This is a genomic window from Salipiger sp. PrR007, assembly GCF_010499845.1.
GTDB lineage: Bacteria > Pseudomonadota > Alphaproteobacteria > Rhodobacterales > Rhodobacteraceae > Salipiger > Salipiger pacificus_A.
Window position 1 is genome coordinate 1 of sequence record NZ_JAAGOZ010000027.1, and the last position, 56,592, is coordinate 56,592.

General features: G+C 65.7%; 51 protein-coding genes and 3 pseudogenes. 26 read left to right on the forward strand and 28 right to left on the reverse strand.

Annotation, left to right across the window (positions count from 1 at the left end; all coding sequences use genetic code 11):
- Positions 1-222: 222 nt before the first annotated feature.
- Genes G0Q01_RS12435 through G0Q01_RS12455 form a run of 5 tightly spaced genes read right to left on the reverse strand, consistent with a single transcriptional unit; the run spans position 223 to position 5,456 of the window.
- Entirely contained in the window at positions 223-1,227 is a 1,005-nt protein-coding gene (locus tag G0Q01_RS12435; RefSeq protein ID WP_235940104.1) for a TRAP transporter substrate-binding protein, read from the reverse strand.
- Positions 1,228-1,249: 22 nt separating this feature from the next.
- Positions 1,250-2,542: a TRAP transporter large permease gene (locus tag G0Q01_RS12440; RefSeq protein WP_164213456.1), complete on the reverse strand. Its 1,293-nt coding sequence runs from the start codon at positions 2,540-2,542 to the stop codon at positions 1,250-1,252.
- A 4-nt stretch (positions 2,543-2,546) separates the two neighbouring features.
- A complete protein-coding gene (locus tag G0Q01_RS12445) occupies positions 2,547-3,044 on the reverse strand; it encodes a TRAP transporter small permease (protein WP_235940105.1) in 498 nt (165 codons plus the stop codon).
- A complete protein-coding gene (locus G0Q01_RS12450; RefSeq protein WP_164213457.1) occupies positions 3,037-4,461 on the reverse strand; it encodes a mannitol dehydrogenase family protein in 1,425 nt (474 codons plus the stop codon). The genes G0Q01_RS12445 and G0Q01_RS12450 overlap by 8 nt, the downstream gene beginning before the upstream one ends.
- Positions 4,461-5,456, reverse strand: a complete 996-nt coding sequence (locus G0Q01_RS12455) for an L-idonate 5-dehydrogenase (protein WP_370526726.1) — start codon at positions 5,454-5,456, stop codon at positions 4,461-4,463. Before G0Q01_RS12455 ends, G0Q01_RS12450 begins: the two co-directional genes overlap by 1 nt.
- A gap of 188 nt (positions 5,457-5,644) precedes the next feature.
- Between G0Q01_RS12455 and G0Q01_RS12460 the strand changes: the two genes are divergently transcribed.
- Positions 5,645-6,499, forward strand: coding sequence for a MurR/RpiR family transcriptional regulator (locus G0Q01_RS12460; protein WP_164213459.1), 855 nt, complete (start codon positions 5,645-5,647; stop codon positions 6,497-6,499).
- A 9-nt stretch (positions 6,500-6,508) separates the two neighbouring features.
- Positions 6,509-8,428, forward strand: a complete 1,920-nt coding sequence (gene iolC / locus G0Q01_RS12465) for a 5-dehydro-2-deoxygluconokinase (RefSeq protein ID WP_164213460.1) — start codon at positions 6,509-6,511, stop codon at positions 8,426-8,428.
- Between the two features lie 233 nt (positions 8,429-8,661).
- On the opposite strand, the gene G0Q01_RS12470 is transcribed toward iolC, so the two are convergent.
- The 10 genes from G0Q01_RS12470 to G0Q01_RS12515 form a co-directional block, all read right to left on the reverse strand.
- Entirely contained in the window at positions 8,662-9,828 is a 1,167-nt protein-coding gene (locus G0Q01_RS12470) for an iron-containing alcohol dehydrogenase (protein WP_164213461.1), read from the reverse strand.
- A gap of 67 nt (positions 9,829-9,895) precedes the next feature.
- Positions 9,896-11,341, reverse strand: coding sequence for an NAD-dependent succinate-semialdehyde dehydrogenase (locus G0Q01_RS12475; RefSeq protein ID WP_164213462.1), 1,446 nt, complete (start codon positions 11,339-11,341; stop codon positions 9,896-9,898).
- Positions 11,342-11,411: 70 nt separating this feature from the next.
- A complete protein-coding gene (locus tag G0Q01_RS27330) occupies positions 11,412-12,047 on the reverse strand; it encodes an ANTAR domain-containing response regulator (protein ID WP_370526727.1) in 636 nt (211 codons plus the stop codon).
- Positions 12,040-13,191: a transporter substrate-binding domain-containing protein gene (locus tag G0Q01_RS12485; protein WP_164213464.1), complete on the reverse strand. Its 1,152-nt coding sequence runs from the start codon at positions 13,189-13,191 to the stop codon at positions 12,040-12,042. The genes G0Q01_RS27330 and G0Q01_RS12485 overlap by 8 nt, the downstream gene beginning before the upstream one ends.
- Positions 13,191-14,705, reverse strand: coding sequence for an amidase (locus tag G0Q01_RS12490; RefSeq protein ID WP_164213465.1), 1,515 nt, complete (start codon positions 14,703-14,705; stop codon positions 13,191-13,193). The genes G0Q01_RS12485 and G0Q01_RS12490 overlap by 1 nt, the downstream gene beginning before the upstream one ends.
- 3 nt (positions 14,706-14,708) lie before the next feature.
- The gene (locus tag G0Q01_RS26830; RefSeq protein ID WP_164213466.1) at positions 14,709-15,413 is read right to left on the reverse strand and encodes an ABC transporter ATP-binding protein; all 705 of its coding nucleotides are present in this window, start codon (positions 15,411-15,413) and stop codon (positions 14,709-14,711) included.
- Positions 15,406-16,137 (reverse strand): ATP-binding cassette domain-containing protein, encoded by a 732-nt coding sequence (locus tag G0Q01_RS12500; protein ID WP_164213467.1) that lies wholly within the window; start codon positions 16,135-16,137, stop codon positions 15,406-15,408. Before G0Q01_RS12500 ends, G0Q01_RS26830 begins: the two co-directional genes overlap by 8 nt.
- Entirely contained in the window at positions 16,134-17,138 is a 1,005-nt protein-coding gene (locus G0Q01_RS12505; RefSeq protein ID WP_164213468.1) for a branched-chain amino acid ABC transporter permease, read from the reverse strand. Before G0Q01_RS12505 ends, G0Q01_RS12500 begins: the two co-directional genes overlap by 4 nt.
- On the reverse strand, positions 17,138-18,007 hold the full coding sequence (locus G0Q01_RS12510; protein WP_164213469.1) for a branched-chain amino acid ABC transporter permease: 870 nt from the start codon (positions 18,005-18,007) through the stop codon (positions 17,138-17,140). The genes G0Q01_RS12505 and G0Q01_RS12510 overlap by 1 nt, the downstream gene beginning before the upstream one ends.
- 9 nt (positions 18,008-18,016) lie before the next feature.
- Positions 18,017-19,243: a transporter substrate-binding protein gene (locus G0Q01_RS12515; protein WP_164213470.1), complete on the reverse strand. Its 1,227-nt coding sequence runs from the start codon at positions 19,241-19,243 to the stop codon at positions 18,017-18,019.
- A 421-nt stretch (positions 19,244-19,664) separates the two neighbouring features.
- On the opposite strand from G0Q01_RS12515, the gene G0Q01_RS12520 reads away from it, so the two are divergent.
- The 11 genes and pseudogenes from G0Q01_RS12520 to G0Q01_RS12570 all read left to right on the forward strand — a co-directional run.
- Positions 19,665-20,282 carry a TetR/AcrR family transcriptional regulator gene (locus G0Q01_RS12520; protein ID WP_159099741.1) on the forward strand — a complete coding sequence of 206 codons (618 nt, stop codon included), beginning with the start codon at positions 19,665-19,667 and terminating at the stop codon, positions 20,280-20,282.
- A gap of 263 nt (positions 20,283-20,545) precedes the next feature.
- On the forward strand, positions 20,546-21,523 hold the full coding sequence (locus tag G0Q01_RS12525; protein ID WP_164213471.1) for a TRAP transporter substrate-binding protein: 978 nt from the start codon (positions 20,546-20,548) through the stop codon (positions 21,521-21,523).
- 70 nt (positions 21,524-21,593) lie between these two features.
- Positions 21,594-22,118, forward strand: coding sequence for a TRAP transporter small permease subunit (locus tag G0Q01_RS12530; RefSeq protein WP_164213472.1), 525 nt, complete (start codon positions 21,594-21,596; stop codon positions 22,116-22,118).
- A gap of 23 nt (positions 22,119-22,141) precedes the next feature.
- Positions 22,142-23,452, forward strand: a complete 1,311-nt coding sequence (locus G0Q01_RS12535) for a TRAP transporter large permease (protein ID WP_164213473.1) — start codon at positions 22,142-22,144, stop codon at positions 23,450-23,452.
- 4 nt (positions 23,453-23,456) lie between these two features.
- Complete coding sequence (locus tag G0Q01_RS12540; RefSeq protein WP_164213474.1) at positions 23,457-23,939, forward strand: GAF domain-containing protein; 483 nt, start codon at positions 23,457-23,459, stop codon at positions 23,937-23,939.
- A gap of 20 nt (positions 23,940-23,959) precedes the next feature.
- On the forward strand, positions 23,960-25,195 hold the full coding sequence (locus tag G0Q01_RS12545; RefSeq protein ID WP_164213475.1) for an amidohydrolase family protein: 1,236 nt from the start codon (positions 23,960-23,962) through the stop codon (positions 25,193-25,195).
- 72 nt (positions 25,196-25,267) lie between these two features.
- Positions 25,268-26,386 carry a C4-dicarboxylate TRAP transporter substrate-binding protein gene (locus tag G0Q01_RS12550; protein ID WP_164213476.1) on the forward strand — a complete coding sequence of 373 codons (1,119 nt, stop codon included), beginning with the start codon at positions 25,268-25,270 and terminating at the stop codon, positions 26,384-26,386.
- Positions 26,387-26,459: 73 nt separating this feature from the next.
- Complete coding sequence (locus G0Q01_RS12555) at positions 26,460-26,945, forward strand: TRAP transporter small permease subunit (protein ID WP_164213477.1); 486 nt, start codon at positions 26,460-26,462, stop codon at positions 26,943-26,945.
- Positions 26,946-26,966: 21 nt separating this feature from the next.
- Complete coding sequence (locus G0Q01_RS12560) at positions 26,967-28,274, forward strand: TRAP transporter large permease (protein WP_164213478.1); 1,308 nt, start codon at positions 26,967-26,969, stop codon at positions 28,272-28,274.
- Between the two features lie 23 nt (positions 28,275-28,297).
- Positions 28,298-29,005: an SDR family NAD(P)-dependent oxidoreductase gene (locus tag G0Q01_RS12565; protein ID WP_164213479.1), complete on the forward strand. Its 708-nt coding sequence runs from the start codon at positions 28,298-28,300 to the stop codon at positions 29,003-29,005.
- Positions 29,006-29,058: 53 nt separating this feature from the next.
- Positions 29,059-29,754, forward strand: a pseudogene (locus tag G0Q01_RS12570) (sigma-54-dependent Fis family transcriptional regulator); the annotation flags it as partial.
- 130 nt (positions 29,755-29,884) lie between these two features.
- On the opposite strand, the pseudogene G0Q01_RS12575 reads toward G0Q01_RS12570, so the two are convergent.
- From G0Q01_RS12575 to G0Q01_RS12615, 9 genes and pseudogenes are all read right to left on the reverse strand, one after another.
- A pseudogene (locus tag G0Q01_RS12575) lies at positions 29,885-30,642 on the reverse strand (IS5 family transposase).
- Positions 30,643-30,704: 62 nt separating this feature from the next.
- A complete protein-coding gene (locus G0Q01_RS12580) occupies positions 30,705-32,186 on the reverse strand; it encodes a gamma-glutamyltransferase family protein (RefSeq protein WP_164213480.1) in 1,482 nt (493 codons plus the stop codon).
- A gap of 12 nt (positions 32,187-32,198) precedes the next feature.
- Positions 32,199-32,948, reverse strand: coding sequence for an SDR family NAD(P)-dependent oxidoreductase (locus G0Q01_RS12585; protein WP_164213481.1), 750 nt, complete (start codon positions 32,946-32,948; stop codon positions 32,199-32,201).
- Positions 32,945-34,372 (reverse strand): amidase, encoded by a 1,428-nt coding sequence (locus G0Q01_RS12590; RefSeq protein WP_164213482.1) that lies wholly within the window; start codon positions 34,370-34,372, stop codon positions 32,945-32,947. The genes G0Q01_RS12585 and G0Q01_RS12590 overlap by 4 nt, the downstream gene beginning before the upstream one ends.
- Before the next feature lie 29 nt (positions 34,373-34,401).
- Positions 34,402-34,725, reverse strand: coding sequence for a 2Fe-2S iron-sulfur cluster-binding protein (locus tag G0Q01_RS12595; protein ID WP_164213483.1), 324 nt, complete (start codon positions 34,723-34,725; stop codon positions 34,402-34,404).
- 35 nt (positions 34,726-34,760) lie between these two features.
- Positions 34,761-35,954, reverse strand: a complete 1,194-nt coding sequence (locus tag G0Q01_RS12600; RefSeq protein ID WP_164213484.1) for a cytochrome P450 — start codon at positions 35,952-35,954, stop codon at positions 34,761-34,763.
- Between the two features lie 36 nt (positions 35,955-35,990).
- On the reverse strand, positions 35,991-37,742 hold the full coding sequence (locus G0Q01_RS12605; RefSeq protein ID WP_164213485.1) for a hydantoinase B/oxoprolinase family protein: 1,752 nt from the start codon (positions 37,740-37,742) through the stop codon (positions 35,991-35,993).
- The gene (locus tag G0Q01_RS12610; RefSeq protein ID WP_164213486.1) at positions 37,739-39,814 is read right to left on the reverse strand and encodes a hydantoinase/oxoprolinase family protein; all 2,076 of its coding nucleotides are present in this window, start codon (positions 39,812-39,814) and stop codon (positions 37,739-37,741) included. Before G0Q01_RS12610 ends, G0Q01_RS12605 begins: the two co-directional genes overlap by 4 nt.
- Before the next feature lie 6 nt (positions 39,815-39,820).
- Positions 39,821-40,981: a mandelate racemase/muconate lactonizing enzyme family protein gene (locus G0Q01_RS12615; protein WP_164213487.1), complete on the reverse strand. Its 1,161-nt coding sequence runs from the start codon at positions 40,979-40,981 to the stop codon at positions 39,821-39,823.
- A gap of 532 nt (positions 40,982-41,513) precedes the next feature.
- Here G0Q01_RS12615 and G0Q01_RS12620 point away from each other — a divergent pair.
- The 6 genes and pseudogenes from G0Q01_RS12620 (at position 41,514) to G0Q01_RS12640 (ending at position 46,682) form a co-directional block, all read left to right on the forward strand.
- Positions 41,514-42,380: an ABC transporter substrate-binding protein gene (locus G0Q01_RS12620; protein WP_164213488.1), complete on the forward strand. Its 867-nt coding sequence runs from the start codon at positions 41,514-41,516 to the stop codon at positions 42,378-42,380.
- Positions 42,381-42,534: 154 nt separating this feature from the next.
- Positions 42,535-43,167, forward strand: a pseudogene (locus tag G0Q01_RS27335) (amino acid ABC transporter permease); the annotation flags it as partial.
- A gap of 165 nt (positions 43,168-43,332) precedes the next feature.
- Complete coding sequence (locus G0Q01_RS27340) at positions 43,333-44,178, forward strand: amino acid ABC transporter ATP-binding protein (RefSeq protein WP_370526729.1); 846 nt, start codon at positions 43,333-43,335, stop codon at positions 44,176-44,178.
- The gene (locus G0Q01_RS12630) at positions 44,175-45,425 is read left to right on the forward strand and encodes an NAD(P)/FAD-dependent oxidoreductase (protein WP_164213490.1); all 1,251 of its coding nucleotides are present in this window, start codon (positions 44,175-44,177) and stop codon (positions 45,423-45,425) included. The genes G0Q01_RS27340 and G0Q01_RS12630 overlap by 4 nt, the downstream gene beginning before the upstream one ends.
- Positions 45,422-45,850 carry a hypothetical protein gene (locus G0Q01_RS12635; RefSeq protein WP_164213491.1) on the forward strand — a complete coding sequence of 143 codons (429 nt, stop codon included), beginning with the start codon at positions 45,422-45,424 and terminating at the stop codon, positions 45,848-45,850. The genes G0Q01_RS12630 and G0Q01_RS12635 overlap by 4 nt, the downstream gene beginning before the upstream one ends.
- A 121-nt stretch (positions 45,851-45,971) precedes the next feature.
- Entirely contained in the window at positions 45,972-46,682 is a 711-nt protein-coding gene (locus G0Q01_RS12640) for an XRE family transcriptional regulator (RefSeq protein WP_164213492.1), read from the forward strand.
- 81 nt (positions 46,683-46,763) lie between these two features.
- Here the strand turns inward: G0Q01_RS12640 and G0Q01_RS12645 are convergent, their stop codons facing one another.
- A complete protein-coding gene (locus G0Q01_RS12645; protein ID WP_164213493.1) occupies positions 46,764-47,528 on the reverse strand; it encodes an IclR family transcriptional regulator in 765 nt (254 codons plus the stop codon).
- Positions 47,529-47,768: 240 nt separating this feature from the next.
- Between G0Q01_RS12645 and G0Q01_RS12650 the strand changes: the two genes are divergently transcribed.
- From G0Q01_RS12650 to G0Q01_RS12670, 5 genes are all read left to right on the forward strand, one after another.
- Positions 47,769-48,779 carry a TRAP transporter substrate-binding protein gene (locus G0Q01_RS12650; protein ID WP_164213494.1) on the forward strand — a complete coding sequence of 337 codons (1,011 nt, stop codon included), beginning with the start codon at positions 47,769-47,771 and terminating at the stop codon, positions 48,777-48,779.
- Positions 48,780-48,852: 73 nt separating this feature from the next.
- Positions 48,853-49,368 carry a TRAP transporter small permease gene (locus G0Q01_RS12655; RefSeq protein WP_164213495.1) on the forward strand — a complete coding sequence of 172 codons (516 nt, stop codon included), beginning with the start codon at positions 48,853-48,855 and terminating at the stop codon, positions 49,366-49,368.
- Entirely contained in the window at positions 49,368-50,675 is a 1,308-nt protein-coding gene (locus G0Q01_RS12660; protein WP_164213496.1) for a TRAP transporter large permease, read from the forward strand. The genes G0Q01_RS12655 and G0Q01_RS12660 overlap by 1 nt, the downstream gene beginning before the upstream one ends.
- 53 nt (positions 50,676-50,728) lie before the next feature.
- Positions 50,729-52,186 carry a glutamine synthetase family protein gene (locus G0Q01_RS12665; protein ID WP_164213497.1) on the forward strand — a complete coding sequence of 486 codons (1,458 nt, stop codon included), beginning with the start codon at positions 50,729-50,731 and terminating at the stop codon, positions 52,184-52,186.
- Positions 52,187-52,188: 2 nt separating this feature from the next.
- A complete protein-coding gene (locus tag G0Q01_RS12670; protein ID WP_164213498.1) occupies positions 52,189-52,527 on the forward strand; it encodes a 5-carboxymethyl-2-hydroxymuconate Delta-isomerase in 339 nt (112 codons plus the stop codon).
- A 67-nt stretch (positions 52,528-52,594) separates the two neighbouring features.
- Here G0Q01_RS12670 and G0Q01_RS12675 read toward each other — a convergent pair whose 3' ends face one another.
- Genes G0Q01_RS12675 through G0Q01_RS12685 form a run of 3 tightly spaced genes read right to left on the reverse strand, consistent with a single transcriptional unit; the run spans position 52,595 to position 54,722 of the window.
- Complete coding sequence (locus G0Q01_RS12675; protein WP_164213499.1) at positions 52,595-53,062, reverse strand: hypothetical protein; 468 nt, start codon at positions 53,060-53,062, stop codon at positions 52,595-52,597.
- A complete protein-coding gene (locus G0Q01_RS12680; RefSeq protein WP_164213500.1) occupies positions 53,059-54,288 on the reverse strand; it encodes an aromatic ring-hydroxylating dioxygenase subunit alpha in 1,230 nt (409 codons plus the stop codon). Before G0Q01_RS12680 ends, G0Q01_RS12675 begins: the two co-directional genes overlap by 4 nt.
- A 20-nt stretch (positions 54,289-54,308) precedes the next feature.
- Complete coding sequence (locus G0Q01_RS12685) at positions 54,309-54,722, reverse strand: Rieske 2Fe-2S domain-containing protein (RefSeq protein ID WP_164213501.1); 414 nt, start codon at positions 54,720-54,722, stop codon at positions 54,309-54,311.
- A 158-nt stretch (positions 54,723-54,880) separates the two neighbouring features.
- Between G0Q01_RS12685 and G0Q01_RS12690 the strand changes: the two genes are divergently transcribed.
- Entirely contained in the window at positions 54,881-56,056 is a 1,176-nt protein-coding gene (locus G0Q01_RS12690; RefSeq protein WP_164213502.1) for an FAD-dependent oxidoreductase, read from the forward strand.
- 3 nt (positions 56,057-56,059) lie between these two features.
- Positions 56,060-56,512 (forward strand): flavodoxin domain-containing protein, encoded by a 453-nt coding sequence (locus G0Q01_RS12695; protein WP_164213503.1) that lies wholly within the window; start codon positions 56,060-56,062, stop codon positions 56,510-56,512.
- Positions 56,513-56,592: the final 80 nt, after the last annotated feature.

The window sequence follows — 56,592 nt, forward strand, 5'->3', positions numbered from 1 at the left end:
CACTCCAATCCTGCCCATTCAGGGGAGTGTGACACTTCAGCTTTGCTCATGTGAGACATTCTAACTTGGCGCTTACAGTTGTGTTGCGTGTAAGGATAATTATGTATTTATAGGTCTTGAACGACCATTTTTCAGATGAATACGAATTGGCAGGCCAGCTTCTGGAAGCTGGCCTGCCAGGAAAATGCGATTATTCAAGCTATGTGCTTCGGAGCGCCACGCTTATTGAGTTGCGATGGCGTTGGTCATGATCTTTGTTGCTTCCTCGACCCATTCCGCCCCGCCGATATCGGCGGCGAACTCGGGCCAGAGCGCCATAGCCGCCTCCTGCCATTTCGCCTCGTCCTCGGGCGCGCCGGTCAGGGTCATGCCCAGTTCGACCAGCTCCTTCTTGGCGGCCTCGGTCTCTTGCGCTGAGACCTCGCGCTCATATTGCGCGGCCTCTTCACCGGCCTTGTCGAGCGCCGCCTGCAGGTCCTCGGGCAGACCCTGGTAGAATCGCTCCGAGACGATGATCGGCCCGGACCAGATCAGGTAGTGGATCTCGGTGATGTATTTCTGGACCTCGTAGAACTTCGAGGAGATCGCGGTGGTATAAGGGTTTTCCTGACCGTCGATCACGCCCTGCTGCAGCGCTGGGAACACCTCTGCCCAGGCCATGGGGATCGGATCGAGCCCCCAGGACTTGAAGGTCTCGATGGCGATATTGTTCTTCGAGACGCGGATCTTCAGCCCCTGCAGGTCGTCCAGCGTCTTGACCTCGCGCTCGCCGTTGGTGAGCACGCGGAAGCCCTTTTCGAAGTAGCCCAGCACGCGCACGCCGGCCTCTTTCGGCAAGCGCTCGTTGAGCGGACCCTTGAGCGCATCCATCGCGGCATGCGCCTCTTCGTTCGAGGTGAAGGCATAGGGTAGCATCATCACACCCACCGAGGGCGCCAGCGGCACGAGGTTGCCGGTATAGAGGATCTCAGACTCGATCGAGCCCATGCGCAGCGCCTGCGCGACCTCCTGCTCGGAGCCGAGCTGGTTCGACGGGAAGATCTGCACATCGATCCGGCCATCCGAGTATTTTTCGACCAACTCCTCGAACTTCAGAGCGCCCTTGTGGGTGGGGTTGTTCTCGTTGTCGCCGTGGCTAAGCCGCATGGTGTAGTCGGCCGCTGCCGCAGGCAGGGCGACCGCAAGGGCCAGCGCGGCCGTGGCAAGGGACTTGGTAAACAGTTTCAAGATAGTCTCCTCCGATTGAAACTCAGTTGGTGAAACCCAGCACGCCGGGCAGCCACAGGGTCAGCTGGGGCACGAACGCCACCAGCACCATCACGGCGATCTCGGCGCACAGGAACGGGATCGAGGCCTTGGACACCTTCTCGACCGTGGTCTCTCCGATCTCGGACGCCACGAATAGGTTCACCCCAAGCGGCGGCGTCGAATATCCGATCTCGCAGGCGATCACGAAGATGATGCCGAACTGGATGGGGTCGATCCCGACATTGGCCACCACCGGCAACAGCAGCGGCGTCAGGATGATGATCTGGGTCAGCGTCTCCATCCACATGCCGATGAAGACCAGCATCAGCAGTACCAGCAGGATCAGCATGGTCGGATCTGACACCGTGTCGATCAGGAAGCCCGAGACCAGCTGCGGCACCTGGAACATCGACAGCATGCGCCCGATGATCCGCCCGGTGACCAGCACCATCATCACCGTGCCGGTGATGCGCACCGCGTAGATCACCGCGTCGACGAAGAGCGGCAGGCGGATTTCGCGGTAGACGAAGATGCCCACGAAGAGCGCGTAGAGCACCGCCACCACCGACGCTTCGGTCACCGTGAAGACGCCCGTATAGATGCCGCCAAGGATGATGACCGGCGCGGCCAGCGCCCATTTCGCCTCCCATGCGGCTTGTCCGATGGCGCGCGCGCTGCGCTCTTCGACACCGCCCGAGCTGTAGCCGCGCTTAGCTGAGATGAAGCGGCTGGTGGCCCAGAGCGCCACCGCCAGCAGCAGCCCCGGGATCACCCCCGCCACGAACAGCGCGCTGATCGAGGTCTCCGAGGTGATGCCATAGATGATCATCGGGATCGAGGGCGGGATAACCACGCCGATGCCGCCCGCCGAAGAGGTGATCGCGGCCCCGAAGCCCTTGTCGTAGCCGTCCTTGATCATCGCCGGGATCATGATCGAGCCGATCGCCGCCGTGGTCGCCGGGCCCGAGCCCGAGATCGCCGCAAAGAAGGTGCAGGCGACGATCGTCACGGTGGCCAGCCCGCCGGGCGCGGGCCCTACAATGGCCCGCGAGAAGCCGATAAGCCGCTGGGTCAGCCCGCCTTTCTCCATCAGGGTGCCGGCAAGGATGAACATCGGCACTGCGATGATGGTGAATTCGTCGACCGCCGAATAGGCGGTTTGCACGAGGTAGGACATCGGCATGTTCGCCGCGGTCATCGCCAGCACCGCGGCCAGACCGATCGAGATGCCTACGGGCACGCCGATCAGCAGCAGCACCACGAAGGACAGTGCCATCAGAAGCGTCGGATCCATGGCGTTACTCCCCCATCCGGGCGTCGGCGGGGCCTTCGCCGGTCTGCCAGCGGCGGATCATCACCTGCACGATGCGGACGGACATGAAGGCAAAGCCGAGCGGCACGATCATCTGCACCCACACGAGGTTGATGCCGGTGGTCTGCGAAATGTAGGGGAATTCAAACATCGAGACGGTAAACCAGTAGCCGTGCCAAATGACGACGGCGTTGAACACGAGCCACAGCAGGTCGGCGAGCGTCAGCATCGCCAGCCGGGCGCGCTGCGGCAGGAATTCGAGATGCAGCGAGACACGGATGTGGCGGTCGCTCTCGGCCGCGATGACAAAGCCGAAGTACACCGCCCAGACGAAGGCAAAGCGGCTGACCTCCTCGAGCCAGCTGAACGACCGGCCCATGCCGAAGCGGGCGACGACCTGAAAGCCCAGCAGGGCAACCACCGCCGTCATCAGGATCGCGCCCAGCCATTCCTCCGGCGTGCGTCCTCCCAAGTACTTACGCATTCATCCTCTCCCTTACGAAATCGTCGATCCGGGCCCGGCGCAGGGCCGGATCCGGCGCGGCGTAGGCACGTAGCCAGCGCGTGGCCTGCGCCGCGAAATCCGCATCCTGCCCCAGCCGGTCGGGCCAGAGCGGCAGCGCCAGCACCGCGCGCATCAGGCCTTCGCTGTCCGCAGCGTCGGCACGCATCTGCGCCAGCTGCGCGCCCATCGGATCGCTGGTCACCACGCCGCCGCCATCGGGGCGGGTGTCGCCGGCCTGCAGCGCCCAGCCCGCCAGCACCATGGCCTGCAGCTCGGCGGATTTGCCCTGCGCCAGCCGCTCGGCGGCGGGAGCGGCGATCCGCTGCGGCAGCTTGAAGCTGGCATCGCTGGCGATCTGGTTGAGCGGGTGGTGGATGGTCGGATTCTGCAGCCGGGCAAGGCTGGTGCGCCCATAGGCCTCCAGGTCTTCGCCCTCGGGGCAGTCCAGCGTTTCGGCCTGCGCCGCAAGAAACGCCCTGGCCCAGCGTTCGAGCACGGGATCGGTCGCGGCAGCGTGCGAGCTGTCGTGGCCACAGAGCCGGCCAAGCTCGGCATAGGCCGATTGCAGACCGTTCAGCAGCCGGTGCTTCATGTGCTCGAAGGGCGCGAGGTCTGCGACGATCTGCACCCCCGCCGTCTCGAGCGCCGGGCGCGGCCCGGCAAATCGATCCTCGATGACCCATTGCCGGAACGGCTCCGCCACCACCCCGAGCGCATCGCGCCGCCCGCAGGCGGCCTCGAGCCGGCCCCGGCTGGCGTCGGACATCGCCGGAACGATGCGATCGACCATCGAGGTGGGGAAGGCGACGTTGCGCTCCAACCAGTCCGGCAGCTGCGGGAAGGCGCGCGCGGCATAGTCGCGCAGCACCGAGCCCAGCAGCCGGCCGTTGTCGGCGACATTGTCGCAGCTCGCAAGCGTGATCGGCGCGCCCCCGGCCTGCCGCCGCCGCTCCAGCATCCACGCCAGATAACCGATCGCGGTGCCCGGCGCCTCGGGCGCGGCGAGATCCGCCGCCACCTTCTGCGGGTCCAGCGCATGGCTGCCGGAGTGGTGGCAATATCCCTTTTCGGTGATGGTGAGCGTGCAGAATGCGATGTCCGACCAGTCCACCGCCGCGGCGGCAGCGGCGTCATGCACCTGCAGCAGCGTAGCGATCTCGTGGCAGGCCCGGCCCTGCCCATCCTCGGTCACCAGCGCATAGACCCTGCCCTGCGCGGCATGGCTGGCGGCGATGTCCGGCGGCGTCAGGTTGATGCCAACCACCCCCCAGTCGCCCCCGGCGCGGGCCAGCTCGTCGTAGCAGCTTTGCTGGTGCGCCCGGTGGAACGCCCCCACCCCAAGGTGCGCCGCCCGCGGCCGCAGCGCCGCGCGATCGTAGGACACAGCGCGCGCCATCAGAAATGCACCATGACCTTCAGCGTCTCGTTCTTGTCGAGCGCCCGGGCAAAGACCGCGGCCGGATCATCCAGCGGCAGGTCGGCGGAAATCATCGGCCTCAGGTCGACCTCGCCGCTGGTGATCTGGCGCACGGCCTCGGCGAATTCGTCGATGAACCGGTAGGTGCCGACAAGGCGGATCTCGCGGGTCAGCAGCTTGGCCAGATCGACCGGCGCGCGGGGCGGCAGGAAACCGACCTGAACCACGGTGCCGCGGGGCCGGCAGGCCGCGATGGCCGCGTTCAGCGCCGGCGCCGCGCCCGAGGCTTCGAAAACCGCGTCGCAGCGAGGCGCATCCGTGAGCGCCGCCATCGCGGCGGCATCGCCTGCATCGAACACCTCGTCCACACCAAGCGCCCGCGCCCGCTGGAGCGCTGCGGGGGCGATGTCGCTCATTAGGATGCGCGCGGCACCGGCGGCGCGCGCGGCGGTTGCGCACATCTGCCCGATCACCCCCGCACCGGTGACCAGCACCGTCGCCCCGCTCAGATCCCCCGCCATCGCCACCGCATGCAGCGCCACCGCATAGGGTTCGGCCATGGCGACGTGGCGCAGGTCGGCTTCCTGCGGCAGGCGGATGCACTGCCGCGCCTCGACCACGGGCTCGCTCGCGAAGCCGCCATCGCAATGCGGAAAGCGGGCGGCGCTGCCCATGAAGGTCATGTCGGTGCAAAGGTTCGACAGCCCGCGGCGGCAATATTCGCAGCGCCCGCAGGGCAGCGCCGGCGTCACCGCCACCTTGTCGCCAGGGGCGAAGCCGTCGACACCCGCGCCGGGCAGGTCGACCACGGCCGAAAACTCGTGCCCCAGCACCATCGGGCCGCGCAGCACGGAATCGCCGACGCGCCCGTGCTGGAAATAGTGGATGTCAGAGCCGCAAACCCCGCCGAACGCGAAGCGCAGACGAATCTGTCCGGCCCCCGGCTCGGGGCGCGGCGACTCCTCAATGAGCACCTGTTGCGCCCCGTGTATGACACAAGCTTTCACGTCTCCCCCTCCCTGCAGCGCCAGAAGTTTGCGCTTGATGCAGGCTTTTTTAGAACATAAGGTTCACACACCAGTCAAGATGGAATATTCATTCCAAATCGGCAAGCCCCCGGCGGAGGAGGTCCGGGACTTGCAGATCGAGGGGAGCGGAAAACTTGAACACGAACACCCATGGCACCGGACCGGCGCGCGATTTCGACGCCCTTCGCGACGCGATCGCAGGGGCCTATGACGATCTCAGCAAACGTCTGAAACTGATCGCGGATTTCACCCTGCGTGATCCGTCGTCGGTCGCCTTGCGCACCGCGGCGACGCTGGCGGAAGAGATCGGCGTGGCGCCCTCGGCGATCATCCGGTTTGCGCAGCACTTCGGCTACTCCGGGTTTTCCGAGATGCAGGCGATATTCCGGGCGCAGCTGCAGGCCAGCTCCACCCCCTACCGCGACCGGATCCGTGATCTGGAAAAGAGCGGCGCCGCCCGCGACACCGCTGAGATGACCGACCGTTTCGTCGAGGCCGGGATCGCCTCGCTGCGCGAGCTGCAGACCGCCGCCCCCGCCGATCGCGTCGAAAGCGCCGCACGGCTGCTGGCCGATGCGCGGATCGTGCATGTGCTCGCGCACAAGCGCACATTCACCGCCGCCACCTACCTGGCCTACAACCTGTCGCGGCTCGAAGTGCCGGCCAACCTGCTCGACGGCACCGGCGGCACGCTGGAGCAGCAGATGGTGATGGTCTCGCCCGAGGACACTGTGGTTGCCATCTCGTTCAACCCCAGCGCCGAAGAGACCGTGCAGGCCTTTGACCGCGCGCGGGAAATCGGCGCGCGCACCATCGCAATCACCGATCTGGCACGCGCCCCCTTCATCCACGCCGACAGCTGGTTCCAGCTGTCCGAAGCCAGCGTCGACGGCTTCCGCTCGCTCAACGCGACGATTTCACTGGCGCTGATCCTGGCCATCCGTGCCGGGACGCTCTGCGCCGAACAGCGCTCCGACAACGACGACTGAGGAACCCCTATGTCCAGTCAGCCCTCCCCGAAATACGACATCATCACCATCGGTCGGACCTGTGCGGACCTCTACGCGGACCAGATCGGCTGCCGCATGGAGGACGCCCGGAGCTTTTCCAAATACGTCGGAGGCTGCCCGACCAATATCGCGGTCGGCGGTGCGCGGCTCGGCCTGAAGGCCGCCCTGCTCAGCCGGGTCGGCAACGACCAGATCGGCCGCTTCGTGCGCGAGACGCTGGAGGCCGAGGGGGTCGAGACCCGGGGTCTTGCGACAGACCCCGAGCGGCTGACCGCCATGGCCTTTCTGGGGATCGAAGACGACCGCAACTTCCCCCTGCTCTTCGTGCGCACTGATTGCGCCGATGCGGCGCTGACTGAGGATGACATCGACCCCGAGTTCATCCGCGAGGCCGCGGCGATCGTCGTCACCGGCACGCATTTCTCCAAGCCCCATCTCGAGGCCGCCTCGTTCAAGGCGATGCGGATCGCGCGCGAGGCCGGCCGCAAGGTGGTGTTCGACATCGACTACCGCCCGAACCTCTGGGGTCTTCTCGGAGCCGGCGAAGGCGACGTGCGCTTTGTCGCCGATGCGGCGGTGACCGCGCAGGTGCAGCGCATCCTACCCGGCTGCGACGTCGTAGTCGGCACCGACGAAGAGGTGCATATCGCCGGCGGCTCGACCGACACCCGCGAGGCGCTGGTCAACATCCGCAAGGTCTCGGACGCGATGATCGTGCTGAAAACCGGGCCCAAAGGCTGCCTCGTCTTCGCCGGCGATATCCCGGAAGATCTCGAGGACGGCATCTCGTCGCAGGGCTTCCCGGTAGAGGTGTTCAACGTGCTCGGGGCGGGCGACGGCTTCATGGCGGGCTTTCTGCGCGGCTACGTGCGCGGCCTGCCGCTCGAGGAATGCTGCCGCATCGCCAATGCCTGCGGAGCCTTCGCGGTGTCGCGGCACGGCTGCGCCCCGGCCTACCCGAGCTGGGAAGAGCTGCAGTTCTTCCTTGAGCGCGGCGTGATCAACCCCCGCCTGCGCGAGGATGCCGAGCTCGAGCACGTCCACTGGGCCACCACCCGGCGCGGCACCTGGGACAATATCTGCGCCTTCGCTATCGACCATCGCGCGCAGCTCGAGGAGATGGCCGCGCGCTGCGGTGCCGACCCCTCGCGCATCGCGGCATTCAAGGACCTGGCGTTCGAGGCGATGCTTGCGTCGCGCCGCGCCGGGATTATGCTGGGCACCCTGCTCGACAGCACCTACGGGCGGCAGGTGCTGTTCCGCGCCGAACGAGAATCCATGTGGATCGGCCGCCCGGTGGAGCTGCCCGGCTCGCGCCCGCTGAAATTCGAAGGCGCCGCTTCGCTCGGGGCCGAGGTCGCCTCCTGGCCCGACGACCACGTGATCAAATGCCTGGTGTTCTACAATCCCGACGATCCCGAGCCGCTGCGCAGCAACCAGCTCGACCAGTTGCACCGGCTTGCCTCGGCCGCCCGCCTGAGCCGGCATGAATACCTGATCGAGGTGATCGGCACCGCCGAGGGCCAGCGCGGCGAGGCTGCCACCGCCGAGGCGATGCAGCAGATCTACGATGAAGGTATCCGCCCCGACTGGTGGAAACTCGGCGATCAGACCGAGGCCGGCTGGGCCGCGGTCAGCGCCGTCATCGAGCAAAACGACCGCTGGTGCCGCGGCGTACTGCTGCTCGGCCTCGACGCGCCGGCGGATGTGCTGGCGGACAGCATCGCCCGCGCCGCAGCCTGCGGTCAGGTCCGCGGCTTCGCGGTCGGCCGCACGATCTTCGGCGAGGCGGCTCGCGCCTGGCTAGCGGGCGAAATCGCCGATGCCGAAGCCAAAGCGCAGATGCAGGCGCGCTTCGGCCAGCTTATCAATTGCTGGCATGAAGCACGCCGGGCGAAAGCAGCCTGAAGCCGGGACGGGGGGCCCTTTGGGCCTCCCTCACGCACAGCCGGCCTGCTAGGGCAGAACCGCACGAGTCCGGCAGACGATCTCAGTCGAAGCGAAGCACGCTCGACCCCACCCAACCCGGAAGCTGGTCGGGGGCACGCGGGAGTGATCGTGCCGGCGGTGGCGCGGAGAGTGTGAGCTAGCCAGCGCGCCGAAGCGCCCGAGGCAAAGGCCGCCCTGCCCCGGGCCCGCTCCTAGTAGGCCTCGCGATAGAGCTGGAGTGCCGCGTCTTCGGTCACCTCGACCGGGTTGTTGCCAAGCAAACGCGTTTGCGCCATCGCATCGCGCGCAAGCAAGGGCAGGCTATCCTCCGGCACATCGACGTCGCGCAGCCGCCGGGGCGCGCCGGTGCGGGTCATCAGGTCTTGTATGAAATCGACGAATGCGGCTGAGCGCGCCTGCGTGTCATCGGTCGACGGCCCCATCACCACATCGGCAAGCTCGGCATACTGCGCAGCTGCGGCGGTCATGTTGAAGCGCAGCACCGGGCCCAGCATCAGCGCATTGCTCAGGCCATGCGGCAGGTGGAAATGACCGCCGAGCGGATACGCAAGCGCATGCACCGCCGCCACCGGGCTATTGGCGAACGACTGCCCGGCTAGGTTGGCCCCGATCAGCATCGCCTCACGCGCGGCGCGGTCCGCGCCGTCTTCGCAGGCCAATACCACGTTATGCGCCAGCAGGCGCAGCGCCTCGCGGGACAGCGCGTCCGAGATCGGGTTTTTCTTGTGCCGGCTGGTATAGGCTTCGATGGCATGGACCATCGCGTCGATCCCAGTGGCAGCGGTATGGATCGGCGGAAGCCCCACGGTCAGCGCACCGTCGAGCAGCACAAGGTCCGCATAGAGCTGGCGTCCCACCACGCCCATCTTGGTCGACGCGCCGGTGGTCAGGATGGTGATATTCGTCACCTCCGAGCCGGTGCCAGCCGTGGTCGGCACCTGCACCAGCGCCACCCTTCCACCCTTTATCTTGTCGATGCCGTAGAGCTCGGACAGCGGTTGCTCGGAGGTCAGCAGCACCGCCACGAGTTTGGCGATATCCATCGACGAGCCGCCCCCCAGCCCGAGCACGATATCGCAGCCCGCGCCGCGACCGGTCTCGACACAGCTCAGCAGCACCGCCTCGGGCGGATCGGCGACCACATCGTCAAATACGGTGATCCTGAAGCCGGCCGCGGTCAGCGACGCCTTGGCGGCATCGAGCACCCCCGCCTCATGCAGGAACTTGTCGGTCACGATGAGAATGTCGCGCGCCTCGAAGTGGCTGGCCAGCAAACCGCCAAGCCGTGAGGCCCCGCCCCATTCGACCTGCATAGCCCCCGGCGTCTGGAATAAGAACGGCTGGATGAAATCTGTCATGGTGTACTCGTCTCCCTTAGGTCGGCCCCGGCCACCGCGTGGCGGCGGCGGGGCCTGCGTGGTGGTTTCAGATCGCGCTGCACAGGTATTTGAGCTCGAGATAATCCTCGATCCCGTAGCGCGACCCCTCGCGCCCCAGCCCCGATTGCTTGATGCCGCCGAACGGCGCGACCTCATTCGAGATCAGCCCGGTGTTGTGGCCGACCATGCCGTATTCCAGCGCCTCCGAGACGCGCACCGTCCGGCCGTGATCGCGGGTGTAGAAATAGGCGGCCAGTCCGAAGATCGTATCGTTGGCCATCGCGATGGCCTCTTCCTCGGTATCGAAAACGAAGATCGGCGCCATCGGGCCGAAAGTTTCCTCGCGGGCCACGTCCATGCGGGCATCCACCCCGGTCAGCACTGCCGGCGTCAGCAGAAGGCCGCCCTCGCGCTGGCCGCCCACCAGCCGTTTCGCGCCCTTGCTTTCCGCGTCCTCGATGTGCGCAAGCACCTTGCTCAGCGCCGCCTCGTTGATCATCGGCCCGATGTCGGTGCCATCCTCAAGACCATTGCCGACCCGCAGAGCCGCGACCCGTTCCACCAGCTTCTCGGCAAACCGGTCGTGGATTCCGCGCTGCACCAGAATGCGGTTGGCACAGACGCAGGTCTGCCCGGCGTTGCGAAACTTCGAAGCCATGGCGCCCTCCACCGCGGCGTCGAGATCTGCGTCGTCGAAGACGATGAACGGCGCGTTGCCGCCAAGTTCGAGGCTGACTTTCTTGATCGTCGGCGCGCATTGCGCCATCAGCTGCCGTCCGACCTCGGTCGAGCCGGTGAACGACAGCTTGCGCACCGTGTCGCTGGCGGTCAGCACCTTGCCGATCTCGGTGCCGGGGCCTGTGACGATCTGCAAGACGCCGGCCGGAACCCCGGCGCGACACGCCAGTTCCCCCAGCGCGAGGGCGGTCAGCGGCGTCAGGTCGGCCGGACGGACAATCATCGAACATCCAGCTGCCAGCGCCGGCGCCACCTTGCGGGTGATCATCGCCGCCGGGAAGTTCCACGGGGTGATCGCCGCCGTCACCCCCACCGGCTGGCGCAGCACCGAGAGGCGCTGGCCGCGGCTCGGCGCGGGGATGATATCGCCATAGACCCGCTTGGCCTCTTCCGCGAACCACTCGATGAACGACGCGGCATAGCGGATCTCGCCGCGCGCCTCGTGCAGCGGTTTCCCCTGTTCGAGGGTCATGATACGCGCCAGATCGTCGGCAGCGTCGGTGATCAGGCCGAACCACTGGCGCAGGATAGCGCTGCGCTCGGTGGCCGGGCGCGCGGCCCATGCCCACTGTGCCCGCTCGGAGTGCGCGATCACCGCCTCGATCTCTTTGCCGGACAGCGCCGGAACGGTGCCGACAAGCGAGCCGTCGGCGGGATTGAGCACCCGCACCACGGCACCCGAGGCGGCCTCCTGCCAGCCACCGTCTATCAGGCAGGCCCCCTTGAGGAGACCCGCATCGTTCAGATCGTGCATGTCGCACCTTTCATCTTGCTTGGAATTTTCTGCTGTGCCGGACGCCCGAGGCCGCCCACCGCCGAAGCGGTCAGTCGCCGGGCGGGCCCGGCTCGCCGAGACTGAGGGCTAGTCCCGGTTGCGCCACGATCATTTCCTGCGCGACCGCCTCAATCGACTTTCGCCCGTTCATCGCCGCCTTCTGCAGGTGCTTGTGCGCCTCGACCAAGTCCATCTGGTGCTGATGGCACAGCATCAGCTTGGCCACATGCACCGCGGTCAGCGCCAGTGCCCGACCTTCGGCCTCCGCAATCCGCCGCGCGTCGCCCTGCCGGCGGCGCCAGAGATCGCGGCTGATCATCAGGTTGGTGAGCAGGCCGAAGGGTTTAATCGGCCGTTCGATCACCGCCGCCGCGCCAAGTTCCAGAACCAGTTGCAGCGTCGAGGGATCTTCGTAGCCGGTCAGCGCGATCGTCGGTGGACTGCGGTCGGTCAGATTGTCGATCAGCCGCCGCACCTCGTCGCGGGCATCGGCTTCGACGGTGACGATCGCGACATCTGCATCGTCGGGCAGCCGCGCCGGGATCGGCCACTCCAGCCGCGGCAGGCAGCCAATCCTGATGAGGTGAGTCACCAGGGCCTCCGCCTCCTCGCCCGGAGGCAGGAGGACCAGGACCCGTGTCCCCTTCAGGTCGCTGATACGTGGCTTCCGACGGGCGCTAGACATCTTCGGGCGTACGGTCCTCTATGCAATGTTCGACCATGTACGGCTCGGGGCGCACCGGCTCGGCCGCCGTCTCGAGCACCTGAAACTGCCCGTCGCTCGCGGCGCGCGCGACCCGCGGCCAGAGGTAACTGTGGTGGGTCGCCGCATCGAGCCGGACCGGACCTTCCGGCGCATCGAAGGTCACGCCCCACAGAGCCTCGCGTACCTGCTCTACGGTAAGTGCGCCACAGGCGCGGGCCGCGGCAGCGAACAGATGCACCTGAAAATACGCCGCTTCGGCGCCTGAGGTGATCGGCATCTCCGCGCCAAAGCGCGCCTGCATCGCAGCGACGAACTGGCGGCTGGCCGGGGTGTCGAGCGTGGCGAAATAGGGGGCCGCGGCGATGCAGCCCTCGGCCACATCCGCCCCCATGCGCGCAAGGTCGGATTCATTGGTCGCGAGGCTGGCGATGGTCACCCCGCGGGCGCGCAGCGAGGTGCGCGCGAAAGCCTGGTAAAGACGGATCGTGTCACTGCCGACAACCGTGGAGTATATGAAATCCGGCTGGGCCTGTTCCAGCTTCGCCATCACCGCCGCCAGCGCGGCGTCGCTCGCGCCGATCGGCAGGTAGTCCTCGCCGAGGATCTCGCCGTCGGCCTGCTCGAACAGGTCGCGCATGATGCGGTTCGATTCATGCGCATAGATGTAGTTGTTGCCGATGAAATAGCCGCGCGGGCCGTAATGCCGCAGCAGGTGGCGCGCGATGGGCAGGCAGTTCTGGTTCGGTGCCGCGCCGGTGTAGATACAGTTCTTCGAGAATTCGAAGCCCTCGTAAAGCGTCGGGTAGAACAGCAGCGCCTGCCGTCCCTCGATCAGCGGCAGCACCGCCTTGCGCGAGTTCGACATATGCGTGCCGAACAGCGTGCGCACGCCAAACTGATCGCACAAGGCTTCAGCTGCACGCAGGTAATCCGCCGGGCGCGGCCCGACCGGCACTCGCACCGGCACCAGCGGCACGCCATTGATCCCCCCCGCCTCGTTGACCTCGCTGATCGCCAGTTCGGTCGCGGCGGCCTGGGTCGCCTCGACCGCTGCGGTCGGGCTGCTGTCCGAGAACAACAGCCCGACCGGAAGGCCATCGCGATTACGGTTCAGCGAATGCATCAGAGCGTCTTCCAGTCATGCGCCGCCTCGAAGGCCGCTGCCGCACGGTACAGCAAGGCTTCGGAGAAATCCTGCCCGACGAGCATCATGCCCACCGGCAGACCATTGCGTTTGGCGCAGGGCACGCTGAGCGCCGGCAATCCGGTGGCGTTGAACGGCGCGGTATTGGCGTTCATTTCCAGTGCCCGGCCAACAAATGTCGCCGCATCGCAGCCTGGATCCGGCAGCTTCGGTGCCTGCAGCGGAACGGTCGGCATCAGCAGCACATCGTAGTCGGCCAGCACCGTCTCGTAGGCACGCTTGAGCTGCCTCACGAGGTTCTGCGCCTTGGCGTAATACTGGCCGTGATAGCGCGTGCCAAAGTAATGCGCCGCCAGCAGCACCGATTTCATATCGTCCGGGAACAGCGCCGCGTTGTCGCGCCAGTCGCGCTGCGCGCGCATCAGCGACGACAGGTAGAGGCCTTTCCAGTTTGAGCCGTAATTCAGGCCCTCAAGCTGGCGCACCGTCCCCTCGACCGCGATCGGCGACCAGATGCCATGACCCTTGCGGTGCAACGGCAGCGAGATCTCGTCCACCGTCGCACCAAGCTCGGCATAATGCGCCGCCGCGGCGCGCACGGCCTCGTCCACATCGGGCTCGGAGTTCTCCCAGCCAAACCCCTCGGGGATCACCGCGATCCGCAGGCCGACGCATCCGGCATCGCGCTCGGCGGTGTAGTCCCGTCTTTCCGGCAGGCCGACCTGCCGCGGATCGAGACCGTCGGCCCCAGCGATCACCTCCAGGACGCGGGCGTTGTCGCGCACGGTGCCGGACATGATGCCGACGTGGTCGAGGGTCATCTCCACCGGCATCACTCCGGTGTATGGCACCAGCCCGTGCGTCGCCTTCATCCCAACAAAGCCAGCATAAGCCGCAGGGATGCGCACCGATCCCCCTTGGTCGGTGCCGATCGCCACATCGACCAGCCCCGCAGCCACCAGAGCAGAACAGCCCGACGACGAGCCCCCCGCCGAGCGCGTTTCGTCATGCGGGTTGCGCACCGGGCCGAGCGCGCTGGTGTGGCTGCTGCCGGAGACGCAGAAATACTCGCATTGCGCTTTGCCCTGGATCACCGCACCGGCATCCAGCATCCGGGTCACAAGGGTCGCGTCGATCTCCGGCATGTAGCCTTCGAGCGTCGAAGCGCCGTTCATCATCGGCACGCCCGCAAGGCAGACATTGTCTTTCAGCGCGACACTCAGTCCTGCGAGAGCGCCCCGTTCGGATCCCTGAACCTCGGACAGCACGTACCAGGCGTTATAGGGGTTGTCCTCGGGAGCCGGGCGGTGGCCCGGTGTGCGCGGATAGCGCACCTCGGGCAGGCTCTCGGTCAGCGCGTCAACGATCTGGTAGTCGTCGCTGACCGCGTCAAGCAACGCGCGGAACGCCTCGATATCATCGGCGTCAAGCGCAAGGTTGTAGTGGAGGCTCGCGGCGGCGATGTCGCCGGCCTCGGGTCTGCGGATGGTCATGCTCTAGCCTTCAATCCCAATGAATGTCTTGGCGTCCTCTGTGGAACCGGGCGCCTTCGGGTCGATCGTCCGCACGATGCTGCCCTTGTCGATGGCGAGAACCCGGTCACAGATCTGCCAGAGGAAATCGATGTCCTGCTCGACAAGGATGATCGACAGTCCGCGGTTGCGGCGCAGTTCGATCAACACGTCGATGATCTCGTCGCAGATCGACGGCTGGATGCCTTCGGTCGGCTCGTCGAGCAGGATCAGGTCGGGCCGTCCGCACAGGCAGCGTGCCAGCGCCAGAAGCTGCTGCTCGCCGCCAGACAACATGCCCGCCTGCCGGTCGAGCAGCCGCACGAGCCGTGGGAACAGTTGCAGCACCTTTTCGATTTGCGCGGTTGCCGTGCCGAAATCTTTGACGCAGCCCATGCGGAGGTTTTCGCGAACGCTGAGCGCCTTGAAAAGCTGCTTGCCCTGCGGCACGTAGCCGATCCCCGCGCGTGCCCGCATGCGGGTCGGTGCCTTGGTGATGTCCGCGCCGGACTTCGCGATGCGGCCCTGCCATGCTGGCAGTTCGCCCATGATCGCGCGCAGCAGTGTCGTCTTCCCCATGCCGTTGCGGCCAAGAAAGCCGACACATTCCGCCGCGCCGATCTCCAGATGCAGATCGCGCAGCACGGGAACCCTTCCGTAGCCGGAACTCAGACCGTTAATATCAAGCATCGGCCGTCTCCTTTCTACCCAGGTAGGCGGCGCGGACCTGCGGGTCCTTCGCAACCTTCTGGAAACTGCCTTCCGCGATGACCTCGCCCTGCTCGAAGACGGTGACGCGCTCGCCGATCATGCGGATGAAATCCATGTCGTGCTCCACCACGATCACCGCGCTGTGCTGGGTGATCTCGCGGATGATCTCCACGGTCTTGACGCTTTCGCTATGGGTCATGCCGGCCGCCGGCTCATCGAGCAGCGCGACCGCCGGCCGCGATGCGAGGATCTGCCCCAGTTCGACCCATTGACGCTGGCCATGCGCCAGCTCGGCGCAGGACCGATCACGCAGATCGGCAAGCCCGATCCGCTCGAGCACCTCGTCGACCCGCGCGCGGGTCTCGGCATGGCGGGCCTTACGGTCGACCGACAGCGCGAGGTTCTCGGCCACGGTCATGCCCTCGAACAGGCTCGGAACCTGTGTTTTGATGCCGATACCCAGCCGCGCCACCTGATAGGGCAGCAGCGACTTCAGCTCTTTGCCGCGGAACGTGACGGTGCCGCGTGTCGGTTTGTACTGGCCGCTCAGCAGGCGAAAGAAGGTAGTCTTGCCGGCGCCGTTTGGGCCGATCAGGCAGCGCAGCTCTCCGGCGCGCAGTGCGAAATCGACCGCCTTGACAGCATGCACGCCGCCAAAGCTCACGCCCAGTCCCTCGGCCTTCAGGATGACATCTTCACTCATGCGCCTGTCTCCGCGGTTGTTGTGACGGATTTGCCGGGCCGAAGCTTGCGCAGCCACGTGCCCAGCAACGGTGCGATGCCTGCGGGGACCACGAGGACAAAGAAGGTCAGCACAACGCCAAGCACGAGGTTGACCTGGATAGCCTGCTGCGCCCCGAGACGGGTCGTCGCCCATTGCAGCGCGACGCAGCCGAGGATCGGCCCAATCAGCGTGCCGCGGCCTCCGACGATGACCCAGATGATCACCTGCGCCGATTGCACCAGCGCAAAGATCGTCGGGCTGACGAAGGCCCCCCAGTTGACGAACAGGCAGCCGGCGAGCCCGGCGATCGCGCCGCCCGCCGAGAAGGTGGCCAGCTTGCTGAGCGCGACATTGTAGCCGAGCAGTTCCGCCCGGTATTCGTTCTCGCGGATCGCGATCACCACCTTGCCGGCGCGGGTGCGCAGGAACAGGCTGATGGCGACGAAACAGGCGACCAGCAGGATCAGCGACAGGCGGAAGATCGCAGTTGGATCCAGCGGGGTGCCGTCAGGCCAGGCCAGCGTGGGGATCGCGGTGATGCCGTTGAAGCCCCCCAGTTGCGCGTCGCCGATCCGGTACTGCGGGCCCGAGGTCGAGTTGATCAGGTTCATCAGGATCAGCGAGACGGCAAGGGTGATCACCCCAACGTAGATATCGCTGATGCGGCCGTAGAACATGAAATAGCCCAGCACGGCGGCAAACACGGTTGGCACCGCGATGCCGATCGCCAGCGCCAGCAGGCCGGGGCCGAAGTTGATCGCCGCCACGGCGTAGGCGTAGGCGCCGAGGCCGAAGAAGCTGGCCTGCCCGAGGCACATGATGCCGCCCTTGCCCCAGATGAACGCGAGGCTCAGCGCAAGGATGGCCATGACGGCGTAGATGGTGATCTCGTAGACCGTGTAGAGCTCGATCAGGTTCGGCAGGGCCACGCCGCCGGCGACGACGACCAGCAGGCCGAGGGTTTGAAGGGTGCGGCTCATTAGATGGACCTCCGGAAGAAGCGCCCGGTGATCCCCTGTGGCAGGATACGGATCAGAACGACGGCAGCTACCAGCAGCATCACCTCGCCGATCACCGGCGTGTAGAGGAAGGTGAACATCTGGCTCACCGTGCCGAACAGCACCGAGGCCGACAGGTTGCCCGCGATCACCGCGGCGCCGCCGCTGATCACCGTGATGAACGCCTTGGCGATATAGGTGGCGCCAATGGTGGGAATGACACCTGTAATCGGTGCCAGCGCCGCGCCGCCCAGTCCGCCGAGCGCCGCGCCAAGCGCGAAGGTCAGCGAATATACACGGCGCGGGTTACCGCCGAGGGCTGCGACCATGTCGGGGTTCTGCGTCGTGGCGCGCGCGTTGAGACCGAAGGAGGTAAACTTGAACAATGCGTAGAGCGCTGCGAACACCGCCACCGCGAGGGCGATCAGATAGATGCCGTAGCCGCTGACCGAATAGTCTCCGATGCTGACACTCGACAGTGGCGTGGAGATGCCGGTCGTGGTGTTGCCAACCAGCATGGTCATGCCGCCGATCAGCGCCAGGCTGATGCCCCAGGTCGCCAGCATAGTGTCGATCATCCGCCCGTAGAGGTGGCGGACCACCAACCATTCCAGCGCGAGGCCGAGCAGGCCGACGCAAAGCGGTGCGACGATCAGCGACGCGACCCAGAAGTTCAGCCCCGCCCAGTTGGTGGCGTAGATGGCGGTGTAGCCCCCGATCATCAGGAACTCGCCATGCGCCATGTTAATGACTTTCATCATCCCGAAGACCACTGCCAGTCCGATGCTTATGAGCACCAGGACGGCAGCGGACCCGAGGATTTCGATCGTCAGAAGGGATGCGAAATCCATTTCGACTCCTTAGAGTTCGATCACGTATTGGGTGTTGTCGTCGGGATTGGCGATCAGGTCGCAGGACATGGCGGTATCCGCCGGCGGTTGCTGCGCGAAGGTCTCGACCGGCACCAGTCCGCCATCTTGGACCCGCGCGACATGCACGTCCATGATTGTGTGATGGGTCTGCGGGTCGATCTGCACGCGGCCGCTCGGCCCATCCAGCGCGATGCCGGTCTCCAGCGCCTCGATCACCGCCATGCGCTCGGTGGTGCCGGCCTGTTCGACGCCCTTCGCCCACAGCTTGAAGCCCTGGTAGGCGCCAACGCCCAGTTCGGTGATATAAGGATAATCCGCGCCGTACATGGCGTGGAAGTCCGACACGAATGCGCGGTTGGTCGGGCTGTCGAGTTCCTGCAGATAGTTCTGGCACACCATGAAACCGTCGCATTCCGCGGGGGTGAGGATCACGTGCTCGTTGCCGCCGGCAAAGGTGGTGGACGAAAGCGGGATCTGCCCGTGCACGCCCGCCGCCTGCCACTGCCGGTAGAACGAGATATGTGCACCGCCGACCAGCGCCGACCAGACGTAGTCGGGCTTGGCGGCCTGGATCTTCGAGATCGACGTTTTGAAGTCGGTCACGTCCAGCGGGAAGAACTCGACGTCCAAGACCTCGCCGCCGTTGTCGGCGGTGAACTTGCGCACCCAGTCTGCAGTAATCTGGCCGTAGTTGTAGTCTGCTGCGACGATGTAGACCTTCTTGCCGAAGGTGTCGGACGAGTATTTCACCAGCTTCTCGACGGTCTGGCCCGGTGTCACGCCCGTAGCGAACATGTTGCGGTCGCAGACGCCGCCTTCGTATTGGTTGGCGTAGAAATACGGGGTGTTGAACTGGCGCATGATCGGTCGCAGCACCTCGCGCGAGGAGGAGGTGATGCCGCCGAACACCACGGCGGGCTTGTCGGCAAGAACGGTCTGACGGCCGAATTGCGCATACATCTGCATGTTCGATTGCGGATCGAACACCTTCAGCTCGACCTCGCGACCAAGCAGGCCCCCATTGCGGTTCTGCTCGGCCACGGCGAACTTGAGCGTGTCGACGATCGGCGTGCCATAGACATCCAGCCCACCGGACAGGTCATAGAGCGCCGAAACGGTGATGGGGGTGTTGTCCTGCGCGGCGAGGATACTCGGGCAGGCAAGGGCGGCGGTCGAGCCAAGAAGGCCCAGCGTCTGACGACGGTTGATTTTCATTTCTTAACCTCACTGATGGAACTCGCAGGTCTCCCATCAGGTCGCAGCGCCAACAGGCCGCCGGGCCGCAAGACACACGACAACTGGGGCCCGGCGCGAGCAGCCGGTGAGCGGTCGTGTAACGAAATGGGAGATGGACCAGCCATGGGCTTGGTCGAAAGGCGGCGTGACGCTGTTGGCACGCCGAAGATTCAGGCGGGATACGCCCCAAGTGGCCTTGCGATAGCAGGCACACGACGTTGTGTAAAGAGAAAGTGACAGGCGGAGACCGTCACAGTTTGTGGCACCTCCGCGTGGCTGGGTTTGCCGCCGCCTTTGACACTGCGCCCTTATCGATCAGCGACAATGCAGTCTGGAGCCATTTGCAACACCTTCGAAAACAGGTAGACCAGTTCGTAACTTCACGAACACTGGACAGAACATGAGCGATGAGGCCAAATCGCCCTCTGCCGCACGCCCGCGGCGCACGCAGGCGGAGCGATCACAGGAAACCCGCAGCAAGGTCTGCGAGGCGACGCTTCAGGCCCTCGTGGAAGTCGGCTACGAGCAGATCTCGACGACGCTGATCGCGCAGAAGGCGCAGGTGTCGCGGGGCGCGCTCACCCACCAGTTCCCGACCCGCAACGACATGCTGGTCGCCGCATTCGAGAAACTGGTTGGCGAATGGCGGGAGGGCTACCCTTTTGGGCTCGACCCCGACAAGGAGCAGCTTTCGGTCGATGAGTTGATTGACGCGCTCTGGAACAACATCTTCGCCGAGGGCCGCTACATCGCGGCGATGGAGCTCATGCTCGCCGCGCGCCAGGACAACGAGCTGGGCCACGCGCTGCGCGATATTCTGGTGTCATGGATCCGCAAGCGTGACCGCATCACCGTGCGGCTGATCGGCGGCGACGTCGACGACGCCGAGGCCGATCTGAAAGTGCAGTTGCACCTCTCGGTGCTGCGCGGAATCGCCATGCACCAGAGCTTCGATTCTGATCCGCAGACGGCGAACAAGCTGATCGATCTGTGGAAGCGGATCGCTCGGAAGGCCTAAGCCCGGAAAATCCGCAATCTTCCGGACAGGACTGCCCGTAAAATGATCTAAAGATTTTCTGGTTTATTACATAATCTTAATCCAAATTTTTCAGCTTCTTGGCGAAATTTTCGCCCCACCATTAAAATATCAGCAGGTCAAAGCTTGATTTACGAACAGCGCTGATCGCATGATGCGGACAAAGCTGTTCGTAAGTATTCGCATGCGCACCGAGCAGATTGGAGAGACCGCCCGGTCGCACGGGCCGCAACAGGGAAGATCACATGACCATCAAGACGCTTCTTGGCACCGTCGCCGGCCTCGGCCTCGCAGCCGCACCTGCGTTCGCCACCACCTGGGACCTGTCGAGCGAATATCCCGCCGGCTCGCTGCAGGGGCAGACCGCCGATTTCTTTGCCAAGGCCGTGGCCGAGAAGACCGGTGGCGACGTCGAGGTGACCGTTCACCACGGTGCGGCGCTCGGCTACAAGAGCGTTGACCATTTCGATGCGGTGGGCGACGGCGCGCTGCAGGCAGCGTCCTCGGCCTTTGTGTTCTGGACCGGCATCGACCCGATTTTCCAGCTCTCGTCGCTGCCCTTCCTCGCCCCGACCTCCGAGGACGTGCATGACCTCTACGAGCTGGCGAAGCCCGAGTACAAAAAGGTCCTCGAGGACAACAACCAGATGCTGCTGCTCGCCACGCCCTGGCCGTCCTCGGGACTCTGGGGCAACTCGGCCTTCACCTCGACCGCCGACCTCGAAGGTGTGAAGGTGCGCACCTATGACGTTGCGTCCACCGAGACGATGAAGAACGCCGGCGCCTTCCCGATCCAGATCTCCTGGGCCGACGTGCCCGCGCAGCTGTCGACAAATGCCATCGACGCCGTGCTGACCTCGCCCAACGGCGGCGTCGGCGTGCAGATGTGGGAGCTGCAGTCGAACTTCACCAACGTGAACTACGCCTCCTCGCTGCAGGCGATCCACCTCAACCTCGACGCCTGGGACGACCTGACCGAAGAGCAGCAGACCGCCGTCATGGAAGCGGCCGCAGAGGCCGAGGACTTTGGCTGGGGCCTGCTGGCGGAAGCCACCGCCGAGGATTTCGACACCATGCGAGAGAACGGCATGACGGTGACCGAGGAGATCCCTGCCGAGTTCTCGCAGGCGCTGACCGACGCGGCGCAGCCCTTCATCAACCAATGGATCGCAGACACCGGCGAGCGCGCGCAGAGCATTATGGACGCCTATAAGAGCCGTTGATTTCTCCCCGACTGGCGCGGGTGGCCCCGGTTGCCGTCCGCGCATTTTTCCGCCTTCACGGGAGTTTCGCATGACCCGCTTCTATTCCGGCGTTTTCGCCCTGTCGCGACTGGCTGCCGTGATCGCCGCATGTGCCCTGGTCTACATGGTGGGCCATATCGCCTACGAAATCATCCTGCGCAGCTTCTTCGCCACCTCAACCTTCGTGCTGGACGAATTCGTCGGCTACGCGATCAGTATCTGTGTGGTCTGGTCCCTCGGCTACGTGCTCGAACATGGTGACCTGATCCGCGTCGGCCTTGTGCTTGATCGCCTGCCGCCGCGCGCGCAGCAGCTGATGACCGCCGGGGCTGCGCTGGTGGCCTGCGCACTTTCGGCCGGGCTTGCGTGGATGTTCTGGATCCGCGTCGCGCGGGCCTGGTCGCGCGGCACCGTGTCCTCGTCGGTCGCCGCGGTGCCGACCTGGATTCCCGAGGGCGCGCTCATGCTCGGGCTCGGGCTCTTTGCGCTTGCCGCGCTCTCGCATGGGCTGCGCCACATCACCGGCCACCCGTCGCCGGCCCCCAGCACGCCCCTGGCGACCCCGGTCGAATAAGCCGCAAAACTCGGAGAGAACACATGGAAACGCTCCTGACCGCGGCCGCAACGCTGGCCTTCCTACTGCTGTTCCTCGGCCTTGGGGTCTGGGTCTTTATCTCGCTGGCCCTGGTCGCCACCACGTCACTTTTCTTCCTGCACGGGATGGATCTCTCGCGTATCGGCTCGATCGCGGCGGGGATCATCTATCGCTATTCCACCAGCTGGGAGCTCTCGGCCATCCCGATGTTCATCTGGATGGGAGAGATCATCTTCCGCACCGACATCTCGACCCGGCTGTTCCGCGGCCTCTCGCCCTTCGTCGACTATATCCCCGGCCGCCTGCTCCACACCAACGTGCTGGGATGCACGCTCTTTGCGGCGGTCTCGGGCTCGTCGCCCGCCACCACCGCGACCGTGGGCCGGATCACCACGCGCGAGCTGGGCCAGCGCGGCTATGACGACCGGCTGTCGCTGGGCTCGCTGGCAGGCGCGGGCAGCCTCGGGCTGCTGATCCCGCCGTCGATCGTGATGATCGTCTACGGGATCCTCGCCGAGCAGTCGATCTCGCGTCTCTTCGCCGCCGGCGTGCTGCCGGGGCTGATGATCACAGCGCTCTACTCGGGCTACATCATGCTGCGCGCGAAGATGAACCCCGGCCTGGTGCCGGCCGCACGCGAGCGCCGCAGCGCGATGGATTTCGTGCGCGCACTCTGGGACCTGGCGCCGCTGGTGGTGCTGATGACCATCGTGCTCGGCTCGATCTACACCGGCATCGCCACTCCCTCCGAGGCGGCCGCTGTCGGCGTGATCGCCGCCATCGCCATCGCCGCCGTCACCCGCCAGCTATCGCTCACGCTGCTGCGAGACACGCTGATGGGAGCGCTGCGCACCTCCACCATGGTCTGTTCGATCCTGATCACCGCCGCCTTCATGTCGACAGCCATCGGCTATCTGCACATCCCGGCGGACGTGGCCGACGGCATCGCGTCGCTCAACCTGCCGCCCTGGGGGCTGCTGGTGGTGCTCTCGCTCTTCTACCTCGGGCTCGGCTTTTTCCTCGACGGCACCTCGATCGTGGTGATGAGCCTGCCGATCTCGCTGCCGCTGGCCTTGCAGGCGGGCTTCGATCCGATCTGGTTCGGCGTCTACCTCGTGCTGATGGTCGAGATGGCGCAGGTGACGCCGCCGGTCGGCTTCAACCTCTTCGTGCTGCAGGGCATCTCGGGCCGCTCGATCGGCTACGTCGCCCGCGCCGCGCTACCCTTCTTCGTGCTGATGCTGGTGGGGGTCGCGCTGCTGGCCGTCTTCCCGGGCATCGCGCTCTGGCTTCCGAATTTCTTCTACGGATAAGACAATGACCTCCCCCGCAAACCGCCCGCTCGATCTCGCACCCCTGCTGCGCGCTCAGGCGCAGCTCAATCAGCCTCACACGCTCTTCCGCGCCGTCGAGCAGACCTGCCGAGCCCGCTTCGGCTTCCGCTTCCTGACCGTGCTCAGGAACCTGCCCGGCACCGGCAACGTCATGCGGATGCACAGCTCCGAGCCTGACTATCCCACAGGCGCGCTGAAACCGATGGGGCTGACCGAATGGGGCAAGGTGGTGCTCGACGGCGGGAAGTGCTGGCTAGGCAACTCGGCCGAGGACGTCCGCTGGGCCTTTCCCGACGCCGAGTTGATCCTGTCGAAGGGCTGCGAGGCCTGCGCCTGCGCCCCGGTGCTCTGGGCCGGGCGCTGCGTCGGCGTGCTGTCGCTGAACGATGCGCGCGATGCCTACAGCCGCGACGACATGGCGGACATGTCCCTCATCGCCCAAACCCTCGCACCGGCGCTGATCTGACCCCCGAAAGGACGACCAAGATGACTACCCTGCTGATCAAGAACGCCCGCATCGTCGACGGCACCTCGCACGAGCCGACCGACCCGATGCAGATCGCCATCGAGGATGGCCGCATCCGCGAAGTTGGTGCCTCTGTCACCTTCACCGCGGACGAAGAGCTCGACCTCGACGGGCTGACGGTGATGCCCGGGCTGATCGACTGCCACGTTCACACCATCGCCTCCACGGCGAACCTTGGGCTGAATGCCTCGCTGCCCTCCTCGCTGGTGGCCGCGCGTGCTGCGACGCTGATGAAGAACATGATCATGCGCGGCTTTACCACGGTGCGGGACCTCGGCGGTGCTGACCGAGGCCTGCAACTGGCCGTGGAGGAAGGTCACTTCACCGCGCCGCGCCTGGTGATCTGCGGCAAGGCCCTGAGCCAGACCGGCGGGCACACCGACTACCGCGGGCCCTACGACAACCGCGACGTCGGCTGGTACGCGCAGGCGCTCGGCACGCTGGGGCGCATCTGCGACGGCAAGCCCGAGTTGCTGCGCGCCGCGCGCGAAGAGCTGAAGGGCGGCGCGCAGTTCCTCAAGGTGATGGCGGACGGCGGCGTGTCCTCGCCCTCCGACCCGATTGGGTACCTCGTCTACTCGGTCGACGAGCTCACCGCCCTCGTCGAGGTCGCCAACGGCTTCGGCACCTATGTCTCCGCGCACCTCTACGCCGACGAGGCCATCGTGCGGGCGCTGGACTGCGGCATCACCTGCATCGAGCACGGCAATCTGATCGGGGATGAGACCATCAAGCGCGTCGCTCGCGAGGGGGCCTTCGTGGTCCCGACCAACATCACCTACGACCTGCTGGCCCGCAAGGGCGCCGAGTTCGGCCTGCCGCCGGAGTCGGTCGCCAAGGTTGCCGACGTGCGCGAGGCGGGGCTCGAGCGCGTGGTGAAGCTGCACGAAGCGGGCGTGACCATGGGCTACGGCTCGGACCTGCTGGGCGGCATGCAGACCGAGCAGTCGGGCGAGTTCCCGCTCCGCGGGCGCTACATCCCCGCCGACGCGGTGATCCGCTCGGCCACCGTGGACGCGGCCAAGGTGCTGCGCATGGAAGGCGAGGTCGGTGTGATCGCGCCCGGCGCCCATGCCGACATCATCGCGGTCGAAGGCAACCCGCTCGAGAACCTCGACCTGCTGACCGGACAGGGCGCCCACATGCCGCTCATCCTGCAGGGCGGCCGCGCGATCAAGAAGGCGGCAAGCCTCTAAATTTAAATAAAGAACATAAACTTATCCAGCGCGGGCGGTCCGAGCCGCCCGCCGACCAACTCGGAGAGAGACATGAAGAAGTTCCTGACCACCACGCTGCTCGCCGGCGTACTCGCAAGCCCTGCCCTGGCGACGGATTTCATCGCCAACACCTTCTACGACGCGCAGCATCCGCTGGCCAAATACGGCTACACCGAATGGGCCGAGATCGTTAAGGACCTATCCGGCGGCGATCTCGCCCCACAGGTCTTCACTGGCACGGTGCTGCTGGCCCCGCGCGCCACCATGCAGGGCATCCGCGACAACGTCGTGCAGGTCGGCCACCACGCCGCCATCTACACGCCCTCGGACCTGCCTGTCGCCAACGCGGTCCAGGAGCTTGGCTTCAACTATTCCGATCCGCTGGCCGCGATCTTCGCCGTGGCCGATTTCTCGATGCACAATGCCGCGCAGCTGGCGGAATGGCAGGACCAGGGGATCGTCTACCTCGGCGCCTATGCCACCCCGCCCTACATCCTGATGTGCGCCGAGCCGGTGCGCACCCTGGCCGAGCTGAAGGGTAAGCGCATCCGCACCGCCGGCTCCGCCGTCTCGGCTTGGGTCGAGGCCGCGGGCGGCACTCCGGTGAACGTGCCTTCTTCCGAGATGTACACGGGGATCGAGCGCGGCACACTCGACTGCGCCACCAACGCGGCCAACGACCTGGTGGACCGTTCGCTCATGGAAGTGGCCGAGCACACGACCCTCCTGCCCACCGGCATGTACTGGTCGGGGCCGAACTGGGGCTTCAACCCCGGCTTCTGGTCCGGCCTGACTGCCGAGCAACGCGGAGTCTTCATGCAAGCCTCGGCCCGGTCGATGGCGCGGATGATCATCAACTACACCGCACAGGCCGAAGCCGCCCTCGAGACCGCCAGGGACAAGGGCGGCAACATCTACGAGCCCGAGGCCGACCTGCTCGCCTCGGTCGAGGAGTTCCGCGCCAAGACGCTCGACGGCGTCTACGACAAGGCAACGGAAACCTACGGGCTGAGTGATGCCAAGCCGGTGATCGACGACTTCCGCGCCACGATGGATAAATGGACCGCACTCCTGGCCGAGGTCGACACCTCCGACGAGGACGCGCTGACCGAGCTCGCCATGTCCGAGATCTACGGCGACATCGACCCGGCGACCTACGGCGTCGAGTAACGTCCCCGCATCCGAACCGTCAGGGGCCCCTCACCCGGGCCCCTGTTTCCGCACGCCCCAAGGAGATGCCCCGATGCACGCCCTGATCCGCTGGACAAACCGCGCTGTCATGGCGCTCGCCTGCGCCTTCATGCTTCTCATGATGGTCCATATCACCACGGACGTGGCGGTTCGGTTCTTCTTCGACGGCCGGCTCATCGGCACGCTCGAGATCGTCTCCTACTACTACATGGTGGTGATCGTCTTCCTGTCGCTGGGCTACGTCGAGCTGCGCGGCGAGCATATCCGGGTGGATCTCTTCGCCAAGATGCTGCCGCAGACCGTGCAGCTCGGGCTCTACGTGCTGGCCTGCGCGCTGGGGCTGATCTTCTTTGGGATGCTCTTCTGGCAGTCCGCTCAGGACGCGATCAGCGCCACCCGCCGCGCCGAAGAGGCGATGAGCAACTTCACCTTCTACATCTGGCCCGCCCGCTGGGCACTGCCCTTGGGTTTCGCCGGCATCTGGCTGGCGGTGCTGTCGAACCTGCTGAAATCCGTAGCGCTGCGGCGCGCGCTGTAACCGCCGAGAGGATCTGAACCCATGAGCAATCTCGATATCGGCATTCTCGGCACCGTCGTCGCGCTAGTTCTGATCGCGCTGCGCGTGCCGATCGGCCTCTCGCTTGGCCTCGTCTCCATCGTCGGCATCTCGCAGATGTTCAACATGAGCGTCGCCTGGGGGATGATCTCGGCCACCCCCTTCGACTACGTCGGGCAATGGGAACTGTCGGCGGCGCCGATGTTCCTGCTGATGGGCTTCCTGTGTTCCTCGACCGACATGACCCGCGGCCTCTTCCTGTCGCTGCGGCTCTATCTCGCGCGGCTGCCGGGCGGGCTGGCGATCACCTCGGTCGGGGCCTGCGCCTTCTTCGCGGCGGCTTCGGGCTCGTCGGTCGCCACCGCCTCGGCCATGTCGCGCATGGCGGTGCCGGAAATGCTGAAACAGGGCTACGACAAGGGACTTGCCACCGGCACCATCGCCGCCTCGGGCACGCTGGGCTCGCTGATCCCGCCCTCGGTGCTGCTGATCCTCTACGGCGTCTACGCGCAGGTCTCGGTCGGGCAGCTCTTCATGGCGGGCTTCATTCCCGGCATTCTCTCGGCGCTGATCTACATGGCGATGATCGTCACCCGGGTGACGCTGAACCCGTCGCTGGCCGGAGAAACCCCGCCGCCGCCGACCGATGAGGAACGCCGCGAGGCGCTGCGCGACGTGTGGCCACTGCCGACACTGATTCTGCTGGTGCTGGGCGGCATCTTCTCGGGCGTCTTCTCGCCCACCGAGGCGGGCGCGCTCGGCGCCTTCTTCGCGGCGGTGATCGGGGCGCTGCGCGGCAAGCTCACCCGCGCCGCGGTGATCGAGGCAGTGACGCAGGCGGTGGTCTCCACGGGGTCGATCTTCATCATCCTGATCGGCTCGCTGTTCTTCACCCGCTTCCTCGCCCTGTCGGGCTTGCCCACGGCCTTTTCCAACGCGATCCTCTCGGTCAGCAGCGAGATCTGGTGGATCCTCTTTGCGGTAACGTTGATCTACCTGGTTCTCGGCATGCTGATCGATTCCATCGGCCTGCTGCTGCTGACCCTGCCGATCCTCGTCCCGCTGGTGCAGACCACGGGGATCGACGCGATCTGGTTCGGCATCATCATCGTCAAGCTGCTGGAGATCGGTCTTGTCACGCCGCCGATTGGGCTCAATGTCTACATGATCAACGGTGCGCTCAACAACGCTGTGACCCTGCCCGAGATCTTCCGGGGCATCTGGTGGTTCCTGCTGATGGACCTCGCGACGCTGCTGATCCTGATCCTGTTTCCGGCGCTGACGCTCTGGCTGCCCTCGCTGGCCTACTGACCCACTGACCGAAAGGACCCACCATGACCGACAGCCCCGTAATGATGCTCACCGGCGGCAGCCGGGGGATCGGCGCCGAGATCGCCCGCGCGGCGCAGGCCCTCAGCTGGCACGTGAGCCTCGGGCTGCGCGACCCCGCCCGCGTGCCGGAGGGGCTTGATCCCGCCCTGCTCGACACCTTCGCCTACGACGCGACCGTTCGCGATGCCGAGGCGGCCTGGGCCGAGGCGGTCATGGCGCAGCACGGCCGGATCGACGCCATCGTCGCAAGCGCCGGGCTGTTCACCTCGAGCAGCATCGTCGAGGCCCCGGAGGCCGAGGTCGACACCCTGCTGGAAGTGAACCTGCGCGCGCCGCGGCGGCTGGCCATGGCGAGCTGGGACGCCTTGAAGGCCGCGGGCCGCGGCCGCGTCATCATCCTCGGATCGCTTTCCGGCAAGCGGGTGGCCTCGGCCGGGTCCGGGCTCTATTCGGTCAGCAAGTTCGCCGCCGTCGGACTGGCCCACGCGCTGCGCTACGAGGGCTGGGACCATGGCATCCGCGCCACCGCGGTCTGCCCCGGCCTCGTGGCGACCGACATGGGCGAAACCGCCGCTGCGGGCAGCAGAGCCGCGGCGCAGATGACCCAGCCGGAAGAGGTCGCGCATCTAGTGATGGAAGCGATCGGCCTGTCGAACACCGCCTCGTTGCCCGAGATCCACATCAACTGTCGGACCGACGGGATATTCTGACCGGCCTTGATGCCAGTCAATACCCTCCTTTCCGAAATCAATTCAGATGTCCCATAGGCGCTGACGCCGGACATCAGACAGGGAGAGATGGGTTCGTTTCGGCCTCTTGGCGGAGATGGGTCGAACTCTACGGCATGGACCCGATGCGGCGTGATCCTGCCTATATCGTCACCGAGAGCGAACTGCGGGATCAGCACAAGCAGGCGTAATGGATGATCAGTGCAGCGCGCTCCAGCCTGCAAAGCCTGTTCTGGCAAGTCGCGGGGCAGAACTACGTTCTGCTGCTCACCGATGCCAAGGGGGTCTGCGTCGACTTTTTCGGTGATGACCTCTTCGTCGATGAGCTGCGGGGCGCTGGCCTCCACCTTGGGTCGAACTGGTCCGAGGACCTTGCCGACACTTGCGGGGTCGGCGCCTGCATCGTCATGCAGGAGCCGGTGACCGTGCATCAGGACGATCATTTCGGCAACGCGCACACCACGCTCAGCTGCACGGCCGCGCCGATTTTCGACAGCCTTGGCGGGCTGGCGGCGGTGCTCGATATCTCGTTGCTGCGCTCGCCGACGCCGAAGCGTAGCCAGAACCTCGCCATGAGTCTCGTTACCAACGCGGCACGGCTTGTGGAAATGGCAAACCTGATGGCCAAGAGTCGCCGCGACCGGGTGCTTCGGCTGTCGGGAAGACTCGAGTTCGTCGACGTCGACGCCGAGGCTGCCGTGCGCCTCGATGGCGCTGGACCGGTGCCCGGTTAAAGGCTTTTGACAAAGCCGTTCTGTGCCGACCCACAAAAGCACCTGTTCTGAACACCTTCTCAGGCTCGACCATGCTAAGATGGTTCGGATAAGGTCGAATTATGTGTTTTTATCCTAGACTCAGGACTCATAGCCAGTAGATCACAGTAGCGGCGAGGGCGATGACTGACAGGAAGACCTTCGGGCATCGATCATAGCGAGTGGCAACGCGGCGCCAGTCCTTGAGCCTGCCGAACATGATCTCGATCCGGTTTCGGCGTTTGTAGCGGCGCTTGTCATACTTCACCGGCGCCTTGCGCTGTTTTCGTCCGGGGATGCAGGCGCGTATCCCTTTGTCTTTCAACGCTTCCCGAAACCAGTCGGCGTCGTAGCCGCGATCCCCAAGCAGCCAGTCGACATCCGGCAGACTGTCGCAAAGCGCCCGCGCGCCGACGTAGTCGCTCACCTGGCCTGCTGTGACGAATAGGTTGAGGGGACGCCCCTGGCTGTCGCAAATGGCATGCAGTTTCGTGTTCATGCCGCCCTTGGTCCGTCCGATCAGGCGGCCAGGCCCCCCTTTTTGGCGGCCAGACTGGACGCCGTTCGGTGAGCCTTCAGGTAGGTTGCGTCAATCATCACGGTCTTTTTCTCGCCGTGCCCGGCAGCCAGTCCCGCCATCATCCTCGCGAAGATGCCCTTGTCGCTCCAACGCTTCCAGCGGTTGTAGAGCGTCTTGTGGGGGCCCTATTCCCTTGGCGCGTCTCTCCAGCGCAACCCATTGCGATTGATGAAGATAATCCCGCTGAGAACGCGCCGATCATCAACGCGCGGTTTGCCGTGGGACTTCGGGAAATAGGGCTCCAGACGCGCCATCTGCGCATCGCTCAGCCAGAAGAGATCAGACATATCACCACTCTGTTTTCGCACGGTGAATCATGCCCCTCTGGCACAATCAATGGGTCCTGAGCCTAGACCACGCCAGCCGTCGTCAACCGACGCCAGTCGGCCAGAGCACGCGGGGTGCCTCCCTGCAGCCCCGCTGCCACGACTGCGCCGAAGCGCAGATCACCTGCGGGTAGGATCTTCACAGCATGGCCGAGGGCACCAAGCGCCTCGATCTCCGGATGCGACGCTTCGATCAGCAGACGCCCGTTTTCCGACCTCCATCGCGGCGCGCCGACCGCTGCGGCGAGGTCTTCGCCCGCGAGCCGTGCCCGGGACAACACCTGCAGCAAAGTCTGAACCTGCCCATCGGCACCGGGCGTGGCCAGCGCCCAGACGGCCCCCTCCGGGCCGGTCAGCAGAGCCGGGGCGAGCGTATGCACCGGGCGCTTTCCGGCAGCGACGTCATTCGGCGCCTCGCCGAACCCGGCGGCGCGGTTATTCAGCATGAAGCCGCCCTCGGGCACATAGACCGCGCTTCCGAAATCGTCGAAGACGCTGACCAGCGACGAGACCACGCATCCGTCGGCATCGGCGCAGGCCACGCCCGCGGTGTGCAGGTAGGCGCGCGGCCCGCCGCGGTGCAGCGCCCGCTCGGGGTCATAGGTCAGCGCTTCGGACATCAGCGCCATGCCTTCGCCTGCTCGGGCGCGATAGGCGAAGGCCGCCTCGGTGAGCTCGATCCCCGCATGATCCAGAGGTGTGCCCGCTGCCGGAGACGCCTCTTCGAGCGCTTCAAGGGACAGGTTGAGCAGAATGCCCTGCGTCATCGGCGGCTGTGTCATCACCGTAAGTCCGGCCCAGTCGGTCCTGTTCGGCGCGCTCACCACTGTCTCGTGTGACGCGAGGTCCGAGGCCCTCAGGGTCCCGCCGAGCGGTCTCACCGCGCGCTCCACCGCCTGAGCCATGACGCCCTCGTAGATTGCCGCCGCGCCGTGGTCAGCCACCGCGCGCAGCAGCGCGGCGAGCTCCGGCAAGCGAACCAGATCCCCCTTCTTGCGGTCGAAGAGCGGCCAGTTCTCGGCCCCGCCCGCTACCAGCCGAGCCCGCTGCGCGACCAGCGCTCCGGCGAGGTAGGAGGTCACGCGGAACCCCTCTTCGGCCAAGGCGATGGCCGGGGCGAGCAATTCGGCCAGAGGCAGGGTGCCATAAGTCGAGTGCAGGGTGGTCCAAGCGCCGACCAGCCCCGGCACGGTGATTGCGTTGGCACCCTCGATCGGTTCCCCGGCCCAGCCCGCCGGGGCGCAGCCGGTGCCGTTGATCGCGGTCACGTCGCCGTCTGCCGCGTGCACGAGCGCCAGCATGTCCCCCCCGAGCCCGCAGGCATCCGGCGAGATCACCGCCAGTACCGCCTGCGCCGAGATCAGCGCATCCGCCGCGCCGCCGCCGCGTTCAAAGGCGCGCAGACCGGCCGCGGCAGCCAGAGGGTTCTCACAGGAGATCGCGCCGCGCCGGCCCTCCATGACGGGACGAAGCGGCGACGAGAACGGATCGGCAAGGGTGAACATTCGAACGCTCCTTCAGACTGCGGTATAGCCGCCATCAACCACCAGCTGCGTCCCGGTGACGTAGCGGGCGGCCGAGGAGGCAAGATAGAGCACGCTTCCCGCGAGTTCCTCCGGAGTGCCGTGGCGGCGCATGGGGATGCCGCTTTCGATCTTGCGGCGCACCTCAGCCGGATCGTCCTGATGCTCCCAGAAGGTATCGTTGAACGGCGTGTCGACCCAGCCCGGCAGAAGGGCGTTGACCCGGATCCCGTCCGGACCAAGCTCGTCGGCAAGCGCGCGCACCAGCCCGATCACCCCGGCCTTCGTGGCATGGTAGGCCGGCATTCCCGCATGACCGCGCAGGCCGCCGGTGGACGAGGTGAAGATCACCGACGGGTTGTCCGATGCACGCAGATACGGCACCGCGGCCTGGGTGAGGAACATCGGCAGCGACAGGTTCACCGCGATCGACCGCTCCCACATCTCGGCGGTCCAATGTTCCAGATCCGCCGAGAGCATCAGCCCGGCATTGACGAACAGGCAGTCGATGCCGCCCTGCTGATCGACCGCGAACTCCACTGCCCGGGCCGGCGCAAGCGGCTCGGCAAGATCGAGAACGCGCGTCCGGAGCGTCCCGGACTTTTCCTGCGTGGCGGTTTCGAGCGCGGCCAGCCCCTCGGCGTTGAGATCGCACACGGTGACCGTCGCGCCCTGTTCGAGAAAAGCCAAGGCGGCTGCGGCACCAATTCCGGTTGCGCCGCCGGCGATAAGAACGCGGGTCATGGAGAACTCTTTCTTTCGGGGTGGTAGATTGTTGTCAGGTGGTCATGCTGCCAGCCGATGCTGGCTTCGGCCCAAGCCGCCAGCGAGAGCAAAAGCGCGTCACTCCCCGGCGCGGCAGCGAAGAGCGCGCCCTCGGGGCGGTTCCGCGGGTCGCGGATCAGCGGCAGCGACAGGCTCGGAAAGCCCGTCAGGTTCCAGGGTCGCGCAAAGCAGGTGTAGTCGCGGTTGCGCGGTCCGGTCTCATGATCCGGGCGCATCAGCGACAGCGCCCCGGGATGCGGGGCGGCGGCGTTGAGCGCCGGGCTGAGCAGCAGATCGTAGGTTTTAAAGCAGGCAAGGACGCGGTCTCGGTAGGCCAGGATGGTCTCGCGCGCCGACAGCACGTCGGCGCCGGTCACCTTGCGACCGGCCTCGATCCGCGCCCAGGTTGCGGGTTCGAAATGCCCCGGCAGGGCGGACAGCCCGGCGGCCTGCTCCATCGCGGCGACGGTGGCGGCGAGAGAAGCCAGACGCACCCTGCGCTCGGCCTCGGAGAGCTCCGGCGTGATCGGCGGCAGGCGCGTTTCGGCCACGTCCATCCCCAGCGCCGCCAGCCGCTCCGCAAGAGCCGCGAGCCGCCCCGCAATCGCATCGCAGGTTGCGCCGCCATCGGCGGCCTGCAGCACCAGACCGATGCGCGGGCGTCCGGCAAGCGGCGCGGGGGTAGCGAGATCGGGCCGGTTGGCGGCCACTGCGAGGGCCAGCGCCGCGTCGGCCGCGGTGCGGGTGAGCGCGTTTTGCGCAGCCATGCCCCCGGCCCCTTCGATGCGTTCGGGGCCAAGCGGCACGAGCCCATGGCTCGGCTTCAGCCCGACGAGCCCGCAAAGTGCGGCCGGAATGGTGATCGAGCCGCCCGCATCACTTGCGTGGGCGATCGGCACGATCCCGGTGGCCACGGCGACGGCGGCACCGCCGCTCGACCCACCAGAGGACAGGTCCGGCGCATAGGGATTGCGCGTCGAAAGCCGATGGTGCCGGCTTTCGCACCCCGAGGTGCCGCCAAGCTCGGGACTGTGGCTCCGGCCCAGCAGTACGGCCCCGGCGTGCAGATAGCGGTCGACCACGGTGCTGCTTTGCGCCGCGGGCGCAGCCGGAAAGCCGCTGCCGTTGGCAGTTGGGCGGCCCGCCACCGCGCAATGCAGATCCTTGATCAGCATCGGCACGCCCGCCAACGCATCGGTCAACGGACCGGCCGGCTGTTCAGAGCTGGCCACCTCTGCGCGCACCGGAGGATCGAAGTGTTCGCAGATTGCCTGCAGCCCAGGGTCGACCTCGGCCATGCGGCGACGCGCGGCGGCCAAGACCGCATTCCCGCAGAGCCGCCCGGCCCGCAGGTCGCCCGCCAGCCGAACGGCATCGAGCTGGACGTAGCTGCGCGTCTCCATTCCCGGGGGTCCTGCTTGCGCCACGCCTTTCAGTATTGTGCGTCAGGGAGCCGGACGATCAGCCCCGCCATCGCCTCGCTCATGATCAGCTGGCACGACAACCGGCTCTCGGGCCGCCGCTCGGCGGCCGTGGCATCGAGCATCTCGTTTTCCACCTCGCCGACGTCGGGCAAGGCAAAGCCGCCCGCGTTCTGCACGTAAACGTGGCAGGTGGCGCAATTGATCGAGCCGCCGCACTCTCCCATGATGCCGTCCACATTGCTCATCACGGCGGCTTCCATGATCGAGGTTCCGACGGCCACGTCGAGCACCGTTTCGGTGCCGTCATCGGCGATAAAGGTTACGTTGGGCATGTCGCCTCCTGTCTCTTGTCCGGGGACCGGGTTTCTCAGGCCGCCTTGGGCGTGAGCGCCAGCGGCAATGTGGTCAGGCCGCGCAGGCCGGGGTGCATGCGCAGCCCGGTCGGACCGGTCACCGCCATGCTTTCGATCTGCTGGGCAAAGGCCTGGAAGAAGCACTCGGCCTCGAGCCGCGCGAACATCTGCCCGACGCAGCCGTGGATGCCGACGCCGTAGCCCATCTGCCCCTTAATCTTGCGGCTGATGTCGAAAGTGTCGGGATCATCGAAATGCTCGGGATCGCGTCCCGCCGAGCCGATGAAGATCATCACCTTCTCGTTGGCCCCGATCGTCTGTCCGGCCAACTCTGTTTCCTTGAGGGTGGTGCGGAACAGGCTCTGCGAGGAGCTGTCCCAGCGCGTCGCCTCCTCGAAAGCGTTCCGGGCCAGCGTGGGATCGTCGCGCAGTTTGGCATATTGCTCGGGATGCCGCGCCAGCGCCCACAGGCACAGGCCGATGCTGTCCACCGTCGTATCGACGCCCGCAGAGAGGAAGGTGCGCACCAGCATCATCGCCTCTTCTTCGGTGATCTTTCCTTCGTCAGCAGCGCCATAGATGATCTGCCCGATCCCGCCTTCGGCCAGCATGTCGCGCTGGCAGCGGCGGACGATCCAGTCAGGCACGTCCTTGTGGGTCTCCATGTACTCCTCGTACCACGGCACCACCGGGCCAAAGGCGCCGAACACCATGGTGCCGTAGATCAGCAGGTTCTCGCGGCCCTCGTCGGCGAGGCCAACGCTGTCAGGGAAGACCTTGAGCGGATAGGCACGGGTCAGCGCGCTGACCGCCTCGATCTCGCCGCGGTTCTTGACCTCGGCCACCATGCGCGCGGCATCGGCATCGAAGCGCTCGCGGATCTGCCGCAGCACCTTGGGCGAGAGCGCCCGCGACAGCACCGTGCGTGTGCGGGTGTGCTCGGGCGGATCGACCTCGAGGATGATCGACGGCTTGCGCCAGGGCTCTTCCGTGAAAAGGTTGCGAATGCCGCCACCACCGGCGTTGGAATAGGTGTCGTAATCGGTCAGCACCTTCTGGCAGGTATCGTAGTGCTGGACGCACCAGATACCGTACTTTTCGAGATAGACGACCTTTCCCAGACTGCGCAGTTCGGCATAGGCGCTGAAGGGATCAGCGCGGAACTCTGGCGAGAACGGATCGATCTGACTGGTGATGCGGTTGGGCATGGGAGGCTCCTGAATCTTTTGGTCTGTCGGGACGGCTCAGCCGCCGGTCCCTTGCGTTGCGCGCATGTCGGCACGGAGCGCCGCGGTTGCGGCCTCATCGACCGTGCCTGCGGCCGGGTCGGACAGCACCACGCCGTAGGCGGTCGCTGCGGCCGCGACCGAGACCAGCCCGTCGAGCACATCCTCGGCTACGCGGACGGGATCGCGCCGCAGCGGGTCGCCATAGCCGCCGCCCCCGGCCATGCGATGGCGCACCAACGCGCCAGCGTTCAGTGTCTCGGCCTGCGTCGCCAGCGGCGGCATCGCGCGCAGCGTGTTGCCCGCCTCGATCTCGGTGAAGGCAGGCTTGCCCTCGCCGCCGCCGAACAGGCCGTGCGGCGGGTGGATTGCTTTGTCCGACCGCACCCCGAAATAGGTGTCATCGGCCAGCGAACGCCATTCCCGCTGGATCGAGACGCCGCCGCGGAACTCGCCCGCCCCTCCGGTATCGGCAACGAAGCCATAGCGTTCGATGCGCAGCGGGTAGTCCGCCTCGATCATTTCGATTGGAACGTTGGACTGGTTCGAGCCCATATGGGGGACCCCGGACTGCCCGTCATGGGCCGAGGTCGCCCCCCAGACCCCCATCACGCATTCCGAGAACACGAAGGGCTTGCCGCCCTGTTGACCGCCAAAGCTCGGCAGGGTGGAGCCGCCGGTATTGTCAGCCGCAATTTTGTCGGGGAGCGCCTCGGCAAGCGCACCGAAAATGCAGTCGATGATGCGGTAGCCAGTGATGCCCCGCGCGCCGCAGGGCGCCGGGTAGACGCAGCTCACCAGCGTACCCGGAGGCGCGGTCACGGTGATCGGCCGGGTGTAGCCGTGGCAGTTCGGCACTTCTTCGGGCATGATCGAGCGCAGCGCCGCATAGACGTTCGACTTGCAGAACGAGAGTGGTGCGTTGATGCCGCCCTTGACCTGCTTGTTGGTGCCGGTCCAGTCGGCAGTGATCTCGCTGCCCGAAACGGTGAGCGTCAGATGCAGCTCAATCGGCTCGGGATCGGCACCAAGCCCGTCGATGTGATCGACGAAGCTGTAGCGACCGTCGGGGATCGCTTCGATCGCCTTGCGCGAAAACAGCTCGGCCTGATCCTGCAGCGCCTCGGTATAGGCCTCGATCTCGTTCGCGCCATAGCGCTCGAGCAGCTTGGCAAAGCCCTGACGCCCGGCACGCGCGGCCGCCATCTGCGCCCGAAGGTCGCCGATCACCTGCTCCGGCACGCGCACGTTGGCGGCGATGATCTCGAACAGCATCGGGTTCTCGACACCGCCCTCGGCCAGCTTGAGGAACGGCAGGCGTAGGCCCTCCTGATGGATCTCGGTTGCGCCGATCGAGTTCGAGCCCGGCACCAGACCGCCGACATCGGCGTGGTGGGCAATGGTCGTGGCCCAGGCGCAGATCCGGCCCTCGGCGAAGATCGGCTCGATCACGTAGATGTCCGGCAGGTGCTGCCCCTGGATAATGTAGGGATCGTTGCCCACGAACACGTCGCCAGGTTTGATCCGGCCTTTGAAGGTCTGCACCAGGTGGTTCATCGCGTCGTAGAAACTGCCGAGGTGCATCGGCGTGGTGACACCCTGCGCGATGGTCTCGCCGCGCGCGTTGCAAAGCGCGGTGGAGTAATCCATCGCGTCCCGCACGATCGGGGAATGCGCGGTGCGCATCAGGATCAGCGCCATCTCGTCGGCGATGGCCTCGAAGCCGTTTTTCAGCACTTCCAGCAGGATCGGGTCGATCTGGCGGCTCATATGCGGGCCTCCCGGGCGAAATTGATGACGATATTGTCGTAGCCGTCACGGAACACCGTGGCGTCCGGCGGCACCACGGTGGTGCCCTCGTATTCCTCGATGATCATCGGCCCTTGGACCGGAGTTTCGGCCAGCGCCCCGCGATGCAGCACCGGCGTGTCGCGCAGGCCCATCTCGGCGCCGAAATAGACCGGACGGTGCGTGCCCTCGGCAGGCCGGCTGCGCTCCTGAAGCGCCATGCCGCCGGCGGTTCGCGGCGCGACCGCGCCCAGCACCCGGAGGTTGACGATCTGGATCGCGCCGTCGAGCAGGTGGCCGTAGCTGCGGCGATGTTCCGCCTCGAAGGTCTCCCGCACGGTGCCGAGAGCATCTGCCAGCGCGCCGTCGCGCGGCAGGTCGATCTGCAGCTCGAAGGCCTGACCGGCGTAACGAAGATCGGCGGACCAGCGCAGCTCGGGCCGGGCCTGATCGAGCTCGGTCCGCACCTCGGCTTCCATCTCCCGCAGGAGCGCTTCCGCCCGGGGTGCGGTCTCGGCGTCGAGCAGACCGAGGAAGGCGCGCGCCCGGGTGGCCTCTAGATCGGCAAAGAGCAGCCCGACCGCCGAGTAGACGCCGGCGGCAGGCGGGACCACGACGCGGGTCATCTCGAGCTCGCGGGCGATCATCGCGCCGTGCACCCCGCCGTTGCCACCAAAGCAGAACAGCGTGAAGTCACGCGGGTCGCGCCCGCGATAGGTGCTGACCGCCTTCACCGCCCGCATCATCGTGACGTTGGCGAGCTTGTGCACGCCGAAGGCGGCCTCGTGGGCATCGCAGCCCAGATGCGGCGCGATCTCGGTCTCGAAAGCGGCTCGACTGGCAGCCGCGCGGATCGGCACCGTGCCGCCGGCCAGCGCGTCCTGATTGAGATAGCCGAGCGTCACATTCGCGTCGGTCACCGTGGCCGCGGTCCCGCCCTGATCGTAGCAGAGCGGTCCGGGCGAGGATCCGGCGGATTGCGGACCGACCTTCAGCGCTCCGGCGGCATCGATGCGCACCATCGAGCCCCCGCCCGCGCCGACCTCGGAAACGTCGATCACCGGCAGTTTCAGCGCGTAGCCACCGCCTTTGGTGAGCCCGGCCGAGAGCGAAATACCGCCGCCGACTTCGTATTCGCTGGTGGCGTTGATCCGCCCCGCCTCGATCATCGCGGCCTTGGCTGTCGTGCCGCCCATGTCGAAGGTGATGATGTTGTCATAGCCCGCGCGCGCGCCCATGCGGGCGGCGCCGACGACGCCAGCGGCGGGACCGGATTCCACCACCGTGGCGGGCTTCGCGATGATCTGCTCGATCAGCTGAACCCCGCCCGAGCTTTGCATCATGGTCAGCCGCCCATCCTGCCCCGCTGCTTTCAGCCGGTTCGAAAGCGAGCGCAGGTAATCCGCCACCGGCGGGCCGATGTAGGCGTTGGCGACGGTGGTCGAGGTGCGTTCGTACTCCCGTATCTCGGGCAGAACCTCGCAGGAGAGCGAGATGAACGTCTTCGGCAACCGCGCCCGCAAGCGCGCGCCGACCATTTGTTCGTGCGCCGGGTTGATGTGGGAATGCAGGAAGCAGACCGCGACAGCATCGACGTCGAGCGCCGCGATCTTGTCGATCAGCGCCTCGACAGCCTCTGGGTCGAGCGGCTTGAGGACATCGCCGCGCGCGTCCATGCGCTCGGCCAGCTCGAAGCGGCGGCGGCGGGGAACGAGCGGCGCGGGCTTTTCGTAAAGCGGCTCATAGAGGCGCGGCACGCGGATGCGGCGCAGTTCGAGCACGTCGCGAAAGCCTTCGGTGGTGATGAGGGCGGTCTTCGCCCCCTTCCCCTCGAGGATCGCATTGGTGGCGACCGTCGACGCATGCAGGACCTCGTCAAAACGGACGCCGCCCTCGGCGTCACCGAGATCGTTGATCGCCTCAATGATCGCGGTGGCATAATCCTCCGGCGTCGACGGCACCTTACGTGTGAGGAGCCGCCCGTCCGCGGAAAGGCAGGCAATGTCGGTGAAGGTTCCGCCGATGTCGGCGGCAATGCGAAAACCCGATGCCACGGTGCGTTACCCCTGATCCTGACGGTATGTCGCCAGCTTGTCCTCGTCGATCTCGATGCCGAGACCCGGCGCTTCGGAAACGAAGATATGACCGTCGCGCACCGTCATCGCCTCGGTGATGATGTCGTCCTTATAATAGTTGCCGGCATAGGCGCAGGGATGGCTGCCTGCCGGTGCGTTGACCGGGATCACGTTGGGCAGTGTCACGCAGGGCTGAGACAGCACGAAATGCAGGTTCGCCGCGTTGCCGATGCCAGATTCGATCGACCCGTTCACGTCGCAGGGTATGTTCATCGTCTCGGCGATGGCCGAAACCTTGCGCGCCCCGACGAAGCCGCCGGCCTTGGCGAGGTAGATCGAGATCCAATCCGCCGCCCCGTTGGCCACCACGTCCATCGCATCGACCGCATCCCAGCAGCTTTCATCGGCCATGACCGGCAGGCTTCCCCGGGCGGTGATCGCCGCCATCGAGGACATGTTTGCGCCGGGCTGCTCGCAGCCGTCCGCCCCGGCGTCGCGCAGGCGGGCAAGGATGTCGATCGCATTGCGGGCCGTACGGTAGCCCTGATTGGCGTCGAGCCGCAGGAAGACACCGTCTCCTGCTTCGCGGCGCAGCGCCCGGACCAAGTCAATGTCGCGTTCTGCGTCGACACCGCCCTTGATCTGAAGCGCTGTGCAGCCATCCGCGAGCGCGCCGAGCGCCTCGTCCATCGCCTCGGCATGGCCCATCAGGCCGACCATATGCGCAAACTGCACGCTGTCGCGGACCTTGCCCCCGAGAAGGCGGTAGACTGGCTGGCCCAGCACCTTGCCCCAGGCATCATGCAAGGCAATGTCGATCGACAGCTTGGCATAGGAATTCCCAATCGCGGCGCGGTCCATGGCAAGCCGCGCGGCGTTCACGTCCGACACATCCAGCCCGACGACCACCGGCGCGAGCACGTCGCGCACCATGGCGCAGACTGTGGCTTGCGTCTCGCCGCCGCGGCGACCTGCGGCCCCACCCCAGTCGGGCAGAGGCGTCGCTTCGCCCCAGCCAATCACGCCGCCCTCGGTTTCGAGCCGCACGACGACGAAGCCCCCAAGGTCTTCACGCAGCCCGGCCCACTTAAAGTCCCGCCGGACCGGCAGGCGAATGGGAAATGCCTCAATACTGGTGATCTTCATGCTCTGTCCTTGCTCGTCTTCAGTGTCCGGCCCGGTATTCGGTTCCGGGTCAAATCTTGGCGCCACCTTTCCGCCGGCCCGGGCCGCGGTCAATGCAAAATTTTCCGAAACGAAAATTTTCTCGAGCGAGATATCGAGGAGAGTCGCCGGTGATCGAGACGTGACGATGCACGACGGCGGACGCCTTCTCTTGGCGATCTGTCGCTCCACGATCACAGAATTTTGCTATAAACACCTGTAGACAATGGAATTTCGTCTGCGCCTCCGGTCCGAGGCGCCACGGGGGCGTTCACTCCGACAACAGCTCTGCGGTCGATTTTACCCGGGCAGGCCCGGTCGTGAAATATTTTCACTAGGTAGATCTGTTGCTCGAAATTTGAGCATAACGGGCTCGTTTTTGCCCTTACGAAAAATTTATTTGCGGGAGAGCAAATTTCTGTTGGATTCTTCCGCGCACTCGGTCCCAACTGCAGACGGGAGTTTCCCCACAAACCAAGAATACGCCTGAACCGCCCCAACAGGAGCTCAAAGAATGACCTTCAATACCCTTGGTGCCGCCATCGGGCTCGGCGCTGTTACCCTGCTCTCTCCGGTCGCGGGCTTCGCGCAGGAAGAAACGATCCCCAGCTGCGATCCCGCAGCTTTCGCCGCGAAATACCCATCTCTCGACGGGCGCAAGGTCTTGCTCGGCGCCGACCCCTCGACGCCCCCCTACGCCATGATCGATCCCGACGATCACGAGACGATCATCGGGTCCGACATCGAATTGGCCAGCGCAGTCTTTTCCTGCATGGGGCTGGAGCACTCGGTGAAACCGGGCGCGTGGCCGGGCCTGTTCCCCGCAGTGGTGTCGGGTCAGGTCGACCTGATGTTCTACCTCTACCACAACGCCACGCGCGCCGAGCAGGGTGACTTCGTCACGTACATGCGCGCGGGTTCGGGCGCCATCGTGGGCGAGGGCAACCCGGCTGGCATCACCTCCAAAGCCGATCTTTGCGGCAAGACCCTGTCCGCGGGTCTGGGCACCGTGGAAGAGCGGCAGGCGAACAAATGGTCCGAGGAGTGCGTTGCCGACGGCCAGGATGCGATCACCGTCATGACCTCCACCGACGTGGCCTCTGGCTTCCGCCTTGTCGCCTCGGGCCGCGCCGACGCGATGGTCACCGACCTGCCGCTGATCAATATGATGCTCAAGCGACAGCCCGATGCCTTCGACCTCGGCTACGAAGAGCTGACCGATTGGCAGATCGGGGCCGCCTTTGCCAACGACGACCCGCTCGCGCCGGCCATGTTCGAAGCGCTGAAGATCGTTCAGGCCGACGGAACTCAGGACGAGATCTTTGCGAAATACGGCATCGAGCCCGAGCTGATCATTTCGCCCGAGTTCAAGCCCGAATAAGGCCGGTTCAGGCCTTTCAACCTCTCATTGCTGGTCCGGCGACCATCCGGGCCAGCGCTTCCCCATTCGGGACCTGCGCCCTCTCCTGGCTCGCTTCAAACATCGACCGCCGAGCAGCCGGGCAAGACGGCCCAATCGAACGAAAGACGACACCATGCACTGGATCGGCGAAGTCCTTGGCTACTTCACCTCCGCCTTTCTCTGGAAAGGCGCGCTTCTCGCCCTGCAGATCACCGTTTGCGCACTCATCCTCGGGCTGATCTTTGGCCTGCTGATCGCCCTCGCACGCCTGTCGGGAAATCTGATCCTGAGCGGCGTCACATGGGTCTACGTCTGGCTGCTGCGCGGCACGCCGCAGCTGCTCCAGCTGGTGTTCATCTTCGACGCGCTGCCCGCCATCGGGCTCAAGTTCAACTCTTTCACCACGGCGGTCATCGCCTTTTCCATGACCGAAGCCGCCTATGCCGCCGAGATCATCCGCGGCGGCATCCTGTCAGTGAACCGCGACCAGGCGATCGCCGCATCGTCGCTGGGCATGAGCCGGGGCCAGACGCTGCGCCGCATTGTGCTGCCACAGGCGCTGCGTTCGATCCTGCCAGCGCTCGCCGGGCAGTCGATCACGCTGCTCAAGATGACCTCTGTGGCCTCGGTGATCTTCGTCAACGAACTGACCTTCCGCTCGCAGCAGATCGTCGGCCAGACTTTCGAGTTCTTCACCGTCTTCGCCGCTGCCGGCCTCATCTACCTGCTGATGACCTCGCTGATCTCGCTCGGGCAGGCCTATCTCGAATACCGCATGGACCCGGATCGCGACCGCAACAGCTCGCTCTGGAGCCTGCTCTGCACAAGGCTCGGTTTCGCAAAGCTGGTTGGCACGAAGACCGAGGCAACGAAACCAGCCGTCCCCGCCAAGCTGCCCGCGAAACTCTCGCCAGAAGAGCGCACCGCCATCGTGCAGCGTATCCTCTCGACGCATCATTCACAGGAACCGGTCGACCCTGACGCGCCCTTCGTCAGATGCCAAAAGCTGTGGAAGTCCTACGGCGACCGGGAAATTCTCAAGGCCATCTACTTGGATGTGCAGCCCGGCGAGGTGGTCGCGGTGCTTGGGCCGTCCGGTTCGGGCAAATCGACCCTGCTGCGCCTGATCACCCATATCGAATCCATCGACGACGGCGAGATCACCGTCGGTGGGCGCTACGTAGGCTACACCAAGGGCGTCGGCAAACTGGTGCCCACCCGCCATGTCGAGCGCGACCGCGCGCAGATCGGCGTGTCCATGGTGTTCCAGAATTTCAACCTCTTCGCCAATCTGACCGTGCTCGAAAACATCATGGAGGCCCCGATCCGGGTGCATGGCGTGGCCCCCGAAGAGGCCGAGGCGCTGGCCCGCGACCTCCTCGCTGTGGTGGGCCTCTCGGGGCACGCCGACCATCTGCCGCATCGTCTCTCGGGCGGGCAACAGCAGCGGGTGGGCATTGCCCGCGCGCTTGCCATCCGTCCGCGCCTCATGCTTTTCGACGAGCCAACCTCGGCTCTCGATCCGGAACTGGTGGGCGAAGTGCTTTCGGTCATGCGAACCCTTGCGGACGCGGGTATGACGATGATCGTCGTCACCCACGAGATGGACTTCGCTCGTGAGGTCGCCGATCGCGTGGTGTTCTTCGACGAGGGCGAGATCGTTGAGCAGGGCACCCCGGCAGAGGTGATCGATAACCCGAAGAAAGCGCGGACCCGTGCCTTCCTCCGGCGGCTCGGGGGCAAAGAGGCCGACGCACAGTCCGAGGCCGGCGCATGAGCCGGCCCACGACCCTGATCATCGGCGCGTCCCACGCCGGTGTCACCGCCGCGGAAGCCCTGCGCCGCAACGGCTACGACGGCCGGATCCGCCTCTATTCGGCCGAGGCGGCGCCCCTGCCCTACCACCGCCCGCCGCTGTCCAAGGCCTATCTGTCAGGCGAAAAGTCCGCCGAGCAGATCGCCCTGCGCGGTGCGAAATTCTACACCGACAATGACATCGAACTGCTCACCGCGACACGGGTCGAAGCGGTCGATGCCGGCGCGCGCAGCCTGCGTGCCGGGGGCGAGACCGAGGCATGGGACACGCTGATCCTCGCCACCGGCGCGCGGGCGCGTCCGCTGCCGGGGTGCGCGGGCGTCACCTCCGGCCTGCACCGGCTGCGCGATCTTGCCGACGCCGACCGGCTGGCTGCCCTGCGGGACCGCGGCGGACGGCTTGTCATCGCCGGGGGCGGCTTCATCGGGCTGGAGGTTGCGGCCACAATGGTGCGGTCCGGGCTTGAGGTCGTCGTGATCGACCCGCTGGAGGCCTTGCTACGCCGCGCCTTGCCGGCCGAGATCTCGGCTGTGCTGCTGGCGCGGCACCAAGCCGAGGGGGTCGACATCCGACTTGGTCGCCGGATCTCGCAGGTGATCGCGGAGGCCGGTGCCCTGCGCCGGATCGAGCTCGACGACGGCAGCCACATCGACACCGAGGACCTTCTGGTCGGCATCGGCAGCACCGCCCGGCTCGAACTGGCCGAGCAGCTCGGCCTCACGACCCACGCCGGAGGCATCCTTGTAGACCGCCACGGACGCAGCTCATGCGAAGGCGTTTACGCCATCGGAGACTGCGCGACACAGAACAACCGCTTTGCCGGTGGTCTGGCGCGGATCGAATCCGTTCAGGCGGCCACCGACCAGGCCCGCGCGGCTGCGGCAGCGATCTGCGGCAAGGACGACGCTCCCTCCGCCAGCGATGCACTGCCATGGTTCTGGTCGGATCAATACGACCTGAAACTCCAAATGGCCGGCCTGCCGGACGCGGCGGCAACGAGCGTCATTCGCGGCACGCCCGGCGACGGCCCCTGCAGCTTGTTCCAGATGATGCAGGACCAGATGACCGCATCCTTCTCGATCAACCGCGCAGGCGACCACGTCCACTCGCGCAAGCTGATCGCGCAGGGCGCGCGCTTCGACACCTCGCTGCTCACGGACCCCGAAATTCCGCTAACCAAATGCCAGATCAAAGAGGCCGTCACATGAGCACTGACATCCTGACCGCGGATCGTGTCGCCCGGGAGATAGAGCTCCTGCGACCGCCCCTCGAGGCCCTGCTCGCGCGCCCCGACATCGGGCGCGACGGCCTTGCGCTCTCGGTCTGCGCGGATTTCGGCGAGGGCCGGACCAACCTCGGGGATTTCGTCATCGGCGACCTGTCCCGAAACCCCTACCCCAACGCTGACATCGCGCGGCAGAAACGCGACCTCTCGGCGCGCTGCCGACGTGCGGGCTCGGACGTGCCGCCGCACCTGCTGCGCGATGGCGACAGCGAGTGGACCGGATCGGCCTGGCTCGACGGGATCGCCGTGGGCTGCGCCGGTTTGTCGGAGGCGCGCGACGAGATGGTCGCTCACTGGGTCGCGCATGCCCTTGCAGCGGCCTGCCGCGACGCGGCAACGGCACCGTGATCGGGCGGTCGGAAGAGCATACCGCCGAAAGTTTTCGAATCTGAAAATTTTCTCTGCAACATTTTCCTCATGGACCGTATAGTTTCCGGAACAGAGGGACGGATCAGAACGGAGAGACGACGTGCCCACATCCGTCGAAGACGGCTTGAACGGCTCCATTGGCCGACGCCTGAAAGCGATCCGCAAGGGGCGCAAGCTGACACTGATCAAGGTGGCGGAACTGACAGGTGTGTCCGCCTCGACGCTGTCGAAGATCGAGAATGCGCTGGTGTCGCCTTCGTTCGACATCATCAAGCGTATCTGCGACGGGCTCGACATCGCGATCGAAGACATGGTGAGCGACGCCGAAGACCCCATGGCGACGCCGGAAGCGCCAGCGGTCCCACCTGCCATGCATGGCCGCAAAACCACGACCCGGCTTGGCGAAGGCTCTCGTTTCACCTCGGGGACCTATGACTACGTCGCCCATGCGACCGAACTCTTCCGCAAGGGAATGGTGCCTCTGGAAATTCACGTCCGCGCGCGGTCGGCTGACGAGTTCGACCATTGGAGTCGGCACAGCGGCGAGGAATTCGTCTTTGTCCTCTCGGGCGAGCTTGAAGTGCATACAGACCTCTATGCGCCGTTCCGCCTCAAGCCCGGAGAAAGCACCTATTTCGACAGCGCGATGGCCCACATCTACCTCTCGGTCGGGGACGAGGACGCCCGGGTGCTGTCGATCTCTTACGATCCAAGGCAAAAGCCCGCACCGATTTCGACATATATGCATGCCACCGCAAGGCCGGTTGATCCAGAGGACGGCGCACCAACCGAGGCAATGAGCCACAACTGAGCAGCCAGCAAGCCGCGTCTGCAGTCAGGATCCAGACAAGATGCCCGGCCTCCACACCGCAAGGCGTTGCTGAAGCTGTCGCTATTTCAGAACCGCAGCGATCTGACTGGCGTAGCGCTGAAGGATTTCGGCGAGCCTCGCATATTCCGCCGGGTCGACCTCGCTGGCAGGTTCGGACAGGCCAAGCGCCATCTCGGCGCGGTCCAGCGGACCGACAGGCACGGCGATCCCGACGGCGCCCGCCTCGAACTCGCCCTTCACGATGGAGACACCGGAGTCACGCGACTGCGCAACATCTTCGGCAATCGCAGCCCGGTCGAGCACCGTGTCGGCCGTGAAGCGTTCCAGTGGCAGCGTCTCGATCATCTGGCGCGCCCATTCCGGATCGGCCCAAGCAAGAAGAACGCGGCCGATCGAGGTCGACAGCGGCGGCAGCCGGCTGCCGATCGTGAAGCCGAAGGTATAGCGCGCATTCCGCTGCGACGACTGGGCAACGTAGACAACCTCCGAGCCGTCGCGCATTGCCAGCCCAACGCTATAACCCAGTTCCCGCGCGCACATTTCGATCAGCGGCTGAACAAGGCGGCCGAACTGATTGCCGCGCAGAAAACCGCTTCCCAGCACGAGCACGCGCGGTGTCAGCGAGTAGCGATTGCCGTCCTTGCGCACGTACCCCAGGTGGACGAGCGTCAGGACAAGGCGCCGGACCGCGGCGCGCTCGATATCCGTGAGGCGCCCGATCTCGGCCAGAGTCAGCTGGCTGTGGGTCTCATCAAAGGCCCGCAGCACCGACATGCCCTTCATGAAGGTCAGCGAAATATCCTTGAGCGGGATCTCGTCGCGCATCTTGGTCACCAGCTCGGATCCATCCATTGCAGCCCATCCATTCGCGCCGCGCCCAATTTCTGAGCCGGCAATATCGGTCTCCTTGTATTGCCCACTCCATTTGCTGCTCGCAAGCGTTCTCTCGCTTGACAAGACGCATCAAGAATGACCGATTGGTAGATAATCGCGCAAATGTTGTAGGAACGCGAATGGGTCCCGGATCACCGGCCCCCCGAACCAGCGAACAGGGAACGACACATCATGATCAAAACAATCCTTACCGCGGGCCTTGCCGCGCTTGGCCTGGCCTCGACGGCCTCGGCCGAAAACCTGCGCTACGCGCATTTCATGTCTGCCAGCAGCTGGCAGAACCAAGTCATCTTCGAAGATTGGGCGACCGCCGTCGAAGAGGCTGCGGGCGGCGCGCTGGACGTGCAGGTCTTCCCCGCGCAGACCCTCGGAAAGGCCGCGGCGGGCTATGACAACGCCGTCGCAGGCATCGCCGACATCGTCTGGACGGTGCCCGGCTACACCGCCGGACGCTTTCCCCTGAGCCAGATCCTGGAGCTTCCGGGCCTGTTCGACACCGGGGCCGTCGGTTCCTGCGCGTTTCAGAAGCTGTATGATTCCGGAGCTCTGGACGAGGAATACGAGGAAACACACATCCTCTTCGTGCACACCCACGATCCGGGCCACCTGCACACCGCCAAAAAGCCCGTCAGCTCGCTGGCGGACATGAAGGGTCTGAAGCTGCGCCGCCCGACACAGGTTGTCGGCGATCTGCTGACCGAACTTGGCGCCGAGCCCGTCGGCATGCCCGCGCCCAACACCTACGAGGCTGTGCAACGCGGCGCCATCGACGGCTACATGTTGCCCTGGGAAAGCGTCGAGAGCTTCCGCCTCGAAGAGCTGACCGGCAACCACACGGTCTTTGGATTCTACGCGCTTGCCTTCATCGCCACGATGAACAAGGCGAAATACGAGGCGCTCTCGCCCGAGGCCAAGGCGGCGATCGACGCCAACAGCGGCATGGAATGGGCGGTGACGGCAGGCGGCGGCTATGACGAAGCCGGAGCCAAGGTGCTCGAGCGCCTGCGCGAAACTTCGAACGTCATCGAGCTGTCGGAAGAGGAACGCGCCAGCTGGATGGCGGCCGCGCAGAAGGCCTCCGACGCCTATATTTCCTCGCTCGACGAGCAGGGGCTGCCGGGGACCGAAACCTACGCCGCCGTGCAAGGCTATGTCACCGAATGCCAGGCTGAGCTGAACTGAGCCGGCTACTGCCCGACATTGCGGGTCGCCCTTAGGCGGCCCGCCTTTCCCTTCTCAAGTTCCAGGACCCTTCATGTTCGTCACGCTCCTTCGGCGCATCTCAGGCCCGGTCGAAGCCGCCTGCCTGCTCCTCGGCGGCCTGTGCCTGTTTTACATGGTGTTTGTCGTCGCCTTTAACGTTCTGGCACGGATCGTCTTTGACGCCACCGATACGGCGGTGAACCTGATGATCCCCGGAGCGATCGAACAGGTGTCCTACCTCTTGGGGATCATCGCGCTCGCAGCGCTGGCCGCCTCACTGAAAGAAGGCATGATCGCTGTCGATTTCGTGGTCGAGCGCCTGCCCGACCTGCCCCGTGCGCTGGTGGCGCGCTTCTGGTTCCTCGGCGTGGTGGCCCTCGCTCTGGTACTGGCGTGGCTGTTCTGGGAGGACGCGCTGGCAACCCATGCGCGCGGCGAGGAGACGCAGGACCTGCGCATCCCGATGTTCCTGATCTACGGGCTCTATGCCCTGCAATGCCTGGCGCTTGCGGTGATCGCCCTGCGCGAAAGCTTCACCGCCGACGGCCACCACGCGGAGTTGCTGTGATGACCCCTCTTGCCATTGGTATTGCCGCAATCGCGGTCATGTTCGTCATCGTAATCCTCGGCGCGCCGATCGGGCTCGCGATGATCGCGGTCGGCTTCGCGGGCTTCTCCGCGATCGTCGGCGTGGCCCCCGCGCTGAGCGTGCTGAAGACCGCAGCCTTCGAGACCGTGACCAGCTATTCCTTCACCCTGATCCCGCTCTTTCTGCTGATGGGGAACCTGATCTCCCGCTCCGGCGTGGCCTCGGATCTGTTCAAGGGTGCGCTGCTGCTCACCCGAGGCTGGGCCGGCGGGCTTGCGGCCGCGGGCATGACGGCAAGCGCCGTCTTTTCCACCGTCTCCGGCTCCTCGCTGGCGACGGCCTCGACCATGACCCGCGTCGCCTACCCGGAAATGAAGGCGCACGGCTATGACACGCGGCTGTCCACCGGATCGCTGGCCGCGGGCGGCACGCTCGGGATCCTGATCCCCCCGTCGATCGCGCTGATGCTCTATGCGCTGATCACCGAACAATCGGTCGGCACGATGTTTCTCGCAGGGATCCTCCCCGGCGTGCTGGCCTTCGCGCTTTATATCGTGACGATCCTCATCATGGCGCGGTTCTGGCCCCCGGTCACCGATCCGGCTCAGACCGAGGCAGTCGCAGCCGAACGGGGCGGGCCGCTCGAGGTGCTGCGCCTCTTTGCCCCCGCCATCGTGCTTTTCGGACTGGTGATGGGCGGGCTCTACGGCAACTTCTTCACCCCGACCGAGGCGGGCGGCGTCGGGGCCGCACTGGCGCTGATCTTTGCGCTCTGGCGGCGCACGCCGCGGGCCGAGCTCATCGCGGCCTTTTCCGAGGCGATCGTCTCAAGTGGCGCGATCTTCCTGATCCTGATCGGCGCAGAGGTGTTCGGCTTTGTGCTCTCGACCTCGCAATTGTCGGGCGCGCTGGTCGGCTTCCTGAGCGACAGCGGCTTTACCTCTTGGCAGGTGCTTCTGGCGATCCTGCTTTTCTACGTGGTCCTCGGCTGCTTCATGGAGAGCCTTGCCATGATCCTGCTCACGGTGCCGATCTTCTTCCCGGTGATCCTCGCCAACGGCTTCGATCCGATCTGGTTCGGCGTCATCGCCGTGGTGACGGTGGAACTGGGCATGATCACGCCGCCGGTAGGGATGAACCTCTTCATGGTGAAAAGCGCCTCGCGCGGAGTGCCGCTGACCAAGATCATCGCCGGCGTCGTGCCCTTTGTGGTCGCGGACGTGATCCGCCTCGGCATCCTTCTGGCCTTCCCGGCGATCTCGCTGCTGCTGACCGGACGGCTCTAAGATTCAAGACGAACGCGCGTCCCCAATAAGCGCGCGAGACAGGCAGGACCAAAATGACCTCTCATCTCGACACCATCTCCTCGGGCCGCCTTGCCCGCGACGGCTTGCTGAGCGCCGAGGCGCAGCAGGGTGCCGCCGATCTTCTGGCGCGGCTCGAGCATGGACCCATCGAAACCGTCCGCGTGGTCTTTGCCGACCAGCACGGGCTGCTGCGGGGCAAGACGGTGACCGCCGAGAGCCTCGGGTCGATCTTCCGCTCGGGGCTGAACCTGCCCGGCACCCTGCTGCTGAAGGACACCTCCAACCGCACCGTGTTTCCGATCTGGGACGGTCGCAGCCCCGGCGTGATGGCGACGATGGCCGGCGCGGGCGACATGCTGGCGGTGCCCGACCCCGCCACCTTCCGCGTGCTGCCCTGGTCGCCGCATTCAGCCTGGCTGTTCTGCGACCCCTACACGCGCGACGGCCAGCCCCTGCCCTTCGCCCCGCGCCCGACCCTGCGGCGCGCGGTCGATCTGCTGGCCGCCGAGGGCTATTCGCTCACCGTCGGGCTGGAGGTCGAATTCCACGTCTTCGCCCGGACAGACGCTTCGCTGGGACACGCTCAGGCAGGCATGCCGGGCACGCCGCCCGTGACCGCGCTGCTGGATCAGGGCTACCAGTATCTTGCCGACATGAACTACGACCGGCTCGAGCCGGTGATGGACCTGCTGCGCCGCCATGCGCAGGCGCTGGATCTGCCGGTGCGCTCGACCGAGGTCGAGATGGGACCGAGCCAGTTCGAATTCACTTTCGAACCCGCGGATGCTCTGACCCATGCCGACAACATGATCATGTTCCGCACCATGGTGAAGGAGGTCTGCGCCCGCGAAGGGCTGCACGCGACCTTCATGTGCCGCCCGAAAGTCGACAACAGCGCCTCGAGCGGCTGGCACCTGCACCAGTCGCTTTGCGACACTTCCGGAGCGAACCTGTTCATTCCGCCCGCCGAGGGCCAGCTGAGCCCGCAGGCCGACCACTGGATCGCCGGCCTTCTCGCCCATGCACCGGAAAGCTGCCTGCTGACCACGCCGACGGTGAACGGCTACAAACGGTATCAGCCCTTCCAACTGGCCCCCGACCGGATCGAGTGGGGCTATGACAATCGCGGCGCGATGGTCCGCGCGCTCATGGCGCCTGAAGACGGGGCGAGCCGGGTGGAGAACCGTGTGGCGGAACCGGCGGCGAACCCCTACTTCTACTTCGCCTCGCAGATCCTGTCGGGCCTCTCAGGTCTCCGTCAGGGGCTGAACGCTCCCGCGCCGGTCGAGAACCCCTATGACAATGACGCCCGCGCCCTGCCGCCCAGCCTCATTGCCGCGATCGAGGCCTTCGAAGGCGGGACCCTGTTCCGCGACATGCTCGGATCGGATTTCTGCGACTACATGTCGACCCTGAAGCGGGCGGAGTGGAAGCGCTATCTCAGCATCGTCACGGAGTGGGAACAGCAAGAATACTTCGGGATCTTCTGAGAATGCCGCATCTCGTCGTTGAATATTTCGCACCCAAGGGGCTCGACGGGCCGTCGGTTCTGTCGGACCTGCTGGACACGGCGGTTGCCACCGGCATCATGCAGAGGGCCGATGTGAAGGCGCGCCTGCTGCCCTCCGAGGCGATCCTTATGGGGGACGGGCGCGGCTCATTCATTCACGTGACCGTTTCGATGCTGGCCGGGCGCACGCCCGAGGCAAAGCTCGGCCTGTCGGTCGCGCTGACCAGCAAGCTGCGCGAGATCTGCCCCGACATCGAGGCGATCAGCGCGGACATCCGGGACATGGATCCCGCCTGCTACAAGAAGAGCCTCAAGGCCTGAGGCCCCAAATCAAATGCCGCCCGGCGGGGTCGCCGGGCGGCACGATTGATCCCCGAAAACGGACCGTTCAGGCGGTGAAGGCGCTGCCTCCCGGCTGCTCGGCAATCCGGGCAAAATCCTCGGTCAGCTCGGTCGCCGGAATGCTTCGCCGGTTCGCAGCGCCACCGAGGCTCAGCCCAATCCCCCGAAAGAACGCGGGCTCCGCCAGGCGGATGTCCTGCGGCAAAGCCTGATCCGCGCGCGTATCCAGCCAGCGCCAATCGCCGGTGCCGATCAGCACCGGCTCGGCGTCCGCCCCCGTCCGCACCGCAGTCAGGGACAGACCCTCGATCACCCCCGCATAGCCGTCGCGCAGGTGCAGAGGCACCGGCTCTTTCGGTCCGAGCCCGGCGATGTCCATCACCGGCGCGTGCCAGAGCGCCAGCCAGACCCAGCCCAGATCATGCCGCTCCATCATTTGGCGCACGGATTCCTTCAGGGTGAAGTAGCCGTCCAGGATATCCTGGAACGGCTCAGCCCCGGTCGGCGTGCTCATACCGAGGCATCCCACGGGCAGGCCGCGCGGCGGGTCATGTCATATTTCCAGCTCGCCGCCTGCCAGTCGTCGCTGTGGGCAATCGCGTCGTTCGACAGCGGGCCGATGAGCGCCGAGGTGCCCGGCTGATCCTGCATCGGCAGGCGGTCGAACTGTCCCGCGCCCACCGCCTTGATCGCCTTGCGAAGGAGCAGCCGGTACCGGACGATCGCCGCGTCTCCCCGGCCGAGGTGCTCGCGGGTCCTGTCCTGGATCGCGCCCATGCCTTCCACCGCCCACTGGTCGTGCACGTTGATGTCCATCCCCATGCCCGTATAGGTCTCGGTCTTCTGCTCTGCGGGATTGTAATGATAGTCGTTCGACTTGTTCTTCAGCGGCGCATAATCCGGCAAAGAGTGCTCCTGCAGCCGCTGTTCGCGCATCAGGGATTTGTTCACCGGCTTGTCGAAGCTGGTAAACATGGTGACCCAATAGCAGTTCTCGTCATCGACCGGCACATGCCACTGGGTGATGATCATCTCGCGCGACATCGGGATGCAGATCGCCGAGGGGAAGATCTGGTTGGTCACCCGCACATGGGTCAGCCCGCCGTCCATATGGCGCAGCGAGGTGATCTTGAGCCCGAAATCGGTCTCTTCGACCTCAATGTCCGGGCGGGGGTATTCGCGCAGCACTTGGGTGATCGGCATGTTGGTGTCCGCGGCCTTGTCGCGGAACTGCTTACCGTAGCTGTCGGCGGGATCCTCGTCCTGCAAAAAGCGGTGCAGGAAGGAGGCGTGTCCCGGGTCGATGCCAATCTCGAGCGCCTGCAGCCAATTGCACTCCCACAGCCCCTTGAAGGCAAAGACATGGCTGTCGGGCGCACGGAAACAATCGAAGTTCGGGAAGGCCGGCGGCGCGCCCTCGCCAAGATAGGCGAAATAGATGCCGTTCTTTTCGACGACCGGATAGACGGGTGCGCCCTCGACCGGATGCAGGTCGGCTTCGGCCGGGTGGTGGGTCGGCGCTTCGTCCGGCGAGGCCACACGGGCGGTCAGGGTCATCGTACCGTCTGTGCCGCGCAGCAGCACCAGCCGCTCGCCCAGCAGGTTGACCGGGAGCTTCGACATTCCGGGCGTCATCTCGTCCGTCAGGGCGGCGGGCTGCCAGTAACGGCGGTGCACGGCGCCGGCCTCGGAGCCCGGGCCGATGCGGGTGATCTGGTCGTTCAGTTTCTGAGAGATCATGCGAGGGTCCTTTCTGGTGCTCAGGCTGTGGCAGGTGCGGCGGTCAGCGCGGGCGGAGTGCCCTCGCCGAACCAGGCAAAGATCGCGCCGTCCTGTTCACTGACCGGATAGCTGGGCAGCTTGATGGTCTGGTACATGGTGGAGTCCGCAGGCTCTGCGGGCTGCTCGGTGCATTTCCCGTCGCGGTCGAAATGCCAGCCATGAAAGGGGCACCGAAGACCGTTGTTCTCGTGGCGGCCGAAGCAGAGGTCGGCGCCCCGGTGCGGGCAGTGGCGACCGATCAACCCCAGCTCGCCCTCTTCGTCTCGAAAAAGAACCAGCGCCTCGCCCATGGCGTTCACCGGAACCACCGGACGCGGTCCGTCAAGATCGCTGGACTGGGCAATTTTGATCCATGTGGTCGGCGGGCTGGCATCATGTGTGGCCACGGTCATCGGGCGCTCCTGTGAGGTCGTGCAAATTTTATGCGCTGCATTTGGTCGATTATCGACCATCCGCGCTTTATAGAAACTTCTCATTGATTTTTCGCGCGGTCAATGTGATTGATCGCAAAACTCTGAATGAGACCGGACAAAAGGACATCGCGGCGTAAATGACCGGAAAAGTGGCAATTGTCGGGGCCGGACCGTCCGGCTGCTACACGGCGCAGGCGCTTCTCAAAGCGGCGCCGGGGCTTGAGGTCGATGTGATCGACGCCCTGCCCGTGCCTTATGGACTCGTGCGCTACGGCGTCGCGGCGGACCACCAGGGCACCAAGGCGGTGACCCGCCAGTTCGACCGGGTCTTCACCCGCATGGGCGGGCAGTTCTTCGGAAATCTGCGGATCGGTGCGGATGTGAGCCTGACCGATCTTTGCGGCGCGTATGACGCGGTGGTTCTGGCGGCCGGCCTGTCCGCGGACTGCCCGCTCGGCCTGCCCGGAGACGACCTGCCGGGGATCATCGGCTCCGCCCGCCTGACCCGCGCGCTCTACGAGCACCCGGACGCCGGGCCCCTGCCCGAACTTGGCGCACATCCCGTGATCATCGGCACGGGCAACGTGGCCATCGACATCCTGCGCCTGCTGGTCAAGACCCCGGAGGAGCTGGCCGGCAGCGACCTCGGGCCCGGCCCCAGCGATTGGCTGTCCCGGCAGCGCGTCGAGAGGATTACCATTGTCGGGCGCTCGCCCGCCGCGGCTGCAAGGTTCGACCCGGCAATGATCCGGGAACTCGCCACGCTGAGCCGGATCAATGCCAGCATCCAGCCGCCCACGCAGGGCGGCGCGGGGGTCGAGGGCCTTCTGGCCACGCTTGCCGAGACGACCTCCGGCCGGCTGCCCGTCGAGTTTCGCTTCCAGACCACGCCGACCGCGGTACGCCGCGGGCCGAGCGGCCTGCTTCTGGACGTCACCACGCCGAACGGGGCAGAGACGCTCTCCGCCAGTGCGCTGCTCACCGCCATCGGATTTGCCTCGAACCAAGCGCTGACGGGCGAACAGGTCGCGGGCTGCTATCACACCGGCTGGTTCGCGAACGGCCCCACGGGAGCCCTGCCGCGCTGCCGAGAGGAGGCGCAGGCTCTCGCCGCCCGCATCCTTCGGGAAATCGCGCCCGATCCCCACAGACCCGGCCGTCGCCTCTTGCAGGACGTCCCCGGCACGGTCGATTTCGCCCATTGGCAGGCCATCGACGCGCACGAAAAGGCAGTTGCCGCGCCTGAAAGGTGCCGGCGAAAGCTGGCGCAGCGCTCTGACCTGCTGACCCTCCCGACACTTCAGGACGTCTGACCCATGAACATCGCTATCTTTTACGGAACCGAAACCGGCAATGCCGAGATGCTGGCCGACGATCTGTCGACCGCGCTGGACGAGGCGCATGAAACCTCGGTCAGTAACCTTTCAGACACTGCCCCGGACGCCCTGCGCACGGCGGATCTGAACATCATCCTATGTTCCTCCTATGGCGACGGCGATCTGCCTGCATCGGCGCAGCCCTTCGCCGACCGGCTGGAGGCCCAGAGCCCCGATCTCAGCGGCGTCCGCTTTGCGATCTTCGGCCTGGGTGACCGCGAATACCACGCGACCTTCGGCAGCGGGTCGATGAAACTCGCCGACAGCCTCATCCGGCGGGGTGCCACGCTGATCGGTGAGCGCGTCGTCCATGACGCCGCCAGGGGCGATCTGCCGGAAGACATGGCGCTTCCCTGGGCAGAAGACATCATCGCGGGCTTCCATCCCAACTAGTGGAGTCCTGATCCTTATCGCCTTAGAACCTTGAGAAGTTGGAAATGGGGCCACCCAACCGTAATGGGGGTTTGCCAAAG

Excerpts from the sequence above, each read along its gene's own strand:
- G0Q01_RS12440 (WP_164213456.1), bottom strand. The coding sequence starts at position 2,542 with ATGGATCCGACGCTTCTGATGGCACTGTCCTTCGTGGTGCTGCTGCTG.
- G0Q01_RS12445 (WP_235940105.1), bottom strand. The coding sequence starts at position 3,044 with ATGCGTAAGTACTTGGGAGGACGCACGCCGGAGGAATGGCTGGGCGCG.
- G0Q01_RS12450 (WP_164213457.1), bottom strand. The coding sequence starts at position 4,461 with ATGGCGCGCGCTGTGTCCTACGATCGCGCGGCGCTGCGGCCGCGGGCG.
- iolC (WP_164213460.1), top strand. The coding sequence starts at position 6,509 with ATGTCCAGTCAGCCCTCCCCGAAATACGACATCATCACCATCGGTCGG.
- G0Q01_RS12470 (WP_164213461.1), bottom strand. The coding sequence starts at position 9,828 with ATGACAGATTTCATCCAGCCGTTCTTATTCCAGACGCCGGGGGCTATG.
- G0Q01_RS12475 (WP_164213462.1), bottom strand. The coding sequence starts at position 11,341 with ATGCACGATCTGAACGATGCGGGTCTCCTCAAGGGGGCCTGCCTGATA.
- G0Q01_RS27330 (WP_370526727.1), bottom strand. The coding sequence starts at position 12,047 with ATGTCTAGCGCCCGTCGGAAGCCACGTATCAGCGACCTGAAGGGGACA.
- G0Q01_RS12485 (WP_164213464.1), bottom strand. The coding sequence starts at position 13,191 with ATGCATTCGCTGAACCGTAATCGCGATGGCCTTCCGGTCGGGCTGTTG.
- G0Q01_RS12490 (WP_164213465.1), bottom strand. The coding sequence starts at position 14,705 with ATGACCATCCGCAGACCCGAGGCCGGCGACATCGCCGCCGCGAGCCTC.
- G0Q01_RS26830 (WP_164213466.1), bottom strand. The coding sequence starts at position 15,413 with ATGCTTGATATTAACGGTCTGAGTTCCGGCTACGGAAGGGTTCCCGTG.
- G0Q01_RS12500 (WP_164213467.1), bottom strand. The coding sequence starts at position 16,137 with ATGAGTGAAGATGTCATCCTGAAGGCCGAGGGACTGGGCGTGAGCTTT.
- G0Q01_RS12505 (WP_164213468.1), bottom strand. The coding sequence starts at position 17,138 with ATGAGCCGCACCCTTCAAACCCTCGGCCTGCTGGTCGTCGTCGCCGGC.
- G0Q01_RS12510 (WP_164213469.1), bottom strand. The coding sequence starts at position 18,007 with ATGGATTTCGCATCCCTTCTGACGATCGAAATCCTCGGGTCCGCTGCC.
- G0Q01_RS12515 (WP_164213470.1), bottom strand. The coding sequence starts at position 19,243 with ATGAAAATCAACCGTCGTCAGACGCTGGGCCTTCTTGGCTCGACCGCC.
- G0Q01_RS12520 (WP_159099741.1), top strand. The coding sequence starts at position 19,665 with ATGAGCGATGAGGCCAAATCGCCCTCTGCCGCACGCCCGCGGCGCACG.
- G0Q01_RS12525 (WP_164213471.1), top strand. The coding sequence starts at position 20,546 with ATGACCATCAAGACGCTTCTTGGCACCGTCGCCGGCCTCGGCCTCGCA.
- G0Q01_RS12530 (WP_164213472.1), top strand. The coding sequence starts at position 21,594 with ATGACCCGCTTCTATTCCGGCGTTTTCGCCCTGTCGCGACTGGCTGCC.
- G0Q01_RS12535 (WP_164213473.1), top strand. The coding sequence starts at position 22,142 with ATGGAAACGCTCCTGACCGCGGCCGCAACGCTGGCCTTCCTACTGCTG.
- G0Q01_RS12540 (WP_164213474.1), top strand. The coding sequence starts at position 23,457 with ATGACCTCCCCCGCAAACCGCCCGCTCGATCTCGCACCCCTGCTGCGC.
- G0Q01_RS12545 (WP_164213475.1), top strand. The coding sequence starts at position 23,960 with ATGACTACCCTGCTGATCAAGAACGCCCGCATCGTCGACGGCACCTCG.
- G0Q01_RS12550 (WP_164213476.1), top strand. The coding sequence starts at position 25,268 with ATGAAGAAGTTCCTGACCACCACGCTGCTCGCCGGCGTACTCGCAAGC.
- G0Q01_RS12555 (WP_164213477.1), top strand. The coding sequence starts at position 26,460 with ATGCACGCCCTGATCCGCTGGACAAACCGCGCTGTCATGGCGCTCGCC.
- G0Q01_RS12560 (WP_164213478.1), top strand. The coding sequence starts at position 26,967 with ATGAGCAATCTCGATATCGGCATTCTCGGCACCGTCGTCGCGCTAGTT.
- G0Q01_RS12565 (WP_164213479.1), top strand. The coding sequence starts at position 28,298 with ATGACCGACAGCCCCGTAATGATGCTCACCGGCGGCAGCCGGGGGATC.
- G0Q01_RS12580 (WP_164213480.1), bottom strand. The coding sequence starts at position 32,186 with ATGTTCACCCTTGCCGATCCGTTCTCGTCGCCGCTTCGTCCCGTCATG.
- G0Q01_RS12585 (WP_164213481.1), bottom strand. The coding sequence starts at position 32,948 with ATGACCCGCGTTCTTATCGCCGGCGGCGCAACCGGAATTGGTGCCGCA.
- G0Q01_RS12590 (WP_164213482.1), bottom strand. The coding sequence starts at position 34,372 with ATGGAGACGCGCAGCTACGTCCAGCTCGATGCCGTTCGGCTGGCGGGC.
- G0Q01_RS12595 (WP_164213483.1), bottom strand. The coding sequence starts at position 34,725 with ATGCCCAACGTAACCTTTATCGCCGATGACGGCACCGAAACGGTGCTC.
- G0Q01_RS12600 (WP_164213484.1), bottom strand. The coding sequence starts at position 35,954 with ATGCCCAACCGCATCACCAGTCAGATCGATCCGTTCTCGCCAGAGTTC.
- G0Q01_RS12605 (WP_164213485.1), bottom strand. The coding sequence starts at position 37,742 with ATGAGCCGCCAGATCGACCCGATCCTGCTGGAAGTGCTGAAAAACGGC.
- G0Q01_RS12615 (WP_164213487.1), bottom strand. The coding sequence starts at position 40,981 with ATGAAGATCACCAGTATTGAGGCATTTCCCATTCGCCTGCCGGTCCGG.
- G0Q01_RS12620 (WP_164213488.1), top strand. The coding sequence starts at position 41,514 with ATGACCTTCAATACCCTTGGTGCCGCCATCGGGCTCGGCGCTGTTACC.
- G0Q01_RS12630 (WP_164213490.1), top strand. The coding sequence starts at position 44,175 with ATGAGCCGGCCCACGACCCTGATCATCGGCGCGTCCCACGCCGGTGTC.
- G0Q01_RS12635 (WP_164213491.1), top strand. The coding sequence starts at position 45,422 with ATGAGCACTGACATCCTGACCGCGGATCGTGTCGCCCGGGAGATAGAG.
- G0Q01_RS12645 (WP_164213493.1), bottom strand. The coding sequence starts at position 47,528 with ATGCGCGACGAGATCCCGCTCAAGGATATTTCGCTGACCTTCATGAAG.
- G0Q01_RS12650 (WP_164213494.1), top strand. The coding sequence starts at position 47,769 with ATGATCAAAACAATCCTTACCGCGGGCCTTGCCGCGCTTGGCCTGGCC.
- G0Q01_RS12655 (WP_164213495.1), top strand. The coding sequence starts at position 48,853 with ATGTTCGTCACGCTCCTTCGGCGCATCTCAGGCCCGGTCGAAGCCGCC.
- G0Q01_RS12660 (WP_164213496.1), top strand. The coding sequence starts at position 49,368 with ATGACCCCTCTTGCCATTGGTATTGCCGCAATCGCGGTCATGTTCGTC.
- G0Q01_RS12665 (WP_164213497.1), top strand. The coding sequence starts at position 50,729 with ATGACCTCTCATCTCGACACCATCTCCTCGGGCCGCCTTGCCCGCGAC.
- G0Q01_RS12670 (WP_164213498.1), top strand. The coding sequence starts at position 52,189 with ATGCCGCATCTCGTCGTTGAATATTTCGCACCCAAGGGGCTCGACGGG.
- G0Q01_RS12675 (WP_164213499.1), bottom strand. The coding sequence starts at position 53,062 with ATGAGCACGCCGACCGGGGCTGAGCCGTTCCAGGATATCCTGGACGGC.
- G0Q01_RS12680 (WP_164213500.1), bottom strand. The coding sequence starts at position 54,288 with ATGATCTCTCAGAAACTGAACGACCAGATCACCCGCATCGGCCCGGGC.
- G0Q01_RS12685 (WP_164213501.1), bottom strand. The coding sequence starts at position 54,722 with ATGACCGTGGCCACACATGATGCCAGCCCGCCGACCACATGGATCAAA.
- G0Q01_RS12690 (WP_164213502.1), top strand. The coding sequence starts at position 54,881 with ATGACCGGAAAAGTGGCAATTGTCGGGGCCGGACCGTCCGGCTGCTAC.
- G0Q01_RS12695 (WP_164213503.1), top strand. The coding sequence starts at position 56,060 with ATGAACATCGCTATCTTTTACGGAACCGAAACCGGCAATGCCGAGATG.